This is a genomic window from Oceanospirillum beijerinckii DSM 7166 (assembly GCF_000422425.1).
In the GTDB taxonomy this organism is placed as follows: domain Bacteria; phylum Pseudomonadota; class Gammaproteobacteria; order Pseudomonadales; family Halomonadaceae; genus Oceanospirillum; species Oceanospirillum beijerinckii.
Window position 1 is genome coordinate 1 of sequence record NZ_AULT01000011.1, and the last position, 57,671, is coordinate 57,671.

Below are 57,671 nucleotides of genomic sequence, written 5' to 3' on the forward strand. Positions count from 1 at the left end.
CGCTGGTGATGGACAATCTCAATACACATACAGGCGCATCACTTTACAAAGCATTCAAACCCGAAGTGGCAAGGGCTTTGTTGGATAAACTGGAGTTTGTTTATACACCAAAGCATGGTAGCTGGCTGAATATGGCAGAGTGTGAGTTCAGTGTATTAGCACGGCAATGTCTGGACAGACGATTGCCAGATATTGAAACAGTCGAGCGTGAGGTAAGTAGCTGGGTTGAAGAGAGAAACCGGGGAAAACAAAGAGTGGACTGGCGTTTTACAACGGAAGATGCCCGAATTAAGTTAAAACGCCTTTATCCTAATTTATAAGACTGATGGACTACTAGGCTTAAGGAGCAAAGTGAATGCTTTGCTCCTTAATATATTACAGATGCTGCCGTTGGGTTACTGTTGACTATTACTGTCCGGCTGATGATTGCGGCGCTGAATATTGATCTGTTCTGTCTGGTTTACTACCAGGCCTATATTAGCTGAATCTAACAGGCGTAATGTGTAGTCGTGACCAGCCTGTAGTGTGCAGGTATTACCGGAACACGCTTCGGCTAAGCCAAAGTCATGATTTTGATCAACAATACGTGCATTCATTGCACCGTCAAATATGTCGCCATTGGGTTCAACGCATAGTGCGCGGTTAACAGATACTTCCAATTGCTGATTGTTAATTTCTGCGTTAGCGGACATCAGGCAGCGTTCAGGCAGATATGCCCCGGTTTCACTGCCGGTTGCTTTCAGTAGTAGGTGAGAGATACTTTCACCGTTATTGACCGTTTTATCCACTAGAACCTGTACGCGAAGAACGGTATCCGCTGGCAGTTGATAGCCGCTATTGGCAGAAGTTTCAGCATAGGCAGGTAGACATGCTCCTAAAAGAGCAACTGTTGTCAGTAGTCGTTTCATAGCTCACCGTTTCTGTGGATCAAGGTTTCTACGTATCAATGGGTAGTCACACTGAGCAAAAGCGCCGAAAAAGATACGATATCCTTATTTCTGGCCTGATGCCTCACTTGCTGCTCGATCCTGTTATATCAGGCTATTGCATGCTTATTGCTACAAGTGATCTGCTTTTGAGTGCGCGAAGTATAACAGATTCGAATGAATTTACAGTTAACCCTTGGGCGGCATTATGCTTGACCAACCAAGTCAGGTAAAATGGACAAATTGTCGCACCCGGATATGAACAACATCGGTTATCATTGTTGCCTTCATTTGAGACAACAGCATGTCTAGGTGTAATGTCCGGAAAAAGTTATGCTGTTAATTTTACATTAGAAAGTCAGCATAAATATAGATGTTAATTAAAAGGTAACCCAATGAGTGAAAAACTGGCGGATCTGTACGAGACCATTCTGACCGAATTAGGTGAAGATCCTAAGCGTGAAGGTCTGTTGGATACACCTACGCGTGCTGCTAAGGCGATGCAATATCTGACCCGTGGTTATCATCAGACGCTGACTGAGGTGACTAATGGTGCGGTATTTGAGTCAGAAACTGATGAGATGGTTATCGTAAAAGATATTGAGCTGTACTCAATGTGTGAACACCACCTGCTACCTTTTATCGGTAAATGCCATATTGCCTATTTACCTGCTGGTAAGGTGTTAGGTCTGTCTAAGTTTGCACGTATTGTGGATATGTATGCACGACGTTTCCAGATCCAAGAAAATCTGACTAAGCAGATTGCAGATGCAGTGCTGGAAGTTACAGGTGCCCGAGGTGTAGCTGTGACCATTGAAGCCAAGCACATGTGTATGATGATGCGAGGCGTTGAGAAACAAAACTCCGTGATGAAATCTTCAGTGATGTTGGGCTCATTCCGCGAATCTCAGGCTACCCGGCAGGAATACCTGCAGTTGATTACCAGCTGACCGGGTTTCGCAAAAAGCTCAGGTCAGTCCTGAGCTTTTTTGTATACATATACCAAGTTCTTTTTATTGGACAGAGACACGCTTATGCCATTACACGCTGTCAGTAATGCCCAGTCAGGGCATAACCTAGCCACTATTCAAATTAAGAATCTGCGTCTGAGAACTTATATTGGTATCAATGAAGATGAGATTCTGAATAAACAGGATGTGATTATTAATATCACTATTCAGTATCACGCTGATCGTGCGGTGAGTTTCAATCATATTGATGAGGCACTGAATTACCGTACCATTACCAAGGCAGTGATCAAGCATGTAGAAGAGAATCGCTTTGCGCTGCTGGAGCGTCTGACCCGCGAGATTCTGGATATTATTATGGGCTACGATCAGGTGCATGTGGCTCAGGTTGAAGTGGATAAACCGCATGCACTGCGTTTCTCTGACTCGGTATCTATTACTTTATCTGATCATCGCGATGGCAGCTAATCGCTCGGTTGATCATTTAGCTGAGAGGTTTCCCGCTTTGGAGGCGATCGACCAGCTGGAGTTGCTGATTGATATTCCGGGCTTGAGTTGGCAGTTGTTTACTACTCCGAATTGTGCACCCTGTCAGGACATTAAACGAAAGTTACCTCTGTGGGCGTATGATTTTTTGCCTTCCAGCCGCTGCTTTTCTATTGATTTGGCTGTTTTGCCTCAAGCCTGTTCGGCTTTTCAGGTATTATCCGCACCCACGCTGATTGTTTGTTTAGACGGGCAAGAGATTGCACGTCAGGTTCGATATGTTAATTTTTCTCTGCTACGAGAGCAGTTGGCGCGGCCACTGGCTTTATGGCAGGCATCGTTATCCGCTACAGGAGGTTGAATGCAGGGCGAAGTGATTGCGTTTGATACAGCGCAGCAATTAGGTATTATCCGTGCCGAGGATGGTCGTGAATTTCAATTCGATCTTACCGGGTGGAGAGGTCGTGGTTTACCGGATAGCGGTATTCTGGTGAGTTTTGAGCTTGATGCTGAGCGAGCGTGTCAGGTATTTAATCTTCCTGCCGGGCAGATGCAGGCTGCGGCAGTAAAAGAGGTGGGTAGCGATGAGTTGAGGCCGGTACAGACCTCATTCTGGTCGGTAATGGCGATTGGCTGCGCTGCTATGTCGGTGCCTCTGGGTTATTTTGTCGCGCTGCTTGCTCTACTCTTTGCGCTAATGGGGTTTCGTGAAGCGCGTCTTCAGCCTGAGCGTTATAAGGGGAAGGGAATGGCTTTGGTAGCCGGTGGTATGGCGTGTGCGGTATTGATGTTAACTGCTATTCTGAAAATAACCAACTGACGCCATTGGGCGTGTTGATGTTATTGTGGTATGGAAGGTAAAAATGGAAGAGAAGCTTCTTCCATTTGCTTTTGATCACCAGCCCCTAATAGAGCTTTCTATTGACCTGGTGGGTGCTCTTCTTCAAGTGCTGGCACTCGAATGCATACGCTAAAGCCTTCCTCTGGTGCGCTATCGGCTTCAATGGTGCCTTTAAGGATCTGGGTCACTTGGTTGTAGACGATATGCATACCTAGCCCTGTACAGCCCTGGTTACGCCGTGTGGTATGAAAGGGTTCAAACAGTTTATCAAGCATCTCATCATTGATACCTACGCCATTATCACAATATTCGACAACCAGATGGTCTCCTTGAGTAAATGCCTTGAGTGAGATGCGGTTCTTAAAGTTAGCCTGAGGAAAGCCGTGAGTCAGGCTGTTGTTAATCAGCTGGCCTATCACTTGTAGCCAGCTGGAGGAAACGGTTGACCAAGTCAGTCTGTCATCGGCTTCAGTCACAAAGGTGGCACTTTTTTCTGTGAGAGACTGCTGGAAACCCAGGCTAAGATCGTGGAACAGCTCTTTAAGCTGTACATTTTCCACATGAGTGTGTTGATTGGTCACAGCGGTTTGTTTAAACATCTGAACCAGTCGAACGACTCTTTGTAGATTGTTATCGATCAGTTCTACAGCTTCTTTTTCTGGATTGTTATCTGAATGATCCAGCATCGAGGTGGCCGTAATCGCGACGCCTAATGGTGTATTAATCTCGTGAGCGATGCCGGCAACCAAGTTGGCTAATGAGGCCATTTTTTCACGTTCTATCAATTGGTTCTGTGTCAGCTCAAGTTCTTCCAGCGAGTTTTTTAGCTGTTCGGTGCGTTGCTGTACCCGAAGCTCAAGGGTTTCATTCAGCTCTTGCAGCTGAGTCTGAGCCCGCTTCTTAGCGGTAATATCAACCGCGGTGCCCCTAAAGCCAAGAAAGCGGCCATATTCAAACTGCGCTAACCCCTGGAGGACAAAGTAGTGAGTTTCTTCATGTAGGGTAATCTGAAGCTCAAGGTCGTTAAAATCACTTTTCTGCTCAAAACTGATCTGTAGAGCAGGGGTGTCTAACAGTTGGGCCAGGTTTTTGCCCAAAAGTGAATCCTGATGGCTGCTATCCAGTTGTATCAACATTTGCTCAGAGGCAAATGAGAGTTGGCCGTCAGCATCTGTCTCCCACAGCCAGTCTGATGCCACATTGGCAAAATCACTGAAGCGGTTCTTTTCTTGTTCAATTTCACTGTATAACTGGTGTAACTTTTGGCTGAGTTGGTTAACTGCCAGGCCTAGAATGTCCAGTTCATCTTCTTTAGTGGTGATAAAAGAGGGCTTTTCCAGTTCAAGGGGGACATGTTTTTGGCTGGGCCGGAAACGCTCAAGATAGCGCATAATACTGAAAATACGTCGGTTGACACTAAAATGGAATACCCAGAGTACCATGGCAGATACAATAAACGTTTTAATACCGTTGATTAGTAAGAGAGAGGTGAAAGTCTCAAACAGCTGTTGATAAATCTCTTCTGCACTGGATTCAACATGCAATGTACCTAAAACAAAGGGGGTTTGAGAGCCGGGGCCTTCATACACAGGGGGGATTTTACTCTCGAACTTATCGCCATTAACGGCATGACCTGCATCCCAGAACTGATTGCCTGTGTTTGATGTTACCTTGATATAGGCCAGGCCAGGTAGTTTAACCAAGCCTTCAAGGCGCAGTTTTAACTGGCTCTCATTAAACTCCCATAGATTAATCGCCAGGGATTCGGCATGTACCTGCTTTAGTTCGGTGTGTCTGGCTTCTACGGCATTAACTTCCCGAGTGTAATCTGCATAAAGCTGAAGCAGTGTTGAAATCAGAGTAATACTACTGCTGATAATCACCAGAATAAGAATAATCCGCCGACCTATAATGCTGGCCAGTGGGTGATCAGAAATCTGTTTTGAATGCTGAAGAGACATAGTCGTGTTTTAGGTACCATCAACGATCCCGTTAACTGTCAGCATAGTGCTAAAAGGGCATGGGGGGCAATAGTTTATAGTTGCTATATAGTCTTTTGCTGTGAAAAAAAGGAGGCTTAGTGTAGGGGTGGGATAAAAGGAGTGGTCAGGAAAAATAGTGAGCTTTAACGGATGGTGAAGATGTGTTTAGGGCCGGTTGTCAGACGGTAAGAAAAGGCCCTGTATGTTCAGGGCCTTTTAAATAATCAGTTCGATAGTGAATTAATTATGTTGTCATTAATGATTCACAACGAACTGTCGCAAGATATAATCCTGCGCTGAAACTCTTAGTGACGGAAGTGACGCATACCGGTAAATACCATAGCCATACCATGTTCATCTGCTGCATCAATTACTTCCTGATCACGCATAGAGCCGCCAGGCTGAATGACAGCGCTGATACCGGCTTTAGCTGCAGCATCGATACCGTCACGGAATGGGAAGAAGGCATCAGATGCCATAACAGAGCCAGGTACTTCAAGGCCTTCGTCTTCCGCCTTAATGCCCGCGATCTTAGCGCTGTATACCCGGCTCATCTGGCCGGCACCCACGCCAATAGTCTGACCGTTCTTCACGTATACAATAGCGTTAGACTTAACAAACTTAGCGACTTTCCAGGCAAAGGCCAGATCGCGCATCTGCTCTTCGCTTGGGGCTTTTTTAGTCACAACTTTCAGTTCGTCGTCAGTCACCATGCCCATGTCACGATCCTGAATCAGCAGGCCACCGTTGACACGCTTGTAGTCCAGGCCGTAATCACGCTCACCTGGCCAGTTGTCGGAGCAATCCAGCAGGCGTACGTTGGCTTTAGTTGCAACAATTGCGCTGGCTTCTTCGGAAACTCCAGGAGCAATAATCACTTCAACAAACTGACGATCAATGATCGCTTTAGCCGTTTCCGCATCTAGCTCGCGGTTAAAGGCGATGATGCCACCGAAGGCTGAGGTAGGGTCAGTTTGAAATGCCAGTTCGTAGGCTTGTAGTGGGTTCTCGGCAATCGCTACACCACATGGGTTGGCGTGTTTAACGATCACACAGGCTGGCTCTGCGAAAGATTTCACACACTCAAATGCAGCATCAGTGTCAGCAACGTTGTTAAAAGACAGCTCTTTGCCCTGCAGTTGTTTCGCTGTGGAAACACTGGCTTCAACCGGGTTTTTCTCAACGTAGAAAGCGGCTTTCTGGTGAGGGTTCTCACCGTAGCGCATCTCTTGCTTCTTCTCGTACTGAACGTTGTAGGTACGAGCGAAGTTTTCGCTGCCACCTTCAACCAGACGGCCAAAGTAATTAGCGATCATGCCGTCGTATGCAGCAGTGTGCTCGAAGGCTTTAATCGCCAGATCAAAACGAGTGGCTTGAGCAACAGCGCCGTCGTGAGCATCCATATCGTTCAGAATACGGCCATAGTCGTTTACATCTACTACGATGGTCACGAATGCATGGTTCTTGGCGGTAGAACGTACCATGGTTGGACCGCCAATATCGATGTTTTCGACAGCCATTTCCAGGGTGCAGTCTTCGCGAGCAACAGTGGCTTCGAATGGATACAGGTTTACTGCAACCAGATCGATGCCCTGAATACCATTTTCAGCCATCACTTCGTCATCCTGGCCGCGACGAGCCAGAATGCCGCCGTGGATTTTTGGATGCAGAGTTTTAACACGGCCATCCATCATTTCCGGGAAACCGGTGTAGTCGGATACTTCAATTGCAGGTACACCTTGCTCGGTCAGCAGCTTGAAAGTACCGCCGGTAGACAGGATCTCTACACCGCGCTCGGTCAGTGCTTTAGCGAACTCAACAACGCCGGTTTTATCCGATACGCTGATTAAGGCCCGGCGAACCGGCAGGTTTTGTGCATTTGCAGCCATAGTTTTCGTCTTTCTCACAGGGTAGTTAAGAAAATAAAAACGGCAGAGAAGTACTGCCGTTTTGATAAGTTCAGCTCATTATAGCAGGCTATGGGCGTTTCTCGTGCCCACGATTTGCGACAAAAAACACTTTAAGTCGACCCAATATGACATGGGTGTACTATGGCTTTTGTTTTGCTTACAGCTGGCCATAATGTTTAAGTTTTTTGCGCAGGGTGCCACGATTCAGGCCCAGAATTTCAGAAGCCTGGCTCTGGTTATCTCCGGTATAACGCATCACTGCTTCCAGTAACGGTGCTTCCACCTCGGCCAGTACCATCTGATATAAGTCGGTCACAGGTTGGCCATCCAGATGAGTAAAGTAATTGTCCAGTGCCGCTTCAACACTATTACGCAGGGGCTGAGGGCTTTCTGTGGTTTGCTGGGTTTCCAGCTGAGCCTGCTCAACAGCAGGTTGTTTTTCTGAAATATCCATATTTTTCAAACTATCATTGCTCACTTCAGGCCACCTTTATTTGCAGGTCAGCCAGATTGGGACATAGGTTGTTCAGTAAAAACTGTTCCACGGCCATTTGCTGTTGTTCAGGTGTTTCCAGCTGGTTAAACAGTTTTCTGAAGTTCACGCCATCTTCTCGAGTGCCCAGATACCAGTTGACGTGTTTACGGGCTATACGTACCCCCATATAGTCGCCGTAAAATGCGTACAGTGCACTCAGATGTTGGTTTAATAATTGATAAACAGTATCAATGTCGGGTTCAGGCAGTTTTTCTCCGGTTGCCAAATAATGATTGATCTCGCGGAAAATCCAGGGGCGCCCTTGAGCTGCTCGGCCAATCATAACGGCATCGGCACCCGTATAATCCAGCACAAATTTGGCCTTTTCCGGTGACGTTATATCACCATTGGCAAATAATGGAATAGAGATAGCCTGGCGAATCTCGGCTATGGTGTTGTACTCAGCGTCGCCACGGTAGGCATCTGAACGGGTGCGGCCATGAACCGCGAGAGCCTGAATACCCGCATCCTGTGCCATCTTGGCAATAGTAACACCATTGCGGTGTTCAGGGCTCCAACCGGTGCGGATCTTTAGGGTAACAGGGATATCTACAGCCGATACCACTGCTTGCAGAATATCTGCTACCAGGGCCTCATCTTTGAGCAATGCAGAGCCTGCAGCCTTGTTACACACTTTTTTGGCCGGGCAGCCCATGTTGATATCGATGATCTGTGCGCCTTGAGCTGCATTCATACGGGCTGCTTCAGCCAGCATTTCAGGGTCGCCACCGGCAATCTGTACTGAGCGAGGGGCTTGTTCGCCGCTATGATCCAGGCGAAGTTGTGATTTTCGGGTGTGCCACAGGCGTACATCAGAGGTCACCATCTCAGACACTACCAGACCTGCGCCCATCTCGCGACAGAGCTGTCGGAAAGGACGGTCTGTTACGCCAGCCATCGGCGCCAGAATGGTAGGTTGCTTAACTGAATATGGGCCAATCTTGATCATGTTAAACCGTTATTGAGTTGTGTTTGCCTAAATTGATGCAAACAGTACAGGCCTTATAGGTCGGTACTTTGGGGGGCGCTAATAATACTATGTCTTCCCGGAGAGTAAAGGGATTAGGGGGCTTCAGGCCAAAAAAATGAATTTTTAGCCAGATTATTGATGTGAAATAGCGAAACAAAAATATTTTGTGGGTGCCAGACCTGTCGATACCTCTCGTTCTTGTTATTGTCGCTTCGCGGACTTAGTTCAGAGGCGGTATGAATGTCAGACGGAAATCTTCGACCTGAGGGTTTAGTTCCGTCATTGTCAGCGTGATAGCGACAGGAAGCTCCGGGGGAAGCTGATGATCAGCAAAAGGCATATTCATCAGGTACTGATCTGGTTGGAAGTTTTGCTCTCCAATGACCTGTCCCTCTTCATTTAACAGTTCGGCAATAATGCCTGGGAAAGGCAGGGTGCTTTCGCTGGGGTTTTCCAGTACAAACTCTATAATCAGGTTGTTATCGTTCTGGCTTAAGCTTGCTTGGGTTGCGGTTAATGGCTTGAAATCTTCCATAAGTGGATGATTGCAGCTGGATATTGCACATAAAGTCTCAACTAGGCCATTTAATTTGGGACTTTGGCTTAAGGAGCGGGTGCTGCCCAGTAAGATTAGAAAAGTCAGAATAAAAATAAATAAGATAGCAGCAGCAATAACAACAGGCTTGTTCAGCAGGATATCTATTTTAGAATGTTCTTTAGCTTGCTTAGGCGGAGCTACAGGTGTCATATCGAAATCTGTCAGTGCGCTGTCGGTTGCTTCGATATTGCTGTTATAGTAGGCCTCTTCAAACCCTTCGGGTGGTGGTCCGTCTAAACGGGGCTCCTCGGCTTCAATGCGTTCTGATAGTGGACGGGAATTTCTGGCTTGGCGCAGCTCATCCAGTTCGAGATTAACGTCCAGCGCTTCCATTACTGGGGCTGCAGGGCGGAGTTGTTCTGGTATATGGTCTTGTAACTGGTGCTCAGCAGGCATTTCGGATTTCAGGGTATCAGATTGATTTTCCTGAGATTGCTGCTTTTCAGGCTGATTAAAAGAATGTTGTGTTTTTTCTATTGTTGGCTGCGGCGTATATGTTGGCTGTGGTGTATAGGTGGTTTGCTCAAGCTCCCGTGGGGCAGCAGCAAAAGTTGGGTTAGAGTCGGGCTCAATAGTGATCTCAGAGGGCAGAATCTGATCCGTTGAGGGCTGAGACGTTGTGGCTGAGCCAAAGGCAGACTCTTCTTCAATCTCTTCAAGAGTGAATAAATGGTTGGTAGCGCTGAAAATTTTTAAACAGGCGCCACAGCGTGCGACACCGCAACCGAGTCGCAGATCAGCTTCGGTGATTAAAAAACTGGTCTTGCAGTGAGGGCAGCGGGTTAGCTGGTCATCCATCATCTATGTGTCTTTCTTCCAACAGGCCTAAGTAGACATGATAAAAGGCTAAGCAGCTTCAGGCAATGCTTCTGTTGCTGAAACTGCTTATTTTACAAGGTGTAACCAAGTTTTACGCTTTTATCAGCTTAATCGCGTTTTTTGACCGCAGTTAGGCATACCCATTCCTCCTGTGTTCTGGGGGGGGCAAAATCAAACCAGGGTGTATAGGCTTCGATGACTTCACTGGCCTGGTGCTGAAGAATGCCAGACAGGACCAGCTGGCCTTCTGGTTTGACCAGTGTTGTAATTGTCTCGGCCAGATCGATTAATGGGCCGGCAAGAATATTAGCCAGCATCAGATCTGCTTGTGTATCTTCCAATTTGCCTGGCATAAAGACTTCAAAGCTTTCATCGGGCAGTTGGTTGCGCTGGGTGTTATCCCGGGTCGCAATCAGGGCTTGTGGGTCGTTATCTACTCCCCAAGCTTGTTTCGCGCCTAATAGCAGGGCTGCAACGCCCAGAATGCCTGAGCCACAACCGTAATCCACGACTGTTTTGCCGCTGACATCGTTTTTATCCAGCCACTGTAGACACATAAAGGTGGTTGGGTGGGTGCCGGTGCCAAAGGCCAGGCCTGGGTCCAGGGTTAGGTTGACGGCTTCACTGTCTGGGGCATCACGCCAGCTAGGGCAGATCCATAGGCGTTGACCAACCTGAATCGGGTGGAAGTTTTCCATCCACTCGCGTTCCCAGTCTTTGTCTTCCAGAATCTCAATGCGCAGTGGTGGGAAGGTTTGCTCAGGGAAGATCTCTTGCCAGCCCAGTTTCATGGCTTCCGTCATCGCATTACTATCTTGATCCGCATCGAACAAGCCTGTGATACGGGTGTGTTGCCACAGCGGAGTGGTACCGCGAATGGGTTCGAATAGAGGTTCATCCTTGCCATCTTCAAGGGTGACGGCGCAGGCACCTGCCGCAAGCAGCAGCTCTTCCAGTACGTCGGCGTGGGCCGGGTCGGTATCAAGTTTAATCTGAAGCCAAGGCATGGTGTTCTCCTGTTGGTGATCCGCAGCCGCTTGATTCTATAGGGCTGGCAAGGCAAGCGGGGCATTGTACTCTGCTGGGGTAAAAAGTCATCTTCAGAGCATAGAATCTTATGAGGATAGATTGAATGGGCGTAAAAAAACCGGAGGCTAAGCTCCGGTTTTTCTGGCTTTTCTCAATCCGGCTGTTTATCGCAATTAAACTGGTCTGATGCGTTGTCCGGTTGAATAAAAAAGACTGTTACAGAGACAGTTTCTTTTCCAGGTAGTGAATATTGATACCACCTTCCATAAAGCCATGGTCACGCACCAGATCCTGCTGTAGAGCAACGTTGGACTTGATGCCTTCGATCAGGATCTCATCCAGCGCGTTGCGCATACGGGTCAGAGCTATCTCACGGGTTTCACCCCAGGTGATCAGCTTGCCGATCAGGGAGTCGTAGTAAGGTGGTACGCTGTAACCGTCGTACAGGTGAGAATCCATACGCACGCCCAGACCGCCAGGGGCGTGGAAGTGAGTCACCTTACCTGGCGATGGCAGGAAGGTTTGGGAATCTTCGGCATTGATACGACACTCAAATGAGTGGCCGCGAATGACAATGTCTTCCTGTTTGATTGACAGTGGCAGGCCACTGGCAATGCGCAGCTGCTCTTTTACGATATCAACACCGGTTACCATCTCGGTCACAGGGTGCTCTACCTGAACACGGGTGTTCATTTCGATAAAGTAGAAACCGCCGTCTTCATACAGGAATTCAAAGGTACCGGCACCACGGTAGCCGATATCGATACAGGCTTTAACACAGCTTTCCTGTACCGCTTGACGGATATCGTCCGGGATGCCCGGTGCAGGAGCTTCTTCCAGAACCTTCTGGTGACGACGCTGCAGAGAGCAGTCACGGTCACCCAGGTGAATCGCGTTGCCCTGGCCATCGGCCAGAACCTGAATTTCAACGTGACGCGGGTTCTGCAGGAATTTTTCCATGTAAACGGTGTCGTCACCAAAGGCTGCTTTTGCTTCAGCCTTGGTTACCTGCACTGCGTTCACCAGATGCGCTTCGGTATGTACTACGCGCATACCGCGACCACCACCACCGGCAGCAGCTTTAATGATCACAGGGAAGCCAATACGACGACCGATCTTGATCATGGCTTCTGGATCATCTTCAGGCAGAGGGCCATCAGAGCCAGGTACTGTCGGTACACCGGCTTTTTTCATCGCATCAATGGCGGATACTTTATCACCCATCAGACGAATGACGTCTGCTTTAGGGCCGATAAACTGGAAACCACAGCGCTCAACCTGCTCCGCAAAATCAGCATTTTCAGCCAGGAAACCATAACCTGGGTGAATACCTTCGGAGTCGGTAACTTCTGCCGCGCTGATAATAGCAGGGATGTTCAGATAGCTATCTGTCGAGGATGCCGGACCGATACATACGGATTCGTCAGCCAGACGAACATGCATCAGATCACGGTCTGCCGTAGAGTGAACGGCCACGGTTTTGATGCCCAGTTCTTTACAGGCACGCAGAATACGCAGCGCAATCTCACCCCGGTTGGCAATAAGTACTTTATCTAGCATGATCAGCCTTTCCTATCTCTGGACTTTTCAGGTCAGTTTGGAATTCAGTAACGTACGTCGATTTAGACGATTGTTACCAGGGGCTGATCAAATTCTACCGGCTGGCCGTCTTCTACCAGAATCTCACCGATGGTGCCGTCTTTGTCGGCTTCGATCTGGTTCATCATTTTCATCGCTTCAACGATACAGATGGTGTCGCCTTTCTTAACGCTCTGGCCTACGGTGACAAACGCTTTAGCGCCAGGAGCCGGAGCGCCATAGAAGGTACCAACCATGGGCGATTTAACTGCGTGACCAGAAACTGCAGGTGTAGCATCTGCTACAGGAGCTGCTGCTGGCGCTGGAGCTGCTGCAGGTGCAAAAGGTGCTGCTACAGGAGCCGGAGCATACTGAACAGCAGCGCCAGCGATATTGCGGCTGATGCGAACGGACTCTTCGCCTTCCTGAATCTCGATTTCTGCAATGTTAGATTCTTCCAGCAGTTCGATCAGCTTTTTAACTTTACGGATATCCATGATTAATCTCTTTCACTCAAGGTGTGTTGTCATAGGGGCCATCTGAACTCTCCAGGACTGGGCTATTAACGCACCAGATTATCTTGGGAGTTCAGCAGGTCGCCTGTCTCTTCTGTTGCTATCCGACTGCTGCTTCAGGTGATCAAGCAGCCGGACACTTTATTTGGTCCATTTGGTCCATTTGATCCAAATAGATAGTGCCCGTAATCCTTAGGCTTAGCGTGACCCGGTGAATGGGTGGCCTGTTTTTAGCTTCCTGTTTTTAGTACTCATCGCGCACTTTTTAATACATTGCTTAATTATGCTTTTAGCTCCGCAGTGTCTGCTGAATGTATGAGCTAAAAGTGAGTGTCTTAATTATTTGCGTTTGGCTTTTGCTTTTTACATAAGCTATCAAATCAGCATTAAGTTCGCAGATGCTGTATTGCGGTTACTGCTTTGCTTTTGCCAATTGAGTCAGAGCTGCTTGCAGTGCCAGGTCATAGCCCTGAGCACCCAGACCACAGATCACGCCCACAGCGACATCTGACAGATAAGAATGCTGGCGGAAAGGTTCCCTGGCGTGCATATTAGAGAGATGAACTTCAATAAAAGGAATATTAACCCCGAGCAGAGCATCGCGAATTGCTACACTGGTGTGAGTAAAGGCTGCAGGATTGATCAGAATAAAATCTAACGCTTCATCCCGGGCGGCATGAATACGGTCGATCAATGCGTGTTCGGCATTGCTCTGGAAGCATTCCAGTTGGTGTCCCTGACTGGCGGCGGTTTCGGCCAGATCCTGTGAGATATCTGCCAAGGTTTGTGAACCGTAAATTTCCGGTTCCCGGGTGCCCAGTAAATTCAGGTTTGGGCCGTTTAACACCAGAATGGAAGCCATAGTGTGCAAAAGTCCTGCTTCAATAAAAAATGACTCGATACAGGGTGAAACCAAGGTTTGTCGCTAAAATTCGCAAAAACATAATAATTTGACGATAAAAAGCCATAATTTTGCGGCTAACTTGCGGAAAACTGGTTTAACCGGGCCTTAGTTTGCACAAAATGTAAGAAGTTGTCCAGTTTTTGACTGTTCCAGTTTATTTTCTCGCTTTTCGCTACTGATTGACGATTTTTTGACTTTATATATTTTATTTACTGGATTAGCGCGTCATCTGAGCTTTTGAGCTATTTCTACGTTGATTCTTTGAAGCCAGCATCGACTGAGGTGCAGGTTTACTATCCCGACAAAGCCAAGCTCTATTTAGTAGTATTGCAATTTTCTGTCCCTGATAGAGGGTTTATCGTTGTGGCACCAGGTTCAGTATTTGGCGGTGTGGAGGGTAGCAGAGTCCGGCATCGGCACAGCCCTGGAATGTTACTTCAATCACGACACCTTGATTCAGTAATTGCTCACTGATGTTGAGCCGTGTCTGAATGCTGACCTGATGGCGCAGGATCTCGACCTCCCCCAGAAACTCATCATGGGTCTTTTCCCCTCTGGGGATATCCATATCACTCAGTACCAGTGTACGGGGTTCCAGTAAGCGTATATTAAAGCGGGAACGGTAAAGATAATGTTCTGGCTCTATCCGCCAGTTCAGGATCAGCTGTTGTTCTTTTAATTGCCCCGATAGCTGAAAGGCTTCTTCAACCGGTAGAAAGCGCTGCTGACTATTACTGAGGTTTGAGTTAGATGACTGTGAACTAGAGAAAAAGCCACTGAATACCGGCTGACTGGTACCTAACAGGCACAGTAACATTAAGGCAGGAAGAGGCTTTATCTGTTGTGATTTACGGAATTGACGCTTTGCGAAGATAAAAGTCAGCAAGATAACCGGTCCTATGGATTCTGACACTGATTACCCTGTTTGCTGTTCAGGATCTTTTATGACAAAAGCATCCGCTAAGCAGCGATTTTATAAGGACAAAGCAGTGTAAATTTGTGAAACTGCCCTAATATACAACACTGTGTACACAGTAACAGCGAACTTGTGAGCAGATCTGTAACCATTGAGAGTACGATTGACCGATAGGGTTCCTGTGGTTTTTGCTAAATAGTGGTTTTCTGGGTAAAACAGATCTTGTTTAAAATGGTTGTTTGAAATTAAGCTTTTAAAAATCAGGCTTTAAAAGATAAGTACGCCTATCGGATAGGGCAAAGAGGATACGACATGTTGAAAAGGGTAGCGCAAAGCATTGGTGATTGGATGGAAGACCTGCAGGACAGTGTTCCTGGCGGCTCCATTGGCAAGGTTGTCGCAGGTGCTCTGGGGCTTTATTTGTTGGGCGCAGGTGCATTAGGTATTTACTGGAGTCTGGAACCGAATGCGTTTTCCGTTAAAGAGCAGGTTCAGGCGCAAGCAGAAGCTCATGGTCATAAAGCCGATACAGTCGGTTATGCGACAACCACTGCACTGATCACTATGGCTGATACCCTATTAAATAAGCCGGGTGGCTATTTGACCAATGATCGTATGCCTCCAGGTGTGTGGCTTGATAATATCCCGCGCTGGGAGTTTGGCGTATTGGTTCAGTTGAGAGATATGAGCCGTGCTCTGCGTAAGGATATCTCTCGTTCTCAGTCTCAATCCACAGAGGATAAAGATCTGACCATTGCGGAGCCTCAGTTTAACTTCGATAGTTCCAGTTGGATTCTGCCTGCCTCTGAATCTGAGTATAAAAAGGGTATTAAGGCACTGGAGAGTTTCCGCAACGGCCTGGCGGATAACGAACAGTCTGACGCTCAGTTTTATGCACGTGCCGATAACCTGAGAAACTGGCTGATGGATGTGGAAACCCGCCTGGGGAGCCTGTCTCAGCGCCTGACTGCCAGCGTCGGTCAGGAGCGTGTTAATGTAGGGCTGGCCGGTGACCCTTCGGCTAAGCAGTCTACCTCATCGCCAGGTGAGCAAAGAGTAAAGACACCGTGGAACAAAATTGATGATGTGTTTTATGAAACCCGTGGTACTGCCTGGGCGCTGATTCATATACTGAAAGCGGTTGAGATGGACTTCCATAAGGTATTGGAAGATAAAAATGCTCTGGTGAGTATGCGCCAAATTATCCGTGAGCTTGAAGCCACTCAAGATACTTTATGGAGCCCCGTTATTTTGAATGGCAGTGGTTTCGGTATTTTTGCTAATCACTCGTTAGTAATGGCATCTTATATTTCCCGTGCTAACGCCGCGATTATTGACCTGCGTGAGTTGTTGGAAAAAGGCTAAATGAATACAGGTTTATCTGGTTGTTGAATCAGCATAAAGTGTGCGGAAGTTGAATAGAAACAAGGGGCTAACAGAGCCCCTTGTTTAGTCCTTAATACAGAACAATGCAGAACTGAACTTCAGTCGTTCGTTCTGTTGCAGTGGGGTGTTGGAGCATACGGCGTTTTACCGAGAGTCTTTTGTTTAAGTGCTTAGCTAAATCGGAACTGCCGCACAATTTTTGTAGAATCTTTATCCGTGAGTTTTGTAACACGTGCATAATGTATTCAATCAATACCGAAACAATTGTCAGCAACAGTTTTTTATCTTACCGCCCTATGCTCTGGCTGGGGATAAGCATATCGAGACACTGTTGTTTGAGAGTGTAGTATGAATTTTCATTTTAGTGCGTGCTGTTTGTAACATAGCCGCAGGTCAGATCATAAAGAGAAGTACCCATGTCGTTTAGAGGACAAAGAGATGCTTACCTGGATATCAAGAGAGCAGCGGAAGAGGGGGATGCTGAGGCTCAATGTCGCTTAGGTGGCTTTTATGAGAAGGGTCTGAGTGTGCGTCAGGACTTTGCTGAAGCGCTTAATTGGTATCAGAAAGCAGCAGATCAAAGCTTCCCTAACGCACAGAATAATCTCGGTAATCTCTTCTTTGTTAAACAAGACTATGAGCAGGCGCTTCACTGGTGGCAGCAGGCTGCTGAGCATGGGATCGCTAATGCCTATTACTATCTGGGTTATCTGCATTTTGAAGGCCTGGGTGTTGATCGAGATTATGAGAAGGCTCTTGAGTGGTGGGATAAAGCCGCTAATGATAACCATATTGAAGCGCAATTTTATCTGGGGCGCCTCTATGCCGAGGGCCTTGGTGTCGGTCGTAATCTAGGGCTGGCCAAGGGCTGGTGGGATATGGCAGCAGACCAGAATCATACGCCTTCCCAGTTCTACCTTGGGTGTTTATATCTGGATGGTCAGGAGATAGAGCAAAGCTACTCCCTGGCAAAAAAGTGGTTTCAACGAGCGGCAGATCGGGGGCATGCAGAAGCCCGTTTTCTGCTGGGTGATATCTACTTTGACGGTCTGGGTATTACCGCTGACTATAAAAAAGCAATTCACTGCTATGAGAATGCGGCACAAAAAGGTTGTGTTGATGCACAATACAAGCTGGGAAAGATCTATCAGCAGGGTTTAAATATAGAGCCAAACCCACAAAAAGCGGTTAGTTGGTTTGAGGTTGCCGCACAGAGCGAGCATACCGGTGCGCAATCTGCTCTGGCTTTAGCCTATATGACAGGTGAGGCGATTAAGCAGGACTACAGTCTTGCCAGGCGCTGGTTTGAGCGTGCAGCCAAAGGTGGTTGTCTGGATTCCCTGTATTATCTGGGCAAAATCTATCATGAAGCTCTGGATGTGGAGCAGGATGATGTACAGGCCCGGGAGTGGTGGCGAGCGGCCGCTGAGCTGAACCATACGGATGCGTTTTATCAATTGGGTTGTCTATATGCTGAAGGTCTTGGTGGTGGGCAGGACTTGGAAGCCGCGCAAATATGCTGGCAGCGGGCGGCTGAGCAGCAGCATCTGGGGGCTTTGTACAATCTGGGTGCTATGTTTTTCAGCGGCAGTGGCGTTGAGCAGAGTTATGGTCTGGCTCTGGACTATTGGCAACAAGCAGCGGCATTACAACATGCACCTTCTCAATTTAATCTCGGTCTGACCTATTTTAATGGTCAGGGGGTGGTACAGGATTATGCAGATGCCTTGCATTGGTTCAGGCAGGCCGCTGAGCAAAATCATCTTAATGCTCATTACTATCTTGGTCTTATCTATGCTGATGGTTTGGATATTGAGAAGGACTCAGAGCAGGCTAGGCATTGGTGGCAACAAGCGGCTGGGAAAAGTCATGTACCTTCCCAATACCGTTTGGGTAAGCTTTATGCTGAAGGGGCATTGGGTAAAGCCGATTACGAGAAGGCCCGTTACTGGTGGGAGTTGGCGGCATCCTGTGACCACGGTAATGCTCTCTATCGTCTGGGAGAGCTGTATGCAAAAGGTTTGGGTGTAGATAAAGATAAGGGCCAAGCTAAAATATGGTGGACCCGAGCGGCAGAGCAAGGTGATGTTGAAGCCCAGTATCAGTTAGGTTTGCTCTATGCTAACGGCAAGCACGGTCATTATGCCAAAGCAAAAGAGCTATGGGATAGTGCGGCAAATGAAGGTCATCTGGGGGCGATTGTTGAACTGGGTAAGATCTATGCTGAAGGTCTGGAAGTTGATCAAAACCTACCTCTGGCGCAAGAGTATTGGCAGATTGCTGCAGAGGCCGGGGAAGCTGAAGCTCAGTATCTATTAGGTTGGGTGTTGATTAGTGCCAATGAGCTGGAGGTGGCTCATTATTGGTGGCAACAAGCCGCGGAGCAGAATCATACTGAAGCTCTGTACAACTTGGGCTGGCAGTGGGTGCAGGGGCGTATGGGAGAGCAAAATTTTGCCCGTGCCGGAGCCTATTGGCAAAGAGCGGCTATGCAGGGGCATGCCAGTGCTCAATTTCATCTGGGACAGCTTTATTTTGAAGGCCGCGGGGTACAGAAAAGTTTATCTCATGCCCGCCAGTGGTATCAGAATGCGGCCAAGCAGAACCATGCTGAAGCACAGTATTATCTGGGCTTGATGTACGAGCGCGGTTTGATAGGCGAAAAAGATAATGTCACAGCCATTAGCCTGTACTGTAAGGCGGCTAATGCAGGTCACGAAAAAGCACAGAAAAAACTGAGTGATCTGCAGGCTATTCAACGTAGCTAATCTGCTTATAGTTTCTGTGACTCCAGAGCTGGTTTTACCTGCTCTGGACATCCCTTCTCGATATTATTCTACTCTCAGGTCAGCATTAAAGATTCAAGGGTAAGCCGCTCAGGCTGACTCTGAATGGCTGCTAGGTGGCCCAGGCTTAATAGATTTTTGATTCCTAACGTATCTTTATGTCATTGTATTTGTAATCTCTTGTTTTCCAGCTGATTTGTCTCAGGACCAAACCGTTTTAAGAAATAACTGACACGTTTTTACACTATTTGGACTGTCTTAAGTGTCTTTTTTTTGTCATTCTATACCGCTTGCGATTGTTACTGCACTCGAAGTAAGTAATGGATGTAGATGTAATGGAAATAATAAAACAGATAGACGAAGGAGAAGGATAGCGTCATGAATACGGATCATTTTAAGATTGCTGTGATTGGTGCCGGACATGCGGGTATGGAGCTGCTGACCCGTTTATTAAATGCAGAGTTTGTGGATCTGGTCGGAGTGACAGATACAAACCCGGAGGCACCGGGTATTGCTTTGGCTCAGAAGCATCAAGTGCCGGTGTACACTGAGATGGCAGATCTGCTGGTTGGTGCCCATGAGATCGATATTCTGATTGATGTGACCGGGGTAAAAGAGGTACGTGATGCCCTGCGTAAGCATATGCAGGAAAGTGGGAACTATCACACCGTGATTATGCATGAGCGTATCTCTGCTTTACTGTTATCGCTGTTTAATGGTGAGATGGTAGAGACAAAAGCCAGTGATGAGTTTTACTAGGCTCCAGCACTGTAATGGTGTTGTAAGTAGGCATACAGTGCTTTTCCCTACATAAAACCCTTATTTTCCGGCCGATTCGGCCGGAAAATATCGGAATATTTATGTTCGGGTACTTACACGGTGATGCTGTAGAACAGTACGGTATTCGCATTGAGCAAATGGCTTGCTTAGTACAAGCCATCTGAACAAGCAAAAAGGCCAATCCTTAATATGCGTTATCACATGAGGGTTGGCCTTTTTAGTGATACCAAATCAGGTTTGCCCGATGTGATATCTCTGTTTGCAGTTGTGCAAGCTTAGTTGGCTTAACGCTCAATCAGCATCGCAATACCCTGGCCACCGCCGATGCACAGGCTGATCACAGCGTAGCGGCCCTGTACGCGTTGCAGTTCATGCAGTGCTTTTACAGTGATAATGGCTCCAGTGGCACCCACGGGGTGACCCAGAGAGATACCACTGCCGTTTACATTCAGCTTTTCTTCCGGCAGACCCAGCTCTTTAGCCACGGCCAGTGCCTGTGCGGCAAAGGCTTCGTTCACTTCCCATACGTCGATATCATCAACATTCAGCTCATGGTTTTCCAGCAGCTGACGGATAGCAGGTACAGGGCCGATGCCCATAATTTTTGGTTCAACCGCCGCAAAGCTATAACCCACCAGTTTGGCCATAGGCGTCAGGCCCTGGCGTTCAGCTTCTTCTGCAGACATCATGGTCACGGCTGCGGCTGCATCGTTCAGACCTGAGGCGTTACCGGCAGTCACGCTACCGTCTTTTTTGAATACCGGACGCAGTTTATACATATCTTCTGGCTGGCAGTTCGGGCGAACGTGTTCATCGGTCGTAAACTCTGTGGTGCCCTTACGGCTTTTCAGTTCAATTGGCATGATCTGGCTATCAAAGCGACCTTCAGCAGCAGCGGCTTCGGCGCGTTGGTGGCTGAGTGCCGCCAGACGGTCCTGCTCCTCACGGCTAATATCCCATTTTTCAGCCACATTTTCTGCGGTAACACCCATATGGTAATTTTCCATTGGGCAGGTCAGGGCGCCTGTCATGGAGTCCACAATCTGACCGTCACCCATACGCTGACCAAAACGTGCTGCAGGTATCCAGTATTGGGCGTTGCTCATGGACTCTGCGCCACCGGCAACAGCGGTATTACAAACACCCAGCTGGATCTGCTGTGCGGCAGTAATAATTGCCTGCAGACCACTGCCACACAGGCGGTTTACGGTCAGTGCTGGGGTTTCAACCGGCAGGCCCGCTTCCAGAGCGGCAACACGGCTGATATACATATCGCGACGATCTGTGTGCAGAACGTTGCCAAATACAACATGGCCCACTTGCTCTGGTTGGATATTGGCGCGTTTAACCGCTTCAGCGGTGACGGATGCGGCTAGCGTTGTCGCCGCTACATTTTTCAGACTACCGCCAAAATCACCGATTGCGGTACGTACACCACTAAGAAAGACAACTTGATGTTGTGCCATGATCTGCTCCATTACGGGTGGCTACATATTATTAAGCCAGCCAGTTTTTAGAATGTATTAAGTTAAGCGTGTTACAGAAGATGCTGTAATGCTTGTGATAAAGGGATGCCCGTCATACCCGTTTTAAAGAGGCTCGTGTTAAGAGCGTTAAAACACTATGGATGACGGCTAAAAAGACAAATGTTGAAACCATCGTCTCTGTTCTGCATCGTCCATTTGAGTTGTTTTAGTTATTAGAAAGCCATTCTTTATTAATCGTACTCCCACGCATAGCTGGGAGTACGGTTTGATTGACAGCTTTTTCAGGAGTCTGTAAATCGTGTGGATTACTTCAGGCTTTCACGAATCAGCTTTTTATTGATCTTGCCGACAGACGTTTTTGGAATATCATCCACCATCTGCATCTTTTCCGGAATCGCCCATTTAGAGATATGACCGTTTTCGACAAACTGCTGCAGGTGTTCCTGTAGCACTGCGGTCTCCAGTTCTGCCGTTTTAGGTACCACCATGGCGAACGGGCGTTCACCCCATTTTTCGTCTGGTACACCGACCACGGCTACCGCAGCCACATCCGGGTGCTGACTGATCAGGTTTTCCAGCTCAATGGAGGATAACCATTCACCACCCGTTTTGATCACATCTTTAATACGGTCTTTAATCTCGATAAAGCCGTTTTCATGAATAGAGGCCACGTCACCTGTGTGCAGTCGACCGCCTTCCCATAGCTCTTCCTGTTTATCCGGCTCTTTAAAATAGCCCATTGTCAGCCAGGGGGCCTGGACGGTAATTTCGCCTACGGCATCGCCGTCGTGAGGGGCCAGGCTGCCGTCTGGCTCGGTGATGGTCAGGTCTACCATGTTTGATGTCACGCCGGTTAACGTGCGGTATTTCAATTGTTGCTCAACCGGTAATGCGCGAATCTCTTTATTCAGATGTGTTGCAGTCAGCAGAGGGCAGGTTTCCGACATACCGTAAGCGGAGTAAATATCCGCACCTTTATCAGTAGCGGCCTGGGCCAGTCCCATAGGCAGGGCGCTGCCACCGATCAAAATCTTCCAGTTATCCAGGCGGGTTTGCTGACCGGTTTCACACTGTAGCAGCATTTGCAGGATGGTAGGAACGCAGTGCGAGAAGGTCACCTTGTAATCTCGGATCAGCTCAACCAGTTTGTCTGGTTCATAACGCCCAGGGTAGATCTGAGTACAGTTCAGCATCACTGCAGCATAAGGTACACCCCAGGCATGTACGTGAAACATTGGGGTGATCGGCATATAAACAGAATCGGAGCGCAGTAGCGGCAGGCCATCATAGCTGCCCAGCATACCGACCATATTCAGGGTATGCAGTGTCAGTTGGCGGTGGCTGAAATAGACGCCTTTTGGGTTACCAGTGGTGCCTGTGGTGTAGAAGGTTGTTGCGATGCTGTTTTCATCAAAGTCCGGGAAGTCGCAGGTGGTATCCTGCTCGATCAGCAATTGCTCGTATTCACCGATAAATTCAACGTCTGCACTGATGGATGTATGGCTATCGCTCAGGCGGATATAACCTTCTACGGTATTCAGATGACCCTTAACCTGTTCTACCAGAGGGACAAAATCATCGTGCACCAATACCAGCTTATCTTCGGCATGGTTCATGGTGTACACGATCTGCTCCGGTGACAGACGGATATTCACGTGGTGCAGAACAGCACCCAGCATAGGTACAGCAAAATAGCATTCCAGGTAGCGATGGCTGTCCCAGTCCATCACTGCAACGGTATCACCCGCCTCAACACCGGCCGCTTTCAAGGCATTGGCCAGCTGTTGAACCCGTTGTTTAAATTCCTTGTAACTGAAGCTTTTATCACCGCGGTAGATGATCTGGTTATCGGGTTCAAAGCGTCCTGCTGAAGCAAAAATCTGTTTAATCAACAAAGGATAGCTTTGAGCCGCATCGGCCCCTGGGAGTATTTTGGTTGGCATCAGTTTTCTCCGATTTATTGTTGTTGTCTTGAGTCGGCATCAAAGTTTTATCTAATTATGAGGTTCACCAGCTTATTGCTGAGATAAACCTGAATAGCCCGGCAACAGGCCGTTAGCAAGGGAGCCTGCTAACAAACGCAGTTGATTGTTGTATTGAATGGTATTACGAGCAATAGGCTGGTCTTTAGCTGACAATTGAAAGGCGTGTAAAGACAATTTTTTTACCCTAATATATGCGGCGGTGACAAAATCAGCCGTTATGTGATCGATCAAGAGGCTGGGGTGAGGATCAAGTGTTGATAAATGACAGAATATTGATAAATGACAGCGTGTTCAGTCGCTGCCGCTGCCGAACTGACGGGTGCTATTCGGCAGGGATGGTTTATGCGAGCCGTTGATCAGGTTAGTGTGATGGGCACCTGGCCGCTGGTGATCAGTCGGGCGCTGGATTACTACCAGGTGGATGGGCAAGCGTTGTTGGCCCGGGTCGGGATCGATCCCTTAGCAGCGAGTCAGTTAGATACCCGCTATGGTTGGCAGCAGATTGATCGCCTGTGGCGTTTGGCGCGTAATGTCACTGGTGATGAAGCCCTGGGCTTAACCGTGGCTCGTTTTATGCGCCCCACCTCCTGGCAGGCGTTAGGTTTTGCGATCTGGGCCAGTGATAATCTGATGGAGTGTTTTCAGCGTTTAGCAACTAACCTGCGTATGTTTGCCAATTATGCTCAAATGCAGCTGGTGCCTCTGGGTGGTGTGGTCGAGGTGGAAATCCGCTTACGGGAGGGCATCAATAAGCAGGATATCTGTCCTGAAGAGCTGGATGCCTTGATGGGAACATCGGTGCTGACTGCACGCCATATCTATCGGCCTGACTTTTCCCCAATCGAAGTGTGGCTCAGCCGACCTCTGCCGTTAGATCCTACACCGTGGCAGCGTTTGTTTAAGTGTCCGGTCTACTTTAATGCCAGCCATGATCGTATTGTTATGCCGACGCAGGCAATGTCGAAACCTCTGTTGACCGCCAGTCCTGAGTTAGCGACGCAAAACGATGCATTAGTGGCAGATTATCTGGCCCGCTTTGATCGCAGTGATCTGGTTACCCGGCTGAAAGCGTTGTTGATTCATAATGAACCGATAGGTCATCTCACCATGGCTCAGGTTGCTGAGCAGCTTAATCTCAGCCAGAGAACCTTACAGCGCAGGCTGCAGGAAAAAGAGCTGAGCTATAAACAGCTGGTGGATGAGGTGCGTCAGCAGATGGCGTTGCAGTGGGTGCGACTGAAATACCTGCCCATGGGAGAGATCAGTTATCGATTGGGGTTTGCCAATGCCGCTAACTTTACCCGCGCTTTTAAGCGTTGGTACGACGAAACACCAAAAAACGTGCGTCAGAACTGGTCTTGATAGATCTGGCCGTGTAGGACTTGTAATAGGCTGGTTATCAAATCTGATTCAATGTCTACCGATATAAAAAACCGCAGCCAGGGCTGCGGTTTTTTCTAGCTCAAAGTCAGCTTATTTGCTGGCTTCGTAAGCTGCTATAGATTTAACGATCGCTTCACGCGCATCGTCAGCACTGCCCCAACCATCAACTTTAACCCACTTACCCGCTTCCAGATCTTTGTAGTTCTCGAAGAAGTGAGTGATCTGCTCGCGCAGCAGAGTTGGGATATCGTCAACGTCTTTAACGTCGTTGTAAACGGTGGTCAGTTTCTCGTGGGGAACCGCTACCAGCTTAGCATCTGGGCCCGCTTCGTCAGACATGTTCAGCACGCCTACTGGACGACAACGGATTACAGAACCTGGCAGTACTGGGTAAGGTGTGATTACCAGTACGTCCAGCGCATCGCCATCTTCAGACAGAGTGTTAGGGATGAAACCGTAGTTTGCAGGGTAGAACATAGGGGTTGCCATAAAACGGTCAACCATGATCGCGCTGTAGTCTTTCTCAATCTCGTATTTGATTGGAGAGCTGTTCGCAGGAATCTCGATTGCTACGTAGATATCGTTAGGTGCATCTTTGCCTGCTGGAATTTTATCAAAATCCATCGTTCTGACCCCAATAGTTGGTATGAATGAAAAAAATGAGCTGCAGTCTTAATGGCATTAATGCTGCAAGCCACAAAAAAGTTGACGGGATTATATCGGGTGAGGGCACTGAATACCATCAGGGCAGAGCCAGAATCCTACTAAAGAACAGCTGGGAAAAAAATGACTTACAGGGTAGTTATGTCAGTGCAGCGTATTTGGAGCTGTAGCATAATATTTGCTTAATCCTGGTAGGGGTATAAAAATGCCCACATGTTTTATGACTTTCGGGTGAGTAAAACCGGCAATTAGGGATTATGGGGGCAAAAACAGCGCTCTTTAGCTGTTTTTGAACTCAAAGCCCTGCTACCAGTCAGACGATGGATGCCCGATTCTAATCCAGCCTGCACCAAGGTGGTGCAGGCCTCAGGTGAAGCAGAGTAATGACCAGAGACAGCCAGCTAAAAGTCAGTTACGGACAAGCCTTTATTGCACCGGATAAAAGTTCGGTGCGTTCCACCATGTCGGTGAAGATACCCGAAGGCTCTTCGCTGGCGGCGAAAGGAGTTGCGGCAGTGGTTGCCGACTCCACCTGGCGTAATGTGATTGCTAAGCAGGCGGCTGAAACCTGTGTACGTGGTTTTCTGGCGGATTACTATGCAACGCCGGATAACTGGGATGTGAAAACATCAGCAACCAAGGTGCTGAGTGCCTTAAACGGCTGGCTGTTCAGTCAGGGTAAAAGTGTGGCTAACGGTAACTACATCAGCTCATTCAGTGGTGTGGTGTTACGGGGGCAGTTTGGTCACCTGTTCCATATGGGCGATACCGTGGTTTATCGCCTGCGCGGTGGTGAGTTTGAGCAGCTCAACCGTGAACATACGAACTTTATGGGCGGCTATCGTTATCCCTCCCGTGCTCTGGGTTTAGATCCCAGCGTGGATATCGACTATCACCAGTTCTCCCTTAAGCAGGGGGATATTCTGTTGTTTACTACCCAAGCGGCGAAAGGCGCTTTGATGACATCGGACTATGTGCAGTTGATTCGCCAGTATGCCGGGGCGGATCTGGATCAGGCCTGTGACCAGATTCTGCAAACCGCCGTTGAGAAAGCCAGCGCTCGCGGTGTCAGTGCTTCTCATTTCTGCTTTCAGCTACTGCGTGTGGATATGCTGCCTGATGCTGCTGGGGAGTCCATTGGTGAAGCCTTTGGTGCGTTGCCTGTGCCACCGGATCTGGTGGCGGGAGATGAGCTGGACGGCTACCGTATTCTGGAAGTGCTGAACAAAAGCAATATGAGCTGTATTTACAGAGTTGAGGACAAGCACACGAATCGTGAGATGGTGCTGAAAGCACCATCGCCTCAGCTCAGTAGCCGTAAAGACTTTTTGCGTCAGTTTATTATGCAGCAGTGGGTGGTTGAGCGGGTGAATTCACCCTATGTGGCGAAGATTGTGGATGCGTCCCGGCCGAGAAATTATCTCTATTACCTGCGCGAATATGTCGATGGCCGAACGCTCAGTGAGTGGATGGCGCAAAACCCTCATGCGGAGCTGCGTCGTCTGACTGATCTTATCGAACAGATGGTGAAAGCGGTAAGGGCACTGCATCGGCGGGACATTCTGTGTCAGGGCTTGCACCCGGATAATATCCTGGTCGATAGTCAAGGCATGATCAAGCTGATCGATTTTGCCTCCTGTGCTGTGCCAGGTTCTGATGAGTTGCCGGAGCCACTGGATATTGCCCGTACGGTGGGCTTTCACGACTTTACCGCACCTGAATATCGTTTGGGTCGTGAGCCGAATGTGGGGGCTGATCAGTTTTCATTGGCGGCGATTGCTTATTGGATGCTTACCGGGCAGAAGGCCTATACCGGACAGATGGAAACCCTGCACAGTCGGGCGGACTTCTCGCGCTTGGAATATATGCCCAGCTTCCAGCATAACCCTATGATTCCTGTTTGGTTGGATGGGGCGTTAAGACGGGCGTTACAACCTAATCCCGAATTGAGATACCGGCGTTTGTCGGAGTTTGTCTATGACCTGAAAAAGCCTAATCCACACTATATGAAAGAAGGTTCTTTACCACTGGCGGAGCGTAACCCTTTGATTTTCTGGAAAGGGCTGTCGGGTATTCTGCTATTATTACTACTGGCCAGCCTGATGCACTAGTCGCTAGACATTTGGCCTACCGAATCAATTGATACGACACAATATATAGAGACACTATGACAGACAATACCGGTACACCCGCCAATAATAAAGATCCTCTGCACGGTGTAAAGCTAGAGCAGATTCTGACCGAGTTGGTAGAAGAACATACCTGGGCAGGTTTGGCGGAGCTGGTGCCGATTAACTGTTTTAAAAGTAACCCCAGTATTAAATCCAGCCTGAAGTTTTTACGTAAAACCCCTTGGGCACGGCAGAAGGTAGAAAGCCTGTATCTGCGTTTGAAGGGCTATTCTGCCAAGAAGCGTGCGACAAAAACCCCAAGAGCTTTAGAGGGGGAAAGACTACAGAGTAGCGGTAGCCATCGTTCCGGGTCTTCCCTGGGAAGAGGCCGGGATGAAATGCGGGAGAGAAAAGACACCAATCGTTCTAATCGACCGGGGGCAGGGCGTACATCATCATCAGCTCAGCAGCGCGGTTCTGGCACGGTTAATCCCTGGGCTAATGCCAAACTGCCGAATAACCCGGATTAAAACAGCCTGATAGCATCGTCTATTTGACTAATCACCGTCTGGCCTGTCAGATCTTCTGCTATGTTAAAAAGTAGAGATTTGAGAAGGCCAGGGCGATGATAGAAACTGACACTGATTCCACTTCATTGAAGCAGGCGCTGGCCTGTAAAAATCAGGAGCTGGTTGAGGCTCTGGATTATATCCGCCGGGCTCAGGAGCTGCTGATTGATCAGCAGAAAATCGCCGCTTTGGGGGCCTTGGTTTCTGGTGTATCCCATGAGTTGAGCACCCCTCTCGGCCTATGCCTTACCGCAGCGACTCATCTACAGGGTGAAACCCGAGCTATCAAACAGCGAGTGAAACAGCAAGCACTGTCTTCGGAGCAGCTGAACGAGTATCTGGAGCAGAATACGCTGGTAACCAGTATGTTACTGGAAAACGTGCGGCGCTCGATCAGTTTGATTAATAGCTTTAAAGATCTCGATCTGGACCACCCGGATGATAAGCCTGTTGATGTGAATTTTGATCTTTTTGTGCAGGATGTGCTGGGGCTGTGTAAGGTCAAATATAAACGTCATCATGTGCGTTATATCCGCCATATTCCTCAGAATCTACAGGTTAAAATTTATCCCGGTATTCTGGTGCAGATTATCTCTAATTTGATCGATAATTCTCATAAGCATGGTTTTGGGGTTGATGAAGATTACACGATCACATTGACTGCTTCTTTTAAAGATAAAAATCTCCATCTGAGCTATCAGGATGATGGTAAGGGGCTGGATGAACAGGCAAAAGAACATATCTTTGATGCTTTCTTTACGACCAGCCCTGAAGGTGAGAGTAAGGGGTTAGGTATGACAGCTGTGAATCATCTGGTAACCCAGAAACTGTCTGGCAGTATCACGCTGGATCTACAAAGAGATTCCGGTTTTAGTGCTGAGATCCGTATCCCTGTTGTTTTATTAAGTTGGGTGTGATGCTTTCATTTTCTTGATACCTCAAGTCCCAGGATAAAACTAAAACAGATCGACCATTACTGCTTATCTGGTGCCGGAAAGGCCTTGGCAAAAGTAAAGACTTGTGCGCTAGGGCCTTGTTGACTCAACAGTTCCAGTTTGGCTTTACCCTCTTCAATGGTCGGCTGGTGGCCTTCCGGCACCCACCATAGTGCTTGGTGAGCAGAGGTCATCTTGCTAAACCAGGCATCTCTGTCTCGAATCAGTTCGACGTGCATAGATTTATAAACAAAGTCTTTTAGGCTTCCAACATCCTGCCAGACGCTCATATTGACCAGAATCAGCGGGTCGTCAAATACTCGAATTGCGGTCGCATCGCCTGTTTCGGATTGTAAACGCCAGACAAAACCGGGGGCTTGGTCTGCTAAGTCGTTAATCTCATCCAGGCGGGCAACAAAGCCGCTCATCTCTTCGGAGTCCATCTCTGCTACAGCACGAGCAATATTGATTTGAGCCAGTTGGTATTTCATAACACTCCCTCAGTGAACCTTAGTCTTGTTTTTGACTGAGTAGAGAGTAGCGTGAATGCAGCTTGAATTATTGTCAAAAATTGACTCGGGCTGCTGGATCGTGGCTTATGCTGGTTCGGCCGGCTCTGGGAAGGCAAGCCATTAATGCGAAGAGTTCACCTTTTGATATTGCCCTGGTGTCGCCGAGGTGAAATTCACAAAGGCCTTATGAAAATGGCTTTGGTCGCTAAAGCCCACGGCCAATGCAACCTCTGCCTGACTATTACCCTGTTTAAGGAGTAGCTTTGCTTGTTCTATTCGGGCGTTATTCAGAAATGCTTTAGGCGAAATACCGGTATCCCGTTTGAACTGGCGAATCAGGGTTTCGGTGCGGCAATCCAGCTGTTGTGCGATCTGCTCAATACTGACAGCAGCTGCCAGATCGGCTAATAGATGCCGACGGCACTGTTGGGTTAAGGCATGCTCGGGCTGTTGTTTTTGTGGCAGGCTGAAATGCCGACTGAATAGTTCAAATACCAGCTGCTCCAATCGTTGCTCAGCCTGAGTTAATTGCTGGTTCAGTAAAGCATCAACGGTATCCAGATAATTTTGAAAAAGCTCAGGGTCTTTAAGTGTCATCGAAGGGCAAAAGACCTGTTCTGAGCTTTCCAGGCTCAATGACAGGGCTCGTTCCTGAGGGCTGATCTCTGCCTGGTGGCTTTTTTCCTGCTCGTTTATCTCTTGGTTATCCTCTGAGCAACAACTCTCTTTATGACAAAAGAGGGCTGCAAGCTTAGTTTTACACCACTGGCTATCCAGATAGAGCATATAGTAACTGCGGAAGTCTCCTGCAGCAGGGTTGCAGTAATGCACCTGCTCTGGATTGATAATCACCAGATCACCCAGCTCAGCCGTTTGAAATTTGCCCTGATAATGGACTTGAGTAGAGCCCGCCAGAATAGCACCGATAGACAATTGTGAATGGCTATGGGGCTTATAGTGCTGACGACTGAACTCAGTGCGCCTGAGTTCCAGGTAAGGCAGTTGTGCAAAACCATAATAATCCTGATCAAGGCCGAGACTGGACAAGGTGTTCTCCTGCAAACCATAGATCTGTGAATAAATTATCTACAGGGCGTTTGCAGAGGTAAAGAGTAATTTTTCAGCATTATCCACACGGGGTATAGAAGGAGCAGGACTTGATAAGAAAAGAGAAATCAGGAGGCGGAAACAAAAACACCCGCACTAGGCGGGTGTCTTCTAAATAGTGGCGGAGGGACAGGGATTTGAACCCTGGAAGGGCTATTAACCCTTGCCGGTTTTCAAGACCGGTGCTTTCAGCCGCTCAGCCATCCCTCCAGCTGGTTGCGTATACTATAGATTCGATAACTGATTGTAAAGTAAGAATTTTAATTTTTTCTGCTTTTTTACCTTCTTGAGGCCTGAGCGGTTATTTTCCCAGGATTAAGCACTCTCTTATAGCCTTGCTTGGGACTCGTTGATGGGAGAGGAGAGGTTATCCCCAGTTTATTCAGAGGAGAATGCACACGGTTACCCACTTTTTCTGTGGATAAAGGTATTCTGATGATTGGTTTATGCTGGTTATTTCGGTTGGTCTGGTTTTATTTTCTAGTGATAGTCTCTAATAGGGTTTTTATGACTGATGATCATATTATGAGGCTTGTTTTGATCTGCTCAATGTATAACAAAATACTGTAGAGGAAGGGGATGAGTAGAAAAGCCAGCTGGCACGCTTTACCATATGGCGATACGACAGAGATTAATCGTAAGTCAAGCCACAGGATACGAAATTGAGCGACCAGAAAATCAATGCCTTTGCCTATAGTGATGCCGATAAGAGTGCGATTCAGCGAGTGATCAGTCAGCGGAGGGACATGCGTCATTTCACCTCCGATCCGGTTGATAAAAAAATCCTGAACAATATTTTTATGGCGGCTCATCATGCGCCCAGTGTGGGCTTGATGCAGCCCTGGCGTTTTATGCGCATTACCGATGGCGCATTAAGGCAGCAGATTGCTCAATTGGTGGAAGAGGAGCGCCAACATACTGCTCAGCAGCTGGGTGAACGTAAAAGCCAGTTTCTTAAGCTGAAGGTTGAAGGGATCAAAGAGTGCGCGGAGTTGGTTGTCGCGGCCTTGCCTGATGGTCGGGAACAGCATGTTTTTGGTCGCAGGACTCTGCCGGAGATGGATTTGGCCTCGTTATCCTGTGCTATTCAAAATATGTGGCTGGTCGCTCGCTCGGAAGGGATTGGTATGGGCTGGGTATCTCTGTTTGATCCCGATAAACTGACTGAGCTGTTGCGTATGCCAGAAGGCAGCAAACCCATTGCGGTACTCTGTATCGGCCATGTACCGGAGTTTTATCAGCAGCCGATGCTGGTGCAGGAAAACTGGGCAGAGGCGCGACCTCTGGAAGAGTTTCTCTATGAAAATCATTGGCCGGAAGAGCTGTGAAGCAGGAGGGGCTTTCCTGGTGCTCGTTTTGTTGGTATTTGTTTTGTTGTATTTGTTTTGTTGGTGCTCGTTAGCAGAAAGCGCCTGACGTCATACAAGCCTAGGTGTTGTATAAAAAATAAACAGATTTTGTCTTGTTTACTCAACCGTTTGGGCTTGTCAGCTATATCCCTCTATAAAAAGAGGATACCAGATCACTCGTCGGCTGCTATCCCAAGTAAATCAGCCTCTCCAGGAGTTACTGTGGGGGTGGGTTTCTCTCTGGCATCCTCCTTAATATCTACAGGCAGGAAGTTATCCCCAGCTTATTAGCTATAAAATGCACACGGTTACTCAGTTTTTCTGTGGATAATGCTTTTAGGGTTTTGTTTTTACACACATATTTTTGAGTCCCCCTTTTAATCAACAGATAGCCCTGTGAGTTGATCTGCTAAATATTGCACAAACACTCTTAACCGTTGTGGCAGGTGACGCGTCGCGGTATAGAGCAACCAGACATCGCCCTGATAGTTGGTAATAAACTGCCAATCCGGGAACACCTGCACGATATTACCTTCAGCCAGATCTTGCTGAGCGGTAAAGAAGGGCAGGGTGCCAATGCCAATACCTCTTTTTACGGCATCCAAACGTACCTTAGTGTGGTTGGCTGCATAGCGCCCTGTTAACTTCACATCCACTGTTTCATTGTCTTTTTGCAGCCGCCAACGGCCATCAATGGGGTTGCTGGCCAGGAAGATACAGCTGTGCCCGGTCAGTTCGCTGGGATGTTGAGGTGCGCCCTGTCGTTGCAGGTATTCTGGCGAGGCACATAGCAGGTGATCCAGACGAAATAGCTTACGACCCATCAAACCCGGTGGCGGTTCATTGGTGATACGAAGCGCCAGATCCAGCTGGTTGTCAATCAGATCCAGCGGTCTGTCATCCAGTGTCATATGCACATTCACCTTGGGATAACGGGCCAGAAATTCAGGGATCAATGGATGAATGACCGTACTGCCTACCGCTTTTGGCACTGACAGACTGATATCCCCTTCGATCTCCTGGTTTAGACTATCGCTGGTTTCCAATACCAGCTCAGAGGCTTCCACCATCTGTTTACAGCGGGTATAGACCTCTTCACCGCTGCTGGTCAGGCGCAGTTTGCGCGTGGTTCTTTGTAGCAGACTGGTGGACAGGGCGTTTTCCAGTTTGGTAATGCTGCGGCTGACAGAAGAGGTCGAGCAGCCCAAAATCTGAGCCGCTGCGGTAAAGCTGCCTTGTTTGACCACTTCAACAAAAACAGCCATCTCATACATCAGGGCGTAGTGCTCATTCTTGCGCATGGTGCAACAATCCTTTCCAAAGCTGGGGTCTAATCATAGAATTGTTAATTGTATATGCTCAGTCCAGCTAAGAAACCCTTTGTTCTGCAGATCATTACTGTGCTTCGCGAAGAGATTTTTAGTTCGGTTTTAGATTCGATAAACAAGAGGTGTGTTATGGATCTTTGGCAGGGCTTATTACTGATCAGTTCGATTCATCTGCTGGCTGCGGCATCGCCGGGGCCGGACTTTGTTATGGTCTCCCAGCAGACATTATCCAATGGCCGCAAAGCCGGTTTTCTGTGTAGTCTGGGCATCGCCCTGGGGCTATCGGTGCATATTCTTTATTCCAGTTTTGGTCTGGCGGCAGTGATTGCCAACTCTGCAACAGCACTATGGGTGATTAAGATTCTGGGTGGCAGTTACCTGATCTATCTGGGCATTAAAGGCTTGCTCGCCAAAGCCGCAACCATGGGCAGTGATGCAGAAACGACTCCTACCGAAGCAGTGACAAAACACTCGGCGGCAAAAAGCATCGGTATCGGTTTTTTATGTAATGCGCTGAACCCTAAAGCACCGGTGTACTTTGTCTCTCTGTTTACCTTGGTGTTGTCGCCGGATATGCCGCTATATCAGCTGGCGGTTTACGGTATCTGGATGATGATGATTCAGCTGGGTTGGTTCTCAACGGTGGTACTGCTGCTATCCAATCCTGTGGTAAATGGTCGCTTTAAACGTGCCAGTCATTGGATCGACCGAGTGCTGGGTGGTGCCATGGTGCTGCTGGGTGTGAAGGTGATGGCTTCTCAGGGTTGATTCTTTTCAGGTGAGTACTTTCAGAGTGGTGCAAAGCTGATGGTAAGAACCATCAGCTTTCAGCGTATCAGTTATTACGTCACTTTGTTTGCTCTATTCTTAAAATACTATTCCCTGTACCTATCGCTTATAGATAGCCGTTTCTGATTTGCTCGGGAGAACTGTACATAAGCTGTTTGCGAGTGAGTGTGTCACTGTCAGGAATGATGGCCAGCTCTGGCTCAGACGAAAAGTGCTTTGCTAAGGCAGCTGTTGCGGCATCAGGGCTTTCGCTATCGCGCAGCTGACGATAGATTTCCCGTGTTTGTGGCAGATCGAAGCCTGCTTGCTTAGAAAGCTGTATCAAGTTGCGATGATTAATATTGATATTACCTGCCTGATCCCATCCGGTAATATTTAGCCCTTCCAGTGTCAGTTTCTGCACTTGGGGTTCATTTTGTATCGCTTCCCATTGTTGTTGAGCTCTTAGTTGGGCTTGCTGTACTTCAAACCGGTCTCGGACCGCTGACTGGTATTGACTATACATCTCTTGGCGGTAGTTTCGGCCTGAAAACGCTTCATAGACTTCAGCATGAGTTGGCCCCTCACCTGGTGGGAATTCTTCGATACTAATCTTATTGCCATAGTGTTGTTTCAGAAACTGAATGCGGGAGGCATTATCCGAGCCTTCCATCTTCAGACTATTGCTTGTTGTGGCATAACCGTTTGTTTGCATATAACCCACAACTTTACCGCCCATTCGGATAATGGCCTGAGTATCCTGATGGTTGGCTTGAGACAGGCGATCCTGGAGCAATTGCTCAATGTTAAGAGGGGGAGATAACGCTTTAATGCCTTTCAATCCTCCAGTCCGTTCCATAATCTCCTTGTACTGTTTGGATGTTGGCTCAATCAGCTTTGCGCCGGATAGCTCGAGAGGCATCGCATCGTTAACTTTAAGCCGGCTTGTTCCAACCTTGGTGGCAGTGGGGATATAAGGTGAAGCCGAAATCGTTGATTGTACTGAATTCATAGGACACATCCTGTGTTTGCAAGAGCTGTTTTCAAACTATGCAGAATCTATGCCTGTCATGATAAAGTGTTTGTGTTTCTGCCTATTATACTGAATTCGCGACGGTATAAGTTTTGTTGCTAAAGGATCAGTACACCGAAGCTGGCAATAAACTTCCTGTTACGGTGCCCCTTTCCGGCTATCAGGCATGACCTTGCCAGATAGTCGGTGTGATTGATCGGATGAGCTTGCTGCTTTAAGCCATAGTTTTTATCCATGCCTTCTGCAAAAAAGCTGTTTGTTATGTATAGATCTGTTCAGTTGTCAGATAGCGATTGGGACTGATGCCTGTCTGCGAGCGAAACATATAGATAAACGCGGAGGGAGAGCTGTAGCCCAGCTCCAATGCGATATGAGTGATATTTTTACCTGAATTTAACAGCTCAACGGCCTTTAAAAAACGCAATCGATTACGCCAGCTCTGAAGGCTGATTCCTGTGGCTTTGCTAAAGCGGCGTTCCAGGGTACGTTTGGACATGGATAGGGTATTAGCTAACTCTTCTGTAGTGCGTCGATCCCCCGGTCGATCGTACAGTGAGCAACAGAGCCGATACAGTTCCGGCAGACTGGGCCAGGGCAGGTGTTGCTGATCAGTCTCCAGTCTTGGTAGTACGGTTAGAATCAGTGAGATCACTTCGTTTTCGTAGCCATCCAATGGATACTCAATGGCAAACTCTGAGGCTTCCATAATCAGCGCTTTGATCAGGGGTGTCATCGTCATCACCTGGCTTTTATCAGCCAGGAGTTGATAATTCTGCTCGATATAGAGACTTTTTAGTTCAGCTCCATATTGTGTCGCAACCGAATGTTCAGTACCTGCCGGTAACCAGACGGCTTTTTCTGGTGAGATAAATAGACGCTTATCGACCACATCCACGGTTAAGACGCCGGATGTGGCATAGAGTAGTTGGTGCCAGGGATGTTGGTGAGCCGGAAAATAGTGCTCTGGAGGCATCGACTCCTGACGCACAAATACCCTGCGGGGAAGTTGAGCCATTTCAAGCAGGGATAAGCATTTATCGGCTTTAAAGTGGCGTTTGTTGTGTTCCATCAGTGGCTAGGCTCTGCTCAGGATCTCTTTTGTCGTTCTATCGATATATTTTGTCATTATGTATAGAGATTACAGGTTGGTTCGTCTATTAGCATTAGGTCAGAAGAGAAAACAACAATAAGGACACACCATGGCTGTAAATATTACCAAAGGCATCTACCAGTTGGTGGAGGAAGCGAATCAGGTTGTAGAAGAGATCAGTGTTGAGCAGGCCCAGGCTCTGCACGGTCAGGAAGGTATCCAGTTTGTTGATATCCGTGATGTGCGTGAGCTGCAACGAGATGGCGTTATTCCAGGAGCCTATCACTGTCCCAGAGGTATGTTAGAGTTCTGGATTGATCCTGAAAGCCCTTATGCCAAAGAGATCTTCCAGCAAGACCTGACACTGGTGCTATATTGCGGTGGTGGTTTACGTTCGGCTCTTGCCGGTCGTGCGATCACAGAGATGGGGCTGGAAGGGGTAAAACATATTCACGGAGGTTTTGCAGCCTGGCGTAAAGCTGATGGCCCGATTGAGGAATATAAGAAGGCCTAATCACTGCTATCAACTCGAGAGGGTATAAGCATTCCTATAGGTATATTCGTTCCTGTAAGGGTATATTTGTTCTCAAAATAGCAAGCGCTGTGGGAATGGATCACGTTTATGCCTTCTCGATTTACCATCGCTGACTTCTCAGCGACTGATCAGCCCAACGAAGACGGTCGGATAAGAACCCGCTTATCCATTCGTTCTTATAGCCAAACAATCAGGGCTCACCAACACAACTATTATCAGATTGTGATTCCTCTGCATGGCGCTATCCAGATTGAGTTATCGAATACCAACGGTGATCAATTACTGAAGGAGCGTATTGGCCCCGATAAAGGTGTGATTATTGACCAACAGCTGATTCACCGATTTTCTGCCGATGAAAAAGCCCGCTTTCTAGTGGCTGATCTGGACCTGTTACCCGGTGTTGTGTCTCAATGGCCGCACGCTTTATTTCAACTATCCACGAGTTTAAAAGCTTATTGCCAATTTATTGAGCTGCAGCTTAACAGTGCCTTGAATCCTGAACTGGAACAGGATATTGGTCGATTGTTTGTGCAGTTACTGGTGCAGCAACAGTCAAGTGGTCGGCAGGATGAACGCATCGTACGTGTGATGGAGTATTTGCAGCAGGATCTGAGTGTGACACCAGAGCTGGATAAGTTGGCTCAATTGGCTTGTTTAAGTTTGAGTCAATATAAAAACCTTTTTCGCCAGATCGTGGGTTGCCCGACGGGACAATATTTACTGCAGTTACGTATGGAAAAGGCAAAAGCGCTGTTAGCACACACGGATATCCCTATTGCGATTATTGCCCAGCAGGTGGGATATCAAAATGCTTCCGCTTTCAGTCGTCGCTTTGCTGATTTCTATGGTCAGTCGCCAAAGGATTATCGCCATTAACCTCTATCAGGTTGCTTGAGTTTCAGGCGTTCATCTTTCATCAATTTATTCACTTCTGGCTATGCTGACAACAACCAATACTTCAACCCGGTTTGTTTGAGTAGGTTCTCAGCTCCTGCTCCCTGTAATAGGGCTAGGCTTGAGATCAAACCACCTTGACTGCAGGTTGGTGCGGCAACCGTAATGGAGCGCACGGCATTTTCGATAGGCCAGCCGGTTTTGGGGTTAAGTAGATGGCTGTAGCGCTTGCCTTCTTTCAGGAGATAACGCTGACTATCTCCCGATGTGGCTAAAGCCCCCCCAGTTAAGCTCAGTAAAGCGGCTTCTTTACCTTCGCGATCTGGTGCTTCGATACCCACTTTCCAGGGTTCTCCATTGGCTCTTGGGCCGCTGCAGGCGATATCACCACCAAAGTTTACCAGCAGAGAACAGGCAACATCCGGTTGAGCCTTTTGCAAGAGACTGAGCGATAAGCCCAGTACTCGATCCACCGCGTACTCTTTGCCTACACCACCAAAATCCAGTTCCATACCTTCGGGCAGATAAAGCTGTGCGGGTTTACTGTTCACACCATCATCTTCAGGTAAGGACCATTGTATTTTTTGCCGGCCAATATGAGGCAGTAAGGTTGCTACCTGCTCCGGCTCAGGTAAACGATCACTGCCATCAAAGCGCCAGACTTTGCGCAAAATACCCGAGGTGATATCAAACAAGCCATCAGATAACTGCCAGGCTTGATCGGCAAAGGCGATCAGACGGGCGCTCTCTTCATCCAGATTTTGCCAATGCCCTCGTTTCTGGTGCACTTTATCGTGCCAGTTACCTGTTCTATAACGACTGAATTTAAACTCAATACGCCAGGTTTCCCGTACTGCCTGTAGAGCCAATTGTTCTGCCAAGGCCCAATGAGACTCAGGCAGATCAATCAGTAACTCGCAGGTACTGGCCATGGCTTGGAACTGCAATAGAAAGCCAGCACTGGACTGATCAGCCGCTAAAAAGCTCAGTTCGGGCATGGGGTGGCCGGAAGGGTTATTCATCTTAGCGATGGATAAGAGCCTCTTGGATTCAGAGAATCCGTGCAAATTATCTTGCTGCATAAAACCTTCTGACCTGTTTATGTTACGTCTTGCTTACTTCAGGCTTTCCTTGATTTAGGTCCTGCCAGTCTTGATATAGGCCCTGCCTGATGATTCAAGCAGAGCCTGTTTTAAGCTCTGTCAGCTTCAAGAGAGCTTCAAGAAAACTAGAACTTATAACCCACGGTTAGCATAGTGGCTGTAGTATCAGGATATAACGCCTGCTCTTTCAGCTTACCAAAGCCTGAACTACCGCTGCTTTGTTGTTGATAAAGTGCCAGACGGGCATATAACTCACTACCACCGGCCATACGATAACCGTAGCGTAAACCCACGGTGTAAGTGTCCATATCTCCCAGGCGATAGTCTGCGCTGATCTCATCGACATTCTGATAGTCACTGGCCGTGGTATAGCGCTGATAGAAATCAGCTGCACTCTGACTGTACCAGCGTAACTGAGGCTCCAGATAATGATCCCCTAACTGCCAGCGATATTTCAGATCCAGAGTATGAGAGTTGATTCCCCAGTCATCAAACATAAAGCGATAGCTGAAGTCGATAATATCACTGTTTTCGCGCTGATATTTTGTCTGCCAGTACAGGGCTTGTTTTAAGCGGGTATCCGGTCGTTTCTCATAAATATAGAGATTTTGGCCATTAACCTGATAGTTACCGCCGTAGTTATCTCCGGAGCTATCATCAATCACAGACACGATCTTATAAGGATCGGTTAAATAACCGTCGCTGGCGCTGATGGAGTAGTTGAACTGCATCAGGGTACGGCGGTTGATGACTTGAGTAACGCCTACCAGAAAATCCGTAATGGTTTTATCGTCGGATGATCCCTGGCGACTATTGGAAAAGTCCTGATCAAAGTTGGCAGATCCCGGTACGGCCATCGCGCTTAAGCCGATTGGAAGACCTCCTTCCGGATCAATAGAGTCAGAAGAGAAGCTGCCGCCCAGAGTGATTGTGGTATTTTTTTCATTCAAATAGCGCGAAATGCTGCCATTGACCCCAAGAGAGCGATAATCGTGCTCTGAGGAAAGATAGCCCCCTGCGCTATAGGCCCAGTCACGATTGATCGGTGCTGACCAGGTTGCAGAGAATGCGGCACGGCTGTCGCGGAAGGTATCGTCCAGCGGCTGTTCTCCGGCCTTGATATCATAATCACCTCGACCCGATGGACGGGCAAAGGTCTGGGCCTGATCAGAAGGTGTTGCGCCACTGGGTGAGGCACCTGTCAGCGTATCCAGTGCCAGCTTCAGGTTCAGTTTGGTTTCGCTGTCGAAGTTACGGGTTGCACTGATCACCGGTTCAGCAGCCGTGACCCGACTATCGCTTTCGGCATAGATCAGAGTGGCGGCGTCAAAATCCCAGTTATCCAGTTCAGAAGCCTGGGCTTGATTGGGTAAGCCTGCTAATAGAGCACAACCTGCTGAGGCAAGCAGCATAGTTAATGATGCCTTCGAGGTTTCATGAGTGAGTTGATGCTCTGCCACGGCCTGTTCAGTCTGTGAAGTCATTTTAGTTACAGCCACAACCACCACCTCCAAATCCACGGCCACCGCTGGTGGCTTCCTTACTGAAATAGATATGATCATCCAGGCCCGCTTCTACGGGATCACTGATCAGCTGCATCTCTGGTTGTGCCAGAATATCCCGCTGCCAGGGTTTAACACCCAGATCAGCGCAGCCACTGAGCAGTGCGATAAGCGCAGCTGCCACGGCGATTCTTTTCATAGTTCTATCCTTAAAAAACAAGAGAGTTATCAAACTAAACGGGCTTGTGGAGCAGTATGACTTTTGCGTTATCCTGACTGCCTTGCTCGGTTAACAACTTACTCCACTAACAACGCCTTAATAGAGTCTTCGTAGTCATTCACTTTATTGGTATGAAAGCCGATATGTTCTGCGCGAATGCGGCCCTGGCGATCGATCAGATAGCTGGAAGGCATACCCATCACGCCAAAGGCCTCAGGTAGCAGTGCTTTGTTATCCAGCAGCACGGTAAAGTCTGCGGGGATCTGTTGTAGAAAGTCCTGTGCCAATTCTGGTTCTTCATCCAGATTAATGGCCACCACTTCCAGCCCCTGTGCCTGATAGGTTGTTTGCATCTGATTCATCCAGGGGAACGACTGGCGACAGGGGCCGCACCAGGATGCCCAGAAGTCCACCAGTACCACTTTGCCTTTAAAATCATCCAGTGCTTTTTTCTGGCCAGAAGCTGTTGCGAGCACTGTCCCTGACATTGGTGCCGCTTTAGCCTGATCAACGGGTGTCAGCTCTGCCGCCGCTGCAGGCAGAGAAAGGCTTAGGGTCAGTACTGCAGCAGTTAGTGAGGCTCGAATAACCTTCATAAATGGGAGCTCCTTAACAAATTCTTTTATTCTGGTGTTTAGAGAAACGATTCAGGCAGATGAACGCCTGCAAACCAGATGAAACCTAAACCACTAAGGGCTAAGTGAATGCGATTAAAGACTTAGCCCGAAGCGGTTACTGTGCGATTGAGTAGAAACTGTCAGTCATGATGAAAGAGAAAACTTAAGCTTTCCTTAAGACCCATTAAGAAAACCCTTAAGAAAAGCTTAAGGCTGGACACAGACAATACTCCCATCAAAGATAGCGGGATTAGAGGATGTGTTATGGCTCAGGGGTTATATGCGCTCACGATGATTTTTATCATAGTGTTGCAGCTATTAGGCAGTGATCTGCATGCTCAGGATAATACGGAGTTCTTGCCTGTTGATCAGGCTTTTCAGTTCAGCCAACAGCTCACACAGCAGCAGCTTTCCCAGCAACAGCTTGGTCAACAAGAGCCCGGCCTGGGACGGGCAGGCAAACAGTTACAGCTGACCTGGCGGATTGCCCCTGGCTACTATCTCTATGAAGAACGCTTAAAAATTACCGGTCAGAATAAACAAAGTTACGACTTTACTCTGCTGACTCAGCCAGAGGTGAAAGATGATCCTAACTTTGGTTTGGTAAAGGTATTTCATAACCAACTGCAGTTAAGTCTCGACCTGCAGAGAGTCACGGGCGATAAGCTAACGGTCAAATATCAGGGCTGTTCCGAAAATGGTCTGTGCTATCCTCCAAAGCGCCAGCAGATATCACTGAAAGATCTGCAACAAGTACAGTCTGGTAGTTTAAAAAGTGCAGGCCTGGCACCGTCAGGCGCGATGCCAAATTTCACGCAAACGACAGCACCTCAACCACAGCCCATGAATAACACGGTCGGTCTTGAACAGGATGCCGGTGCCATCGCCTCTTTGCTGGCTAATGCTGAAGGTTATTGGGTTGTCCTGACCTTTTTGGTACTGGGTCTTGGCTTAACGTTTACCCCTTGTGTTTTGCCGATGGTGCCTATTCTGGCAGGTATCATTGCCGGACAAGGTGCGCAGATTACAGTGCGCAAGGGTATCGGTCTTTCAAGTGCTTATGTATTAGGCATGTCGGTTACTTATACTCTGGCAGGCCTGCTGGTAGGCTACTTTGGTGCCAAGATGAATCTACAGGCCTCCCTTCAGAGTCCTACAGCCCTGATCGTTTTTGCCGGTCTGTTTACTGTATTAGCGCTGTCAATGTTTGGCTTTTATGAGTTACAGCTACCCGCTTTCCTAAGGGATCGACTGGATCGTATGGGACAAAACAGTAAAGGAGGCCAATATATAGGGGTTGCCCTGATGGGGCTGATTTCTGCCTTGGTAGTATCGCCCTGTGTCTCAGCGCCTTTAGCCGGGGCTTTGGTCTATATCAGTACCACGGGGGATGCGGTATTAGGTGGTGCATCACTGTTTGCATTGAGTCTGGGCATGGGGTTGCCCTTGATTCTGGTAGGTGCCGGAGGAGGTCGCTGGTTACCCAAAGCCGGTAGCTGGATGATCGAAGTGAAAGCCTTTTTCGGTGTCCTGTTACTGGGAGTGGCAATTAGCCTGTTGAGCCGCCTGATCCCAGGCTCTGTTACTCTGCTTCTGTGGTCACTGCTGCTAATTGTCTACGCCATGCATCTGGGCAGCTTCGGTCAATCTGATGCGCTTTCCTCCTGGGGGCGCACCCGTCGAGGTCTGTCAGTGGCTATGCTGGTTTATGGTATTAGCTTGATGCTGTCTGGCCTGGCCGGTCAGGATGATCCGCTGCAACCTCTGGCCTTTGCTGCAAATGGCAAGACACTGATAAGCGGTTCAACCGGAACCTATGCCGCAGAAAGCAGATCACCAGAAAGAGCTCTGTTCAGTCGCTATGATTCTGTCACGCAACTGCAGCAGGCGTTACAACAAGCAAGTCTGCAAGACAAACCCGTGGTGGTTGATCTGTACGCAGATTGGTGTGCCAGCTGTAAAACAATGGAAAAAACGGTGTTTAACCAACCTGAAGTACAGGCCCTTACAGATCAGGCGGTGTTTTTACAACTGGATATTACTGATAACCGTGATGATCAAGTTAACTTTTTGCAACAACACGGTCTCTTTGGACCACCCAGTTTGCTGTTTTACCAACGTAATGGCCAGGAACTGAGTGCAGCCCGGGTACAGGGTGAGTTAGGTCCTCAACAATTTGTACAGCAAATTAAAAAAGTACTGTAAACGATCATTAAATCATTACATGATCAGTACTCTATGTCGTGATCCACTGCCAAGGAAACAGATAAAACCATGCGCGTGCTATTAGTAGAAGATGATATCTCCCTGGGCTCAGGTCTGCAGACCGCGCTTAAGCCGGAGGGCTATACCGTAGATTGGTTAACCGATGGTCTACAAGCGCTGCATGCACTGGAAACCGAATCATTTGATCTGGTGATTCTGGATCTTGGTCTGCCACGCCTGGACGGTATCTCAGTACTCAAGCAAACCCGTGCTCAAGGTAAAGCTTTGCCGGTATTGGTACTCACTGCACGGGATTCCATTGAAAACCGGATTGAGGGGTTAGACTCCGGTGCTGATGATTACTTGATCAAGCCCTTTGATGTCACCGAACTAAAGGCGCGCATCCGTGCGTTGCTAAGGCGCAGCTCAGGCCGCTCTGAATCTATCATTCGTTTTAAGGATATTGAACTGGAGCCGGCCAGCCAACAGGTCAGCTATCAAGGAAAAGTAGTCAACCTAACCCGCCGGGAGTATGCGCTGCTGCATGAGATGATCAATCAACCCGGCCATGTTTTCACCCGCGACACCTTGCAACAACTGCTTTACGGCTGGGATGAGGATGTGGAAAGTAACGCTTTGGAAGTACATATCCATCATTTACGTAAAAAGTTTTACTCGGGCCTGATTCGCACGATCAGAGGGATTGGCTATGTCATTGATAAATCCTCCCCATGATTGCAGAATCAGTTCAGCTAAGCTAAGTACATGACTTCTCCATGGTGATGACAGAGTTCATCATCATGGTACACACAATTTAAAGTGACAGCCTTCCCCTATGATTTAGGGCCTTTTCACCTGATTACTGGATATCTCTGTGTCTACCTGGCTTCCCCAGTCTATTCGTCGTCGGACCTTATTATTGGTTCTATCTCTTCTGACCTCGATCAGCCTCATGATAGGTATCATTGGCTTTATCGAAGCCAGTCATGAGATTGAAGAGCTATTTGATGCCCGTCTGGCGCAACAGGCCCGTATTCTTCAATCCCTAAGTCTGGGATTAGAGCGCATGGAGCTGGAAGATGAAAAACGTCTAGCGCTGCAAAACACCTTTGAACAGGCACTGGTGGTCGAGGCCTCTGGCGGCCACAAATATGAAAGCAAGATTGCCTACCAGGTTTGGGAAGATAACACTCTGATTTTTCGTTCACAAAGTGCCCCTCAGGAGCCTTTAAGTGACCGGATGGGCTATGCAAGTCAGACGTTAGGGGATTACGATTGGCGCACTTTTTCTCTTTCAAGCATCTATAGCCACAGCGTGCCTGAACTCAGGAGTAACACTATTCGTATCATTGTCGCAGAGCGTGAAGATGTGCGCGGTGAGATGGTGGATAAAATTGTTACTCAAACACTTTTGCCTGATCTTATTGGGTTGCCTATTCTTTCACTCTTACTCTGGTGGGCTGTGGGTTGGGGGTTAAAGCCGCTACAGCAGCTGGCCAACCTGATCAGCAAGCGTGCGCCAACCCACCTGGAGGCGATCAACCTGGAACCGCTACCTACCGAGCTTGCTCCCGTACAGAAAGCCCTGAATCGTTTGTTGTTTGAAATCGAAACCATGATAGCCCGTGAGCAACGTCTGATTGCAGATGCTGCTCATGAACTACGAACGCCTTTAGCAGTACTCAAAATTCATGCTCAAAATGCTCAGCAAACTCTGGATCAAAATGATAGAGAGGTCGCACTGGAGCAGCTCACTCTGGGCGTTGATCGCTCTACCCGTATTGTCTCTCAGTTACTGACTCTGGCGCGGTTGGACCCTCAAGGACAGGATAATACTCTGCAAGACATTAATCTGGCCCAGGAAAGTCGATCTTTGCTGGCCCAGCTGATGCCTTTGGCCTGGGAGAAAGAGATGGAAGTCAGCCTGGATATCGATGAAGCACTGGATTGGCGCACCCAGATGGAAACAGGTTGTTTAGAAATTATCCTGCAAAACCTGATCAGTAATGCCGTTAAATTTGCGCCAGCAGGCACTGAAATTGAAGTGAAGTGGAGTCAAAATGAACACGAGTTTGTACTGCAGGTGAGAGATCATGGCTGTGGCGTTTCTGATAAGGATAAACAACGCCTGACAGAGCGCTTCTTTCGTGAAGGAAAAGCCTCTGGAGCAGGATTAGGCTTAGCCATTGTAAAGCGAATTCTGGAACGTCATGAGGGGAGTATCACGCCGCGGGATACTCCAAACGGAGGCCTGACTATCCAGCTGTCATTTCCAAAGATCTATACTCCTGAGTCCAGCTCTCCAAAAGCCCCGGAGGATGATCAAACAAAGGTTAGATCATAGAGTGCGACTGAACAAAAGAAGCTTCTTGCAGTAATCATAAAACAACAAATCCCGTATAAAAATTACTTGTTTTTTATCATCAAATATGAAGCGGAAATCCTTGCCGCTTTTCCTTGCCATAGGATTTCACCTGCCGCTTCCCCTTAATAAAAACGGCAAAGCCTCCGCTATAGTCCCACAGGTAGGAACAATAAAAATAAAAAATAATGACATTTAGCTGCATGATAGCTGCTTAAATACTGATAATGAGTACAATATAAAATATTGGCATGCCCCGTGCTTGATAGGAGTTAAAAGAGTTAGGGGGATTTCACCATGCTAGGTCAGATCTTAAAAAGCACTCTAGGGCTACCCAGCAATATGCTGGCAGTGCAAAAACCTGAGCCCAATACAACCGATCCAAAAGAGCAGCAGAAGCAAGATGCTGAAGGTAGTGTAAAACATCACTATCGTCAGGTTGAACTCTCTGCGGCAGCTAAAAATCTGAATAATATTGCAGAGGATACAGGCGTAGATTGGAAAGGTGTTGAAACACTCGGTAGTCGACTCAGCCAGAGCTTGGATGTGGTATTCACCCAGTACGGAATTGATACCAGTAAGCCGATTAATATTAATGTCAACCCGTTTACAGGTATGCCTTTTGTGGGAGAGCACCCGGATAAAGCCCGTATTTCTCAGCTATTGCAAAACAAACCTGAGTTGATGAAACAGATTCAAACCATCAATTCAGTGGCTAACTATAGTTACCAGAGTTCGCAACGGGATGGCACTCAGTCTGCGGCACCGACTACGCCTCAGGCCAGTCGTGTGCAATCTGCATTGAATCAGTATACGCAGAACTCACAAAACAGCTTGGTTTCTCTGCAGTTTGATAAGCTGAATGGCTTGATCGTCAGCGTTGATAATCACTCAGTAACCTCTAAACCTGCTGAAAGCGCCTAAGCTGTATCAGATTTACGCCTAACTCTTGCATCCGGTGTCTGTCTGATGCTCTGCCGGTTAAGCCAAATGCTTAGAACACATCAGGCAATAATGATAAAAATATAAAAAAAGCACTCCGCTTGGAGTGCTTTTTTCCGTTTCAGGCAAACCGCTTGGCTTTAACGACTTTTCAGATTACCGAAACAAGCTTGGATAGGCCTAAAATTAAGCCAGAGCAGCAAATACTTTGTCACGGATATCGTCAACAGAACCTACGCCCGCAATATGGCTGTATTTAGGTGCTGCTGCCGCATCCTGAGCTTCCCAGGACTTGTAGTAATCTACCAGTGGAGCCGTTTGCTCATGGTAAACACTCAGGCGGTGACGTACGGTTTCTTCCTTGTCATCTTCACGTTGAATCAGGTCTTCACCCGTTTCATTGTCTTTGCCTTCCACTTTAGGTGGATTAAATACTACGTGGTAAGTACGACCGGAAGCAGGGTGTACACGGCGACCACTCATACGCTTGATGATCTCTTCGTCTTCAACAGCGATCTCAACCACGTGATCCAGCTGAACACCTGCTTCCTTCATGGCATCTGCCTGAGGAATAGTGCGTGGGAAGCCGTCAAACAGGAAACCGCCCTTACAGTCATCCTGAGCGATACGCTCTTTTACCAAAGAGATAATCAGCTCATCAGAAACCAAGCCGCCGGTTTCCATAATCTCTTTTACTTTCAGGCCCAGCTCAGTGCCTTCTTTAACAGCAGCACGCAGCATATCGCCAGTAGAGATCTGAGGAATACCATATTTCTCACAAATGTACTGAGCCTGCGTACCCTTACCTGCGCCTGGAGCGCCCAATAAAATTAACCGCATGGAGTAATGCTCCCTTATTAATTTCTAATTATTAAAATCGCTAAGTTTTTAAAACGTCTGCTCTGCTTGCTACCTGACCAAAGCACCCTCAGATCAGGCTAGCGAATCTGTCATCCTGTGTATTATCCGAGCTGTCATATCAAGTTTTCTGATGCCACTGGACCGCTCAGGAAAATCTGCATTTTCCATGAATTACACGAATAGGAGACAGACAATACCCTCACACTGTTACAAAGACAAGGATACGTTCGTTGTAGCTAAAAAAAGCCTAATAAAACAATCGTTTGTTCCTCTAAGACCATAGGCTAAGCTGCAGCACAGCAATTTTCCCGGCATTTTTTCCAACGATACTTCGTACAACTTTTTGATGAAGAAATAAACACCAGTGAAAAAGACCTTCATACCATTCCAGATAAGTTTCTTGATATCTGAGTAGGCTGGATAAGCGAAGCGCCATCCGGCATTGGCTCCGGTATCTGATGATTGTCGGAAGGCGCCTTGCGGCTTTTCCGACCTACAACAACTTATCTTGTTTGGTATTATCTAATGCAGATAACCACTAAACAGATACCTTAAGATTCTGCCGCCAGTCGGATACCAAAAGCCATCATAATGGAGCCAATCACACCATCCATCCAGCGCATCGCTTTTTCACTGCTTAACCATTGCCGGGCTTTCGCCACCATCAGAATCAACAGCAGCTGCCAGAGATTACCAATGACAAAGTGCACGCCGGCCAGGAACATTGATTTCAACATGACAGATTCATGAGGCTGGATAAACTGTGGTAGGAAGGCCATATAAAACACGATGGTTTTTGGGTTAAGTACATTACTTAAAAAACCTTCCCGAAAGGATTGAGTCAAAGATACACCTTTTCCTGCCAAGCTATTTTTGGCGTCGGTATTAACCGCCATTGCACTCAGGCCTTTGCCCCAGGCGCTACGCAAGCTCTTAAAGCCTAACCAGATCAGATAAGCCGCACCCACCAATTTTAACAGGGCAAACAGACTAGCCGACTGCAGCAGAATAAAGGAGATCCCCACGGCGGATACCAGTGCATGGACAAACAGGCCACAGCAGATGGCAAAACTGGTCGTCAGGCCATCTATACGACCACCACGCAGGGTGTTGCGGATAACTACGACGGTATCAACTCCGGGAGACATGGTTAACAGGGTGATCGCGACAAGAAAGGTAAAAAAAGAGGCATCAAAATATGAAGCCAGCTGCATCAGGATATCGGACATTTTCAGCTCCCAGGTTAAAAATCGATTATAACCTCAGAAACAAAATTGTCAGTGTGATTAACTAAAGTTTGCATTGAAAAGCAGTGAAGTATTCTGCCTCTTTTTTATTGTGATAACACAACTCTCATCCAAGAAGCGGCAAACACTAGACAGAAAAAAAGCGGTATTCCGAAGAATACCGCTTCACAGGCACATGTATCGTTAATGGATACAATGGAGTCTCATCAAAGCCCGCAAACTATGAGTGGCACCTCACAGTATTACATCAGCATTTGACGAATATCAGCGATAACTGCTGCAATAAACGCAGTAAAGCGCGCTGCATCAGCACCGTTGATCGCCCTATGGTCATAGGATAGCGACAACGGCAGCATTTGCCGTGGCACAAAGTCGCTACCATTCCATACAGGCTTCATGCTGGCTTTCGACACACCCAGAATCGCAACCTCCGGCGCATTTACGATCGGCGTAAAGGCAATACCACCAATTGAGCCCAGGCTCGAAATAGTGAAACAGCCACCTTTCATATCATCCGCTGTCAGTTTCTTCTTCTGCGCACGCGCAGCCAGGTCTGCAGTAGCATCTGCCAGTTCCCAGAGCGATTTCTGGTCAACATCACGTACTACGGGCACAAGTAGTCCGTCTGGCGTATCTACCGCAAATCCAATATGAATATATTTCTTCTGAATCAGCTTGCCACCGTCTGGGTGCAGAGATACGTTAAATTGAGGGTATTTCTGCAGTGCATAGGCACAAGCTTTCAGAATAAATGGCAGAGGCGTCAGTTTAGAGCCGCGCTTCTCTGCTTCGCCTTTCATTGACTTACGGAATTTCTCCAGCTCGGTGATATCCGCTTCGTCAAATTGTGTTACGTGTGGCACGTTCAGCCAGGAGCGGTGCAGGTTCATTGCACCCACTTTTAGCAGACGACCCATCGGCTTCTCTTCAATCTCACCAAACTGGCTGAAGTCTACCGCTGGGATTGGTGGAATACCGGCACCGCCCGCTGCAGCTGCCGGAGCGGCCGCTTGCTGAGGTGCAGACTTCACCTGCTGCATCACTTGCTTCACGTAAGCCTGAACGTCTTCTTTCAGGATACGACCACGAGGACCGCTTGGTGTGACATCCAGCAGATCAATACCAAACTCACGGGCGGTCATACGTACCGCAGGACCGGCATGGACTTTACCTGTCTTACGACCGCTTTCAGCAGATGCTACTGGTGCAGCAGCAGGCGCGGCCTGAGTCACTGTGGATGCAGCCGCAGGAGCTGAAGTGGGTGCCGGAGCAGCTGCAACAGGCTGAGCGGCTTGTGCAGGAGCCGCTTCCATCACTTCCATTACACCAACCAGGTCACCCTGATTTAAGGTTTGGCCTTCTGTGATATTAAACTCAACCAGCTTGCCTTTATAAGGCGCAGGTACTTCCATGGTCGCTTTGTCCGTTTCCAGAACCAGCATGCCGTCTTCGGCATCCAGCTCATCACCAACGGAAACGGATACTTCGATCACAGGCACATCGTTGTTACCGCTCAGATCCGGTACAAAGATCTCTTTACGTACAGGACCGGCAGCAGGTGCAGCTACTGGAGCAGGTGCTGCTGTGGATGCAGCTTCAACCGCTGGAGCCGCTGCCACAGGAGCTTCTGCCGGTGCAGGCGCTGCTGCACCCACGGTTTCAACACGTAGGATCTCGCTGCCTTCGGTCACTTTGTCACCGGTATTCACCAGGATCTCAACAACCTTACCGGCAACGGGTGCAGGGACTTCCATAGAAGCCTTGTCTGATTCCAGTACGATGACGGAATCTTCTTCAGCAATCTCATCACCCACAGCGACGCTGATTTCGATCACTTCAACTTCACCGCTGTCACCGATATCCGGTACGCATACGGTTTCAACTGATGCTACAGCAGGCGCTGCTGGAGCAACAGGTGTAGGTGCTGGAGCTGCTTCGGCTACCGGTGCTGCGGCCTCAACAGACGCAGCTGCGGGTGCTTCTGCCGCACCTTCAATTTCCAGTTCCAAAATGTCATGACCTTCGCTAACACGGTCACCCACGCTCATTTTAATCGCTTTGACCACACCCGCTTTCGGGCTGGGTACGTCCATGGAAGCCTTATCAGACTCCAGAACAATCAGTGAATCTTCCGCATCGATCTTGTCACCCACTGCAACACAGATCTCGATCACTTCTACATCACTGTCTCCGCCAATATCTGGCACTTTGATGATTTCGGTACTCAAAGCTCTCGCTCCTATAATCTGTCTGACTGAGCCTTGTCCAGGTGTGCATTTTTCGTTTTGTGCACAGCTGTCATATCTATTGGGACAAGGCCATCTACCTGTTCTGTTATATGTTGCCGGTTATGCGTGATAACCGGCAATATCCTTCAGGGAATTAGCTAGGTGTTAGCTAAGGAATTAACAGGTCAGTGGGTCACATTTTTCTGGGTTGATGTTGTATTTAGCAATCGCTTCGGCAACCACTTTACGCTCGATCTCACCACGCTTAGCCAGAGACTGCAGTGCAGCCACCGCCACGAAGTAACGATCCACTTCGAAGAAGTGACGCAGCTTCTCGCGAGTATCGGAGCGACCGAAACCATCAGTACCCAGTACACGGTAATCCGTCGGGATAAAGCTACGCACCTGATCTGCATGCAGTTTCATGTAATCGGTCGATGCGATGACAGGACCCTGGCGACCTTTCAGGCAAGAAGTAATGTATGCATCTTGCTCTTCTGCTTCTGGGTGCAGGAAGTTCTGACGTTCAACGGCCAGACCATCACGGCGCAGCTCATTAAAGCTGGTCACACTCCAGATGTCGGCTTCAACGCCGAAATCTTCTTTCAGCAGCTCAGCACCGGCGATCACTTCACGCAGAATGGTACCGGAACCCAGCAGCTGAACTTTACGCTCTGCTTCGCCGCCTTCCTGCAGCAGGTACATACCCTTGATGATGCCTTCTTCAGCACCTTCAGGCATAGCAGGCTGCTCGTAGTTCTCGTTCATTGCGGTCAGGTAGTAGAAGCAGTTTTCTTTCTCTTCGTACATGCGACGCAGACCGTCCTGTACCACTACCGCCATTTCGTAAGCGTACGCTGGATCGTAAGTGACGCAGTTTGGAATGGTGCCTGCCATCAGGTGGCTGTGACCATCCTGGTGCTGCAGACCTTCACCATTCAGCGTTGTACGACCGGCAGTACCACCCACCAGGAAGCCCCGTGCCTGAATGTCACCGGCTAACCAAGCGATATCACCGATACGCTGGAAACCAAACATAGAGTAGTAGATGTAGAACGGGATCAGCGTGTAGTTGTGGTTACTGTAACTGGAACCCGCGGCGACCCACGCAGACATTGCACCGGCTTCAGAGATACCTTCTTCCAGGATCTGACCTTGCTTGTCTTCGCGGTAGTACATGATCTGGTCGGCATCTTCAGGCTTGTACTTCTGACCTTCAGAGGTGTAGATACCCAGCTGACGGAACATGCCTTCCATACCAAAGGTACGGGCCTCATCCGGTACAATGGGTACCACACGTTCACCGATCGCTTTGTCTTTCACCAGACCGGACAAGATGCGGACAAAGGCCATTGTCGTGGAGATTTCACGACCGTTAGAGCCTTTCAGCTGCGCATCAAAGATCTTGTTGTCCAGTCCCGGTACTTGCAGTGCTTCAAAGTTCGCACGACGGGCTGGCAGATAACCACCCAAACGTGCACGCTGAGCCTGCATGTACTGCATCTCAGGGCTGTCATCAGATGGCTTGTAATACGGTACGTCTTCCAGCTGCTCATCGGTCACTGGAATACCAAAACGATCACGGAACTTCTTCAGGCCCGCAATCTGCAGAGACTTCACAGAGTGGGTGTCGTTTTTCGCTTCGCCATCTTCACCGATACCGTAGCCTTTAACGGTATGGGCCAGAATAACGGTAGGTCTGCCGGTGGTGTTCACTGCTTCATGGTAAGCGGCGTACACTTTGTATGGATCGTGGCCACCACGGTTCAGACGGTAGATATCTTCATCAGACATATCCTTAACCATGTCGGCCAACTCAGGATATTTACCGAAGAAGTGCTCACGGGTGTAAGCGCCACCTTTCTGTTTGTAGTTCTGGTATTCACCGTCAACGGCTTCATCCATACGTTTCTGCATGATGCCTTTGCTGTCACGCTCAAACAGAGGATCCCAGAAGCGTCCCCAGACCACTTTGATTACGTTCCAGCCTGCGCCACGGAATACGCCTTCCAGCTCATCCATAATACGGCCGTTACCACGAACAGGGCCGTCCAGGCGCTGCAGGTTACAGTTGATCACGAAGATCAGGTTGTCCAGCTTCTCACGACCGGCCAGAGAGATTGCACCCAGAGTTTCCGGCTCATCACACTCACCGTCACCCAGGAAAGCCCAGATCTTACGATCCTGCATCGGCTTCTTACCACGGCTGTCCAGGTACTTCATCACATGAGCCTGGTAGATCGCACCCAGAGGACCTAAGCCCATGGATACGGTTGGGAACTGCCAGTAATCCGGCATCAGCCAAGGGTGTGGATAAGAAGAAAGGCCATCGCCATCCACTTCCTGACGGAATTTGTCCAATTGGTCTTCGCTCAGGCGACCTTCTAGGAAAGAACGGGAATAGATGCCTGGTGCGGTGTGACCCTGAACATAAATCAGATCACCTTCGAAATCATCTTTCGGTGCACGGAAGAAGTAATTAAAACCTACATCGTACAGGGTGGCGCTGGACATAAAGCTTGAGATATGGCCACCAATACCCGGGTTCTTCTTGTTGGCCCGCATCACCATAGCCATGGCGTTCCAACGAATCACGGAACGGATACGACGCTCCATAAACAGATCACCCGGCATACGGGCTTCACGGTGAACCGGAATCGTGTTGCGGTGTGGTGTCGTCACTGAGAAAGGGGGTTGCGCGCCATCGCGACGCAGACGGTTACCCAGTTCGCTCAGCAGGAACTGCGCGCGATCTTCTCCCTCGCGATCCAATACAGAATCAAGTGATTCCAGCCATTCCTGGGTTTCAATTGGATCAAGATCTGCTCGTGTATCCAGACTCATATTATCAACTCTCCGCATTTTTCCGATTCAGCCATTCCACAGATCATGTGGTTTGTTTTTGTGATGTGCCTTAAACCTGCTCTCAGGCAGTTTGTAGTTAATTTACACCACAAATGTTGCAGGCTTTTTAATCTGTTGTAGCGTTGTGAACTTTTCTTTCACAGGCTACGGCCAATTTATATCGCTTGTGCGAGATACAAATCTCGTTGCAGGCCCCGTGAATATTCAGCCCCACGGAACCCTGGGCAAAAACCTTTACAATAAAGGGTGACCCTTTAGTTCTTGTAAAAATACTACAAAAAAAATCCAAAGACAAAAAAATGCATGGCTGAAAAGGGTATTTACAGTCATAAAATTGCAAAGAAATGACTTGGATTCGCCTTAACATCCTGTTGTTATCAGTATTTCCAGAAAAACGAGACAAAATTACACGCTATAACCAGTAAGGTAGTCAAATCAGAGCTAACGCTCTTAATCGAGTGCTGCTATAGGCTTGACAAACATCCTCAAAAACTCGAGAAGCGATGTTACACGGGCAAGATCTTAACCCCGGCCTAACCATGCTGCACCTCGCACACCACTGGAGTCACCGTATTCAGGCGCAACGATTTTTGTTAGCACCTGATCACTGAAGACAAACTCCGGCAGGTCACGCTGTATATGAGTGTAGACTAAATTGATATTACTGATACCCCCTCCCAGAACAATAATGTCTGGATCGAGGATATTAATGACATTGGCCAAGGCCGCCGCCAGCTGACGGCTGTAGAGCTTGAGCGTTCGTAAGGCTCGATCATCACCTGCCATCGCTTGAGTGGCAATGAGCTTGGCATCAGGCAGTGCATGATGAATGTGATTCAGCTCGGCATGAGTACGACCCAGGCCAGGGCCAGAGAGAAAAGTCTCGATACAATTGACTCTGCCGCAGTAACAGGGGCGAGGCGCAAATTGGTCAACGACATTGACTGGCATAGGATTATGCCCCCATTCACCCGCGATACGATTTATACCCTGAATCAGCTGCTGCTTGATGACCAGGCCACCGCCAACACCCGTGCCCAGAATAACACCAAAAACATGGTTATAACCTCGGGCAGCACCATCCATCGCCTCCGACAGGGTAAAACAGTCCGCATCATTGGCTATCAAGACGACTTTTTTGAGTCGATCCTGCAGATCTGCCCACAAAGGCTGATTATTTAGGCAAGTAGAGTTGCAGTTTTTCATCAAACCGGTTTTTGCCGAAATCGCACCGGGGGTGCCGATGCCTAGACAATCAAAATGACCAAATTGAGATTCAGCCCAAGTTACCAACACATTGATCGCATCCAGAGTGGCTTCGTAATTGCCTTGGGGTGTCGACAAGCGCTCTCTAAACAGCCCTCTACCCTGCTTATCCAGTACAGCGGCTTCTATTTTGGTGCCGCCCAAGTCTATACCTAAGTACATCACTCTCTCCTGAATTCTGAACGGTTTGATGCCTGTGTTGGTCCGGATACTTAGCCTGCGGAATCCCTCTAAAAACAGGTCTGCATCTTCGCCAGTGGATGGGATTCTGCCGACCCCTTCAACTGGTGTACAATTCACAGTGTATTACCAATAAAATGAATAACCTACTGTTCAAATCATACCCTATCAAACGGCTCATTTAGCCGCTTGTATACAGGATAGACCTGTTACAGAACAGTAAGTGCAACTCAGTAAAGCATAGTGCGATCTTGCATAAATCGGCCAAAGGTGACCCTGAATGAGTTTTCTGGATACTCTGCAACGCCACATGGATACTTTTAATCAGCTGCAATCTTTTGAGGCTGCAGTGAACAATCTGGCCGATCAGGTAGAACACTGTATTAAACAAGGCGGCAAAGTTTTGTTTATGGGTAACGGTGGTAGTGCAGCGGATAGCCAGCATCTGGCTGCGGAGTTTGTCGTGCGCTACAAGAAAGAGCGTCCGACCATGGCCGCGATTGCACTGACGACGGATACCTCTATTCTGACCGCTCACTCCAATGACTATAGCTTTGATAGCGTCTTTAGTCGTCAGATTGAAGCATTGGCCAGACCGGGCGATATTGTGATTGGCCTGTCGACTTCGGGCAACAGCCCGAATGTGATCGACGGTATTGAGCAGGCCAAAAAGGTTGGCTGTATCACTTATGCCTGGACTGGAGAGAATGGCGGTAAGCTGCTAAATGTTGCCGACGAAACTTTCCGTATGCCCTCCAGTGAAACCGCTCGTATTCAGGAAGCTCATATGCTGATTGGTCATTGGTTGTGTGAAGAGATGGATGAGCGTTTCAGTTGAGGCAGAGCTGAACCGGAATCCTTCTGATTAAAAAGCGCCGGTGTGGTGACCCCGGCGCATTAGTCTCTTAGTGACGAATCGCCATAAAAATATCAAAAAAGGTAGTTGGCTTTTCAATCTCCAAAGGGATATGAAGACGTCGTGCAATATCCGTTGCTGAAATTAAGCCTCTGATTTGCTCTTCCTCTTGATCAACCACCAAGCAATGCTGTTGGCGGTTCTGTTTCAGTGTCTCCAGTAGCAGGTCAATCGTTGCCTGACTCAGGGCGGTATAATCTAATGCCATCAACTGGCTTCTGGGAATCATCAAATCCTGAACTTTGACTTCATCCCGCGTCATGCCACCGGATTGCTGAACCTGGAAAAATTGCTGATCATCCAGTTCATTAAGGCTGATGATACCAACCAGTTCTCCATCTTGATCAACAACAACTTTCATACGAACGTGAGCCTTGCGCATCAGGGATTCCGCATGCATTGCAGCCAGATTGTGCATAACGGATTGCGGCACATGCTTTTTAAAATCAGTAAAAACAGACAGTGCTGAATCGGCAGGGCTTAAATGATGAAACTCTTCTGGATGCACCAAGTGATAGTCCGCACCCACAGGCAGAAGTTCTAATGTTTTCATAAACACACCACTCAAAATTAGACAAATAATAAACTCGATAACGATCAGATATGCGTTACGAGAGGCCAGGAGGAGCCCGGATAAGGGACTGGCAATATGACGTAAAATTGAAAGTGGTATTAACGCTTAAAAAGGAAGGAGAGCGTCCGGTTTCTTTCAGGACTAACGAATAGGTTGTCGCCCGTCCCGGGTCACCGTTATCTAAATCGGCAAGATCTGGAGCAAAGCTTGATACAGCAGCTGTAACTGCGCACTGATGGCTCTTTTCAACACTGTGGGCCTGAGGTGACACCAAAGTAGTGAAGAGCAGGGTGAGAACCAAGCTTAGAGAAATGTATAAAGGCCGAATTTTCATAGATCAATTCCGCTGGGCTGTAGTCACAGATTAGATCGAACCCAGCAGAACTGCAATACTTTAGTTATAGATTAGGTGACTGAAGTTATTTGACTTCTTCGCCGTGGGCTTGCTTATCCGCATGGTAAGAGGAGCGCACCAGAGGGCCGGAAGCCACATGCTTAAAGCCCAGTCCCTCGGCAATCTCACGCAGCTCATCAAACTCAGCGGGTGGTACCCAGCGGTCGATTGGCAGGTGGTTTTTCGAAGGCTGCATATATTGACCCAGGGTCAGCATATCTACATTATGGGCACGTAGATCTTTCATCACCTCGATCACTTCCTCTTTGGTTTCACCGACACCCAGCATCAGACCGGATTTGGTTAATACCTCAGGGCAGCGTTCTTTGTACTGTTTCAGCAGGTCCAGAGACCACTGGTAATCTGCCCCTGGGCGCACCTTGCGATACAGCGCCGGTACGGTTTCCAGATTGTGGTTAAACACATCCGGCGGCGTCTCTTGCAGGATATCCAGTGCAATATCCATACGGCCACGGAAATCCGGTACCAGAACTTCAATCTCGATGCTGTC

The 57,671-nt window shown here is 48.3% G+C and carries 52 protein-coding genes and 1 tRNA gene (1 of these 53 running past the window's edge); 21 read left to right on the forward strand and 32 right to left on the reverse strand.

Translation table 11 applies throughout. The annotated features are described in order from the left end of the window. Positions 1 to 320, forward strand: a 320-nt coding sequence (locus tag H579_RS0104835; RefSeq protein WP_028299746.1) for a transposase, incomplete at its 5' end; no start/stop codon positions are given. Positions 321 to 395: 75 nt separating this feature from the next. Here the strand turns inward: H579_RS0104835 and H579_RS0104840 are convergent. Then, on the reverse strand, positions 396 to 908 hold the full coding sequence (locus H579_RS0104840) for a hypothetical protein (protein WP_028299747.1): 513 nt from the start codon (positions 906 to 908) through the stop codon (positions 396 to 398). A gap of 413 nt (positions 909 to 1,321) precedes the next feature. Here H579_RS0104840 and folE point away from each other — a divergent pair, with 413 nt between their 5' ends. The 4 genes from folE (at position 1,322) to H579_RS0104860 (ending at position 3,200) form a co-directional block, all read left to right on the forward strand. Continuing rightward, on the forward strand, positions 1,322 to 1,876 hold the full coding sequence (gene folE / locus H579_RS0104845; RefSeq protein WP_028299748.1) for a GTP cyclohydrolase I FolE: 555 nt from the start codon (positions 1,322 to 1,324) through the stop codon (positions 1,874 to 1,876). Between the two features lie 84 nt (positions 1,877 to 1,960). After that, the gene (gene folX / locus H579_RS0104850; protein ID WP_051227314.1) at positions 1,961 to 2,362 is read left to right on the forward strand and encodes a dihydroneopterin triphosphate 2'-epimerase; all 402 of its coding nucleotides are present in this window, start codon (positions 1,961 to 1,963) and stop codon (positions 2,360 to 2,362) included. After that, on the forward strand, positions 2,301 to 2,741 hold the full coding sequence (locus H579_RS0104855) for a thioredoxin family protein (protein WP_157834553.1): 441 nt from the start codon (positions 2,301 to 2,303) through the stop codon (positions 2,739 to 2,741). The genes folX and H579_RS0104855 overlap by 62 nt, the downstream gene beginning before the upstream one ends. After that, complete coding sequence (locus H579_RS0104860) at positions 2,742 to 3,200, forward strand: hypothetical protein (protein ID WP_028299751.1); 459 nt, start codon at positions 2,742 to 2,744, stop codon at positions 3,198 to 3,200. Positions 3,201 to 3,298: 98 nt separating this feature from the next. Here the strand turns inward: H579_RS0104860 and H579_RS24265 are convergent, their stop codons facing one another. From H579_RS24265 to H579_RS0104915, 10 genes are all read right to left on the reverse strand, one after another. After that, a complete protein-coding gene (locus H579_RS24265; protein ID WP_028299752.1) occupies positions 3,299 to 5,182 on the reverse strand; it encodes a sensor histidine kinase in 1,884 nt (627 codons plus the stop codon). Between the two features lie 326 nt (positions 5,183 to 5,508). Then, the gene (gene purH / locus H579_RS0104870) at positions 5,509 to 7,092 is read right to left on the reverse strand and encodes a bifunctional phosphoribosylaminoimidazolecarboxamide formyltransferase/IMP cyclohydrolase (RefSeq protein WP_028299753.1); all 1,584 of its coding nucleotides are present in this window, start codon (positions 7,090 to 7,092) and stop codon (positions 5,509 to 5,511) included. A 178-nt stretch (positions 7,093 to 7,270) separates the two neighbouring features. Continuing rightward, positions 7,271 to 7,567, reverse strand: coding sequence for a DNA-binding transcriptional regulator Fis (gene fis, locus H579_RS0104875; protein WP_028299754.1), 297 nt, complete (start codon positions 7,565 to 7,567; stop codon positions 7,271 to 7,273). 25 nt (positions 7,568 to 7,592) lie between these two features. Next, positions 7,593 to 8,597: a tRNA dihydrouridine synthase DusB gene (gene dusB, locus H579_RS24270; protein WP_051227315.1), complete on the reverse strand. Its 1,005-nt coding sequence runs from the start codon at positions 8,595 to 8,597 to the stop codon at positions 7,593 to 7,595. Positions 8,598 to 8,838: 241 nt separating this feature from the next. Further along, positions 8,839 to 10,017: a zinc-ribbon and DUF3426 domain-containing protein gene (locus H579_RS0104885; RefSeq protein WP_028299755.1), complete on the reverse strand. Its 1,179-nt coding sequence runs from the start codon at positions 10,015 to 10,017 to the stop codon at positions 8,839 to 8,841. A gap of 125 nt (positions 10,018 to 10,142) precedes the next feature. Further along, positions 10,143 to 11,042 (reverse strand): 50S ribosomal protein L11 methyltransferase, encoded by a 900-nt coding sequence (prmA, locus tag H579_RS0104890; protein ID WP_028299756.1) that lies wholly within the window; start codon positions 11,040 to 11,042, stop codon positions 10,143 to 10,145. Positions 11,043 to 11,280: 238 nt separating this feature from the next. Next, on the reverse strand, positions 11,281 to 12,624 hold the full coding sequence (gene accC / locus H579_RS0104900; protein ID WP_028299757.1) for an acetyl-CoA carboxylase biotin carboxylase subunit: 1,344 nt from the start codon (positions 12,622 to 12,624) through the stop codon (positions 11,281 to 11,283). A 62-nt stretch (positions 12,625 to 12,686) separates the two neighbouring features. Further along, positions 12,687 to 13,139 carry an acetyl-CoA carboxylase biotin carboxyl carrier protein gene (accB, locus tag H579_RS0104905; protein WP_028299758.1) on the reverse strand — a complete coding sequence of 151 codons (453 nt, stop codon included), beginning with the start codon at positions 13,137 to 13,139 and terminating at the stop codon, positions 12,687 to 12,689. A 430-nt stretch (positions 13,140 to 13,569) separates the two neighbouring features. After that, positions 13,570 to 14,019 carry a type II 3-dehydroquinate dehydratase gene (gene aroQ, locus H579_RS0104910; RefSeq protein ID WP_028299759.1) on the reverse strand — a complete coding sequence of 150 codons (450 nt, stop codon included), beginning with the start codon at positions 14,017 to 14,019 and terminating at the stop codon, positions 13,570 to 13,572. 397 nt (positions 14,020 to 14,416) lie between these two features. Next, on the reverse strand, positions 14,417 to 14,947 hold the full coding sequence (locus tag H579_RS0104915) for a protein-disulfide reductase DsbD N-terminal domain-containing protein (protein WP_157834554.1): 531 nt from the start codon (positions 14,945 to 14,947) through the stop codon (positions 14,417 to 14,419). 342 nt (positions 14,948 to 15,289) lie between these two features. Here H579_RS0104915 and H579_RS0104920 point away from each other — a divergent pair, with 342 nt between their 5' ends. From H579_RS0104920 to H579_RS0104930, 3 genes are all read left to right on the forward strand, one after another. After that, positions 15,290 to 16,342, forward strand: a complete 1,053-nt coding sequence (locus H579_RS0104920; protein ID WP_028299761.1) for a DUF2333 family protein — start codon at positions 15,290 to 15,292, stop codon at positions 16,340 to 16,342. A gap of 437 nt (positions 16,343 to 16,779) precedes the next feature. Then, entirely contained in the window at positions 16,780 to 19,131 is a 2,352-nt protein-coding gene (locus tag H579_RS28870; protein WP_051227316.1) for an SEL1-like repeat protein, read from the forward strand. A gap of 396 nt (positions 19,132 to 19,527) precedes the next feature. Beyond that, positions 19,528 to 19,908 (forward strand): Gfo/Idh/MocA family oxidoreductase, encoded by a 381-nt coding sequence (locus H579_RS0104930; protein WP_028299762.1) that lies wholly within the window; start codon positions 19,528 to 19,530, stop codon positions 19,906 to 19,908. A 305-nt stretch (positions 19,909 to 20,213) separates the two neighbouring features. On the opposite strand, the gene bktB is transcribed toward H579_RS0104930, so the two are convergent. From bktB to H579_RS29050, 3 genes are all read right to left on the reverse strand, one after another. Next, positions 20,214 to 21,395 carry a beta-ketothiolase BktB gene (bktB, locus tag H579_RS0104935; protein ID WP_028299763.1) on the reverse strand — a complete coding sequence of 394 codons (1,182 nt, stop codon included), beginning with the start codon at positions 21,393 to 21,395 and terminating at the stop codon, positions 20,214 to 20,216. 326 nt (positions 21,396 to 21,721) lie between these two features. Continuing rightward, positions 21,722 to 23,359, reverse strand: coding sequence for a fatty acid--CoA ligase (locus H579_RS0104940; RefSeq protein ID WP_036565399.1), 1,638 nt, complete (start codon positions 23,357 to 23,359; stop codon positions 21,722 to 21,724). A gap of 72 nt (positions 23,360 to 23,431) precedes the next feature. Continuing rightward, positions 23,432 to 23,575 carry a hypothetical protein gene (locus H579_RS29050; RefSeq protein ID WP_157834555.1) on the reverse strand — a complete coding sequence of 48 codons (144 nt, stop codon included), beginning with the start codon at positions 23,573 to 23,575 and terminating at the stop codon, positions 23,432 to 23,434. 105 nt (positions 23,576 to 23,680) lie between these two features. Here H579_RS29050 and H579_RS0104950 point away from each other — a divergent pair, with 105 nt between their 5' ends. Next, positions 23,681 to 24,763: an AraC family transcriptional regulator gene (locus H579_RS0104950; protein ID WP_028299765.1), complete on the forward strand. Its 1,083-nt coding sequence runs from the start codon at positions 23,681 to 23,683 to the stop codon at positions 24,761 to 24,763. A 111-nt stretch (positions 24,764 to 24,874) separates the two neighbouring features. On the opposite strand, the gene ppa is transcribed toward H579_RS0104950, so the two are convergent. Then, positions 24,875 to 25,408, reverse strand: a complete 534-nt coding sequence (gene ppa, locus H579_RS0104955) for an inorganic diphosphatase (RefSeq protein WP_028299766.1) — start codon at positions 25,406 to 25,408, stop codon at positions 24,875 to 24,877. Between the two features lie 422 nt (positions 25,409 to 25,830). Between ppa and H579_RS0104965 the strand changes: the two genes are divergently transcribed. The 3 genes from H579_RS0104965 to H579_RS0104975 all read left to right on the forward strand — a co-directional run bounded on the left by H579_RS0104965 (position 25,831) and on the right by H579_RS0104975 (position 29,044). Continuing rightward, positions 25,831 to 27,558: a bifunctional protein-serine/threonine kinase/phosphatase gene (locus tag H579_RS0104965; RefSeq protein ID WP_028299767.1), complete on the forward strand. Its 1,728-nt coding sequence runs from the start codon at positions 25,831 to 25,833 to the stop codon at positions 27,556 to 27,558. A gap of 56 nt (positions 27,559 to 27,614) precedes the next feature. After that, a complete protein-coding gene (locus H579_RS30045) occupies positions 27,615 to 28,088 on the forward strand; it encodes a VF530 family protein (RefSeq protein ID WP_084623940.1) in 474 nt (157 codons plus the stop codon). A gap of 95 nt (positions 28,089 to 28,183) precedes the next feature. Further along, the gene (locus H579_RS0104975) at positions 28,184 to 29,044 is read left to right on the forward strand and encodes a sensor histidine kinase (RefSeq protein ID WP_028299768.1); all 861 of its coding nucleotides are present in this window, start codon (positions 28,184 to 28,186) and stop codon (positions 29,042 to 29,044) included. Between the two features lie 56 nt (positions 29,045 to 29,100). Here the strand turns inward: H579_RS0104975 and H579_RS0104980 are convergent, their stop codons facing one another. From H579_RS0104980 to H579_RS0104990, 3 genes are all read right to left on the reverse strand, one after another. Further along, positions 29,101 to 29,553 (reverse strand): DUF3291 domain-containing protein, encoded by a 453-nt coding sequence (locus tag H579_RS0104980; RefSeq protein WP_036565401.1) that lies wholly within the window; start codon positions 29,551 to 29,553, stop codon positions 29,101 to 29,103. A 141-nt stretch (positions 29,554 to 29,694) separates the two neighbouring features. Then, on the reverse strand, positions 29,695 to 30,621 hold the full coding sequence (locus H579_RS0104985; protein WP_028299770.1) for an AraC family transcriptional regulator: 927 nt from the start codon (positions 30,619 to 30,621) through the stop codon (positions 29,695 to 29,697). Between the two features lie 179 nt (positions 30,622 to 30,800). Next, positions 30,801 to 30,891, reverse strand: a tRNA-Ser gene (locus H579_RS0104990). A gap of 452 nt (positions 30,892 to 31,343) precedes the next feature. Between H579_RS0104990 and bluB the strand changes: the two genes are divergently transcribed. Beyond that, the gene (gene bluB / locus H579_RS0104995) at positions 31,344 to 32,009 is read left to right on the forward strand and encodes a 5,6-dimethylbenzimidazole synthase (RefSeq protein WP_245583213.1); all 666 of its coding nucleotides are present in this window, start codon (positions 31,344 to 31,346) and stop codon (positions 32,007 to 32,009) included. Positions 32,010 to 32,407: 398 nt separating this feature from the next. On the opposite strand, the gene H579_RS0105000 is transcribed toward bluB, so the two are convergent. Next, positions 32,408 to 33,331 (reverse strand): LysR family transcriptional regulator, encoded by a 924-nt coding sequence (locus H579_RS0105000; protein ID WP_028299772.1) that lies wholly within the window; start codon positions 33,329 to 33,331, stop codon positions 32,408 to 32,410. Between the two features lie 156 nt (positions 33,332 to 33,487). Between H579_RS0105000 and H579_RS0105005 the strand changes: the two genes are divergently transcribed. Continuing rightward, entirely contained in the window at positions 33,488 to 34,126 is a 639-nt protein-coding gene (locus H579_RS0105005) for a LysE family translocator (protein WP_028299773.1), read from the forward strand. A gap of 127 nt (positions 34,127 to 34,253) precedes the next feature. Here the strand turns inward: H579_RS0105005 and H579_RS0105010 are convergent, their stop codons facing one another. Together H579_RS0105010 and H579_RS0105020 are read right to left on the reverse strand one after the other, a co-directional pair. Next, the gene (locus H579_RS0105010; RefSeq protein WP_028299774.1) at positions 34,254 to 35,138 is read right to left on the reverse strand and encodes a hypothetical protein; all 885 of its coding nucleotides are present in this window, start codon (positions 35,136 to 35,138) and stop codon (positions 34,254 to 34,256) included. A gap of 280 nt (positions 35,139 to 35,418) precedes the next feature. Continuing rightward, on the reverse strand, positions 35,419 to 36,228 hold the full coding sequence (locus H579_RS0105020) for an AraC family transcriptional regulator (protein ID WP_084623945.1): 810 nt from the start codon (positions 36,226 to 36,228) through the stop codon (positions 35,419 to 35,421). 130 nt (positions 36,229 to 36,358) lie between these two features. Between H579_RS0105020 and H579_RS0105025 the strand changes: the two genes are divergently transcribed. Then, positions 36,359 to 36,763 (forward strand): rhodanese-like domain-containing protein, encoded by a 405-nt coding sequence (locus tag H579_RS0105025; protein ID WP_028299776.1) that lies wholly within the window; start codon positions 36,359 to 36,361, stop codon positions 36,761 to 36,763. Positions 36,764 to 36,871: 108 nt separating this feature from the next. Further along, positions 36,872 to 37,660 (forward strand): helix-turn-helix domain-containing protein, encoded by a 789-nt coding sequence (locus tag H579_RS0105030; RefSeq protein WP_051227317.1) that lies wholly within the window; start codon positions 36,872 to 36,874, stop codon positions 37,658 to 37,660. Positions 37,661 to 37,719: 59 nt separating this feature from the next. Here H579_RS0105030 and H579_RS0105035 read toward each other — a convergent pair whose 3' ends face one another. The 4 genes from H579_RS0105035 to H579_RS0105050 all read right to left on the reverse strand — a co-directional run bounded on the left by H579_RS0105035 (position 37,720) and on the right by H579_RS0105050 (position 41,099). Beyond that, the gene (locus H579_RS0105035) at positions 37,720 to 38,760 is read right to left on the reverse strand and encodes an FAD:protein FMN transferase (protein ID WP_051227318.1); all 1,041 of its coding nucleotides are present in this window, start codon (positions 38,758 to 38,760) and stop codon (positions 37,720 to 37,722) included. Positions 38,761 to 38,906: 146 nt separating this feature from the next. Beyond that, positions 38,907 to 40,280, reverse strand: a complete 1,374-nt coding sequence (locus tag H579_RS0105040) for a DUF3570 domain-containing protein (protein ID WP_245583214.1) — start codon at positions 40,278 to 40,280, stop codon at positions 38,907 to 38,909. Further along, positions 40,267 to 40,482 (reverse strand): DUF4266 domain-containing protein, encoded by a 216-nt coding sequence (locus H579_RS0105045; RefSeq protein ID WP_028299780.1) that lies wholly within the window; start codon positions 40,480 to 40,482, stop codon positions 40,267 to 40,269. The genes H579_RS0105040 and H579_RS0105045 overlap by 14 nt, the downstream gene beginning before the upstream one ends. A gap of 98 nt (positions 40,483 to 40,580) precedes the next feature. Then, on the reverse strand, positions 40,581 to 41,099 hold the full coding sequence (locus tag H579_RS0105050) for a TlpA disulfide reductase family protein (protein ID WP_028299781.1): 519 nt from the start codon (positions 41,097 to 41,099) through the stop codon (positions 40,581 to 40,583). 285 nt (positions 41,100 to 41,384) lie between these two features. Between H579_RS0105050 and dsbD the strand changes: the two genes are divergently transcribed. The 4 genes from dsbD (at position 41,385) to H579_RS0105075 (ending at position 46,611) form a co-directional block, all read left to right on the forward strand. Then, on the forward strand, positions 41,385 to 43,325 hold the full coding sequence (gene dsbD / locus H579_RS0105055; RefSeq protein ID WP_028299782.1) for a protein-disulfide reductase DsbD: 1,941 nt from the start codon (positions 41,385 to 41,387) through the stop codon (positions 43,323 to 43,325). 69 nt (positions 43,326 to 43,394) lie between these two features. Next, a complete protein-coding gene (locus tag H579_RS0105060) occupies positions 43,395 to 44,060 on the forward strand; it encodes a response regulator (protein ID WP_028299783.1) in 666 nt (221 codons plus the stop codon). Positions 44,061 to 44,199: 139 nt separating this feature from the next. Next, positions 44,200 to 45,669, forward strand: coding sequence for an ATP-binding protein (locus H579_RS24285; RefSeq protein WP_036565403.1), 1,470 nt, complete (start codon positions 44,200 to 44,202; stop codon positions 45,667 to 45,669). Between the two features lie 315 nt (positions 45,670 to 45,984). After that, positions 45,985 to 46,611, forward strand: coding sequence for a hypothetical protein (locus H579_RS0105075; RefSeq protein ID WP_028299784.1), 627 nt, complete (start codon positions 45,985 to 45,987; stop codon positions 46,609 to 46,611). Positions 46,612 to 46,815: 204 nt separating this feature from the next. On the opposite strand, the gene adk is transcribed toward H579_RS0105075, so the two are convergent. From adk to H579_RS0105100, 5 genes are all read right to left on the reverse strand, one after another. Beyond that, positions 46,816 to 47,469, reverse strand: coding sequence for an adenylate kinase (gene adk, locus H579_RS0105080; RefSeq protein WP_028299785.1), 654 nt, complete (start codon positions 47,467 to 47,469; stop codon positions 46,816 to 46,818). 572 nt (positions 47,470 to 48,041) lie between these two features. Further along, positions 48,042 to 48,719 carry a LysE family translocator gene (locus H579_RS0105085; protein WP_211224665.1) on the reverse strand — a complete coding sequence of 226 codons (678 nt, stop codon included), beginning with the start codon at positions 48,717 to 48,719 and terminating at the stop codon, positions 48,042 to 48,044. Between the two features lie 260 nt (positions 48,720 to 48,979). Next, the gene (gene aceF / locus H579_RS0105090; protein WP_028299787.1) at positions 48,980 to 50,965 is read right to left on the reverse strand and encodes a pyruvate dehydrogenase complex dihydrolipoyllysine-residue acetyltransferase; all 1,986 of its coding nucleotides are present in this window, start codon (positions 50,963 to 50,965) and stop codon (positions 48,980 to 48,982) included. A 177-nt stretch (positions 50,966 to 51,142) separates the two neighbouring features. Further along, complete coding sequence (gene aceE / locus H579_RS0105095; protein ID WP_028299788.1) at positions 51,143 to 53,809, reverse strand: pyruvate dehydrogenase (acetyl-transferring), homodimeric type; 2,667 nt, start codon at positions 53,807 to 53,809, stop codon at positions 51,143 to 51,145. A 543-nt stretch (positions 53,810 to 54,352) separates the two neighbouring features. Beyond that, complete coding sequence (locus H579_RS0105100; RefSeq protein ID WP_028299789.1) at positions 54,353 to 55,258, reverse strand: ROK family protein; 906 nt, start codon at positions 55,256 to 55,258, stop codon at positions 54,353 to 54,355. Between the two features lie 298 nt (positions 55,259 to 55,556). Here H579_RS0105100 and H579_RS0105105 point away from each other — a divergent pair, with 298 nt between their 5' ends. Next, complete coding sequence (locus H579_RS0105105) at positions 55,557 to 56,114, forward strand: D-sedoheptulose-7-phosphate isomerase (protein ID WP_028299790.1); 558 nt, start codon at positions 55,557 to 55,559, stop codon at positions 56,112 to 56,114. A 67-nt stretch (positions 56,115 to 56,181) separates the two neighbouring features. On the opposite strand, the gene H579_RS0105110 is transcribed toward H579_RS0105105, so the two are convergent. Both H579_RS0105110 and lipA read right to left on the reverse strand, forming a co-directional pair. Then, positions 56,182 to 56,745, reverse strand: a complete 564-nt coding sequence (locus H579_RS0105110; RefSeq protein WP_028299791.1) for a CBS domain-containing protein — start codon at positions 56,743 to 56,745, stop codon at positions 56,182 to 56,184. Between the two features lie 440 nt (positions 56,746 to 57,185). Then, positions 57,186 to 57,671, reverse strand: the end of a protein-coding gene (gene lipA / locus H579_RS0105115) for a lipoyl synthase (protein ID WP_084623949.1). It continues 531 nt past the right edge of the window; 486 of the gene's 1,017 nt are visible here — the last part of the coding sequence; its start codon lies off the right edge, out of view; the stop codon is at positions 57,186 to 57,188.

Coding starts and splice junctions, on each gene's coding strand:
- H579_RS0104840 (WP_028299747.1), bottom strand. CDS start 908: ATGAAACGACTACTGACAACAGTTGCTCTTTTAGGAGCATGTCTACCT.
- folE (WP_028299748.1), top strand. CDS start 1,322: ATGAGTGAAAAACTGGCGGATCTGTACGAGACCATTCTGACCGAATTA.
- folX (WP_051227314.1), top strand. CDS start 1,961: ATGCCATTACACGCTGTCAGTAATGCCCAGTCAGGGCATAACCTAGCC.
- H579_RS0104855 (WP_157834553.1), top strand. CDS start 2,301: ATGCACTGCGTTTCTCTGACTCGGTATCTATTACTTTATCTGATCATC.
- H579_RS0104860 (WP_028299751.1), top strand. CDS start 2,742: ATGCAGGGCGAAGTGATTGCGTTTGATACAGCGCAGCAATTAGGTATT.
- H579_RS24265 (WP_028299752.1), bottom strand. CDS start 5,182: ATGTCTCTTCAGCATTCAAAACAGATTTCTGATCACCCACTGGCCAGC.
- purH (WP_028299753.1), bottom strand. CDS start 7,092: ATGGCTGCAAATGCACAAAACCTGCCGGTTCGCCGGGCCTTAATCAGC.
- fis (WP_028299754.1), bottom strand. CDS start 7,567: ATGGATATTTCAGAAAAACAACCTGCTGTTGAGCAGGCTCAGCTGGAA.
- dusB (WP_051227315.1), bottom strand. CDS start 8,597: ATGATCAAGATTGGCCCATATTCAGTTAAGCAACCTACCATTCTGGCG.
- H579_RS0104885 (WP_028299755.1), bottom strand. CDS start 10,017: ATGATGGATGACCAGCTAACCCGCTGCCCTCACTGCAAGACCAGTTTT.
- prmA (WP_028299756.1), bottom strand. CDS start 11,042: ATGCCTTGGCTTCAGATTAAACTTGATACCGACCCGGCCCACGCCGAC.
- accC (WP_028299757.1), bottom strand. CDS start 12,624: ATGCTAGATAAAGTACTTATTGCCAACCGGGGTGAGATTGCGCTGCGT.
- accB (WP_028299758.1), bottom strand. CDS start 13,139: ATGGATATCCGTAAAGTTAAAAAGCTGATCGAACTGCTGGAAGAATCT.
- aroQ (WP_028299759.1), bottom strand. CDS start 14,019: ATGGCTTCCATTCTGGTGTTAAACGGCCCAAACCTGAATTTACTGGGC.
- H579_RS0104920 (WP_028299761.1), top strand. CDS start 15,290: ATGTTGAAAAGGGTAGCGCAAAGCATTGGTGATTGGATGGAAGACCTG.
- H579_RS28870 (WP_051227316.1), top strand. CDS start 16,780: ATGTCGTTTAGAGGACAAAGAGATGCTTACCTGGATATCAAGAGAGCA.
- H579_RS0104930 (WP_028299762.1), top strand. CDS start 19,528: ATGAATACGGATCATTTTAAGATTGCTGTGATTGGTGCCGGACATGCG.
- bktB (WP_028299763.1), bottom strand. CDS start 21,395: ATGGCACAACATCAAGTTGTCTTTCTTAGTGGTGTACGTACCGCAATC.
- H579_RS0104940 (WP_036565399.1), bottom strand. CDS start 23,359: ATGCCAACCAAAATACTCCCAGGGGCCGATGCGGCTCAAAGCTATCCT.
- H579_RS0104950 (WP_028299765.1), top strand. CDS start 23,681: ATGACAGCGTGTTCAGTCGCTGCCGCTGCCGAACTGACGGGTGCTATT.
- ppa (WP_028299766.1), bottom strand. CDS start 25,408: ATGGATTTTGATAAAATTCCAGCAGGCAAAGATGCACCTAACGATATC.
- H579_RS0104965 (WP_028299767.1), top strand. CDS start 25,831: ATGACCAGAGACAGCCAGCTAAAAGTCAGTTACGGACAAGCCTTTATT.
- H579_RS30045 (WP_084623940.1), top strand. CDS start 27,615: ATGACAGACAATACCGGTACACCCGCCAATAATAAAGATCCTCTGCAC.
- H579_RS0104975 (WP_028299768.1), top strand. CDS start 28,184: ATGATAGAAACTGACACTGATTCCACTTCATTGAAGCAGGCGCTGGCC.
- H579_RS0104980 (WP_036565401.1), bottom strand. CDS start 29,553: ATGAAATACCAACTGGCTCAAATCAATATTGCTCGTGCTGTAGCAGAG.
- H579_RS0105000 (WP_028299772.1), bottom strand. CDS start 33,331: ATGCGCAAGAATGAGCACTACGCCCTGATGTATGAGATGGCTGTTTTT.
- H579_RS0105005 (WP_028299773.1), top strand. CDS start 33,488: ATGGATCTTTGGCAGGGCTTATTACTGATCAGTTCGATTCATCTGCTG.
- H579_RS0105010 (WP_028299774.1), bottom strand. CDS start 35,138: ATGAATTCAGTACAATCAACGATTTCGGCTTCACCTTATATCCCCACT.
- H579_RS0105020 (WP_084623945.1), bottom strand. CDS start 36,228: ATGGAACACAACAAACGCCACTTTAAAGCCGATAAATGCTTATCCCTG.
- H579_RS0105025 (WP_028299776.1), top strand. CDS start 36,359: ATGGCTGTAAATATTACCAAAGGCATCTACCAGTTGGTGGAGGAAGCG.
- H579_RS0105030 (WP_051227317.1), top strand. CDS start 36,872: ATGCCTTCTCGATTTACCATCGCTGACTTCTCAGCGACTGATCAGCCC.
- H579_RS0105035 (WP_051227318.1), bottom strand. CDS start 38,760: ATGCAGCAAGATAATTTGCACGGATTCTCTGAATCCAAGAGGCTCTTA.
- H579_RS0105045 (WP_028299780.1), bottom strand. CDS start 40,482: ATGAAAAGAATCGCCGTGGCAGCTGCGCTTATCGCACTGCTCAGTGGC.
- H579_RS0105050 (WP_028299781.1), bottom strand. CDS start 41,099: ATGAAGGTTATTCGAGCCTCACTAACTGCTGCAGTACTGACCCTAAGC.
- dsbD (WP_028299782.1), top strand. CDS start 41,385: ATGGCTCAGGGGTTATATGCGCTCACGATGATTTTTATCATAGTGTTG.
- H579_RS0105060 (WP_028299783.1), top strand. CDS start 43,395: ATGCGCGTGCTATTAGTAGAAGATGATATCTCCCTGGGCTCAGGTCTG.
- H579_RS0105075 (WP_028299784.1), top strand. CDS start 45,985: ATGCTAGGTCAGATCTTAAAAAGCACTCTAGGGCTACCCAGCAATATG.
- adk (WP_028299785.1), bottom strand. CDS start 47,469: ATGCGGTTAATTTTATTGGGCGCTCCAGGCGCAGGTAAGGGTACGCAG.
- H579_RS0105085 (WP_211224665.1), bottom strand. CDS start 48,719: ATGTCCGATATCCTGATGCAGCTGGCTTCATATTTTGATGCCTCTTTT.
- aceE (WP_028299788.1), bottom strand. CDS start 53,809: ATGAGTCTGGATACACGAGCAGATCTTGATCCAATTGAAACCCAGGAA.
- H579_RS0105100 (WP_028299789.1), bottom strand. CDS start 55,258: ATGTACTTAGGTATAGACTTGGGCGGCACCAAAATAGAAGCCGCTGTA.
- H579_RS0105105 (WP_028299790.1), top strand. CDS start 55,557: ATGAGTTTTCTGGATACTCTGCAACGCCACATGGATACTTTTAATCAG.
- H579_RS0105110 (WP_028299791.1), bottom strand. CDS start 56,745: ATGAAAACATTAGAACTTCTGCCTGTGGGTGCGGACTATCACTTGGTG.